The organism is Rahnella woolbedingensis, assembly GCF_003602095.1.
Classification (GTDB): Bacteria; Pseudomonadota; Gammaproteobacteria; order Enterobacterales; family Enterobacteriaceae; genus Rahnella; species Rahnella woolbedingensis.
Window position 1 is genome coordinate 1 of sequence record NZ_RAHH01000028.1, and the last position, 57,671, is coordinate 57,671.

The 57,671-nt window shown below is 53.6% G+C and carries 50 protein-coding genes and 5 tRNA genes (1 of these 55 running past the window's edge); 42 read left to right on the plus strand and 13 right to left on the minus strand.

The features are described from left to right. Positions 1–123: 123 nt before the first annotated feature. The 5 genes from D6C13_RS20060 (at position 124) to yjfF (ending at position 5,169) form a co-directional block, all read left to right on the plus strand. Positions 124–199: transfer RNA gene (locus D6C13_RS20060), tRNA-Trp, on the plus strand. A gap of 404 nt (positions 200–603) precedes the next feature. Beyond that, positions 604–1,560: a galactofuranose ABC transporter, galactofuranose-binding protein YtfQ gene (gene ytfQ / locus D6C13_RS20065; protein WP_120134436.1), complete on the plus strand. Its 957-nt coding sequence runs from the start codon at positions 604–606 to the stop codon at positions 1,558–1,560. 111 nt (positions 1,561–1,671) lie between these two features. Beyond that, positions 1,672–3,153, plus strand: a complete 1,482-nt coding sequence (gene ytfR / locus D6C13_RS20070; protein ID WP_208642923.1) for a galactofuranose ABC transporter, ATP-binding protein YtfR — start codon at positions 1,672–1,674, stop codon at positions 3,151–3,153. Positions 3,154–3,163: 10 nt separating this feature from the next. Then, positions 3,164–4,183 carry a galactofuranose ABC transporter, ATP-binding protein YtfT gene (gene ytfT, locus D6C13_RS20075; protein ID WP_120134438.1) on the plus strand — a complete coding sequence of 340 codons (1,020 nt, stop codon included), beginning with the start codon at positions 3,164–3,166 and terminating at the stop codon, positions 4,181–4,183. Further along, positions 4,183–5,169, plus strand: a complete 987-nt coding sequence (yjfF, locus tag D6C13_RS20080; protein ID WP_120134439.1) for a galactofuranose ABC transporter, permease protein YjfF — start codon at positions 4,183–4,185, stop codon at positions 5,167–5,169. Before ytfT ends, yjfF begins: the two co-directional genes overlap by 1 nt. A 12-nt stretch (positions 5,170–5,181) precedes the next feature. Here the strand turns inward: yjfF and hdfR are convergent, their stop codons facing one another. Next, on the minus strand, positions 5,182–6,006 hold the full coding sequence (gene hdfR / locus D6C13_RS20085; protein ID WP_120134440.1) for an HTH-type transcriptional regulator HdfR: 825 nt from the start codon (positions 6,004–6,006) through the stop codon (positions 5,182–5,184). Between the two features lie 118 nt (positions 6,007–6,124). On the opposite strand from hdfR, the gene D6C13_RS20090 reads away from it, so the two are divergent. Beyond that, positions 6,125–6,463 (plus strand): MaoP family protein, encoded by a 339-nt coding sequence (locus D6C13_RS20090; protein WP_120134441.1) that lies wholly within the window; start codon positions 6,125–6,127, stop codon positions 6,461–6,463. 25 nt (positions 6,464–6,488) lie between these two features. Here D6C13_RS20090 and D6C13_RS20095 read toward each other — a convergent pair whose 3' ends face one another. Further along, on the minus strand, positions 6,489–8,024 hold the full coding sequence (locus D6C13_RS20095) for a YifB family Mg chelatase-like AAA ATPase (RefSeq protein ID WP_120134442.1): 1,536 nt from the start codon (positions 8,022–8,024) through the stop codon (positions 6,489–6,491). 366 nt (positions 8,025–8,390) lie between these two features. On the opposite strand from D6C13_RS20095, the gene D6C13_RS20100 reads away from it, so the two are divergent. The 7 genes from D6C13_RS20100 to ilvA all read left to right on the plus strand — a co-directional run bounded on the left by D6C13_RS20100 (position 8,391) and on the right by ilvA (position 16,467). Continuing rightward, positions 8,391–9,629, plus strand: coding sequence for an MFS transporter (locus D6C13_RS20100; RefSeq protein ID WP_120134443.1), 1,239 nt, complete (start codon positions 8,391–8,393; stop codon positions 9,627–9,629). A gap of 132 nt (positions 9,630–9,761) precedes the next feature. Further along, entirely contained in the window at positions 9,762–9,863 is a 102-nt protein-coding gene (gene ilvL, locus D6C13_RS20105) for an ilv operon leader peptide (protein WP_015699153.1), read from the plus strand. Positions 9,864–10,010: 147 nt separating this feature from the next. After that, on the plus strand, positions 10,011–11,657 hold the full coding sequence (gene ilvG / locus D6C13_RS20110; protein ID WP_120134444.1) for an acetolactate synthase 2 catalytic subunit: 1,647 nt from the start codon (positions 10,011–10,013) through the stop codon (positions 11,655–11,657). Next, positions 11,654–11,917 (plus strand): acetolactate synthase 2 small subunit, encoded by a 264-nt coding sequence (gene ilvM / locus D6C13_RS20115; protein WP_120134445.1) that lies wholly within the window; start codon positions 11,654–11,656, stop codon positions 11,915–11,917. Before ilvG ends, ilvM begins: the two co-directional genes overlap by 4 nt. A gap of 16 nt (positions 11,918–11,933) precedes the next feature. After that, complete coding sequence (locus D6C13_RS20120; protein WP_095924174.1) at positions 11,934–12,863, plus strand: branched-chain amino acid transaminase; 930 nt, start codon at positions 11,934–11,936, stop codon at positions 12,861–12,863. Positions 12,864–13,066: 203 nt separating this feature from the next. Next, the gene (gene ilvD / locus D6C13_RS20125; RefSeq protein WP_120134492.1) at positions 13,067–14,917 is read left to right on the plus strand and encodes a dihydroxy-acid dehydratase; all 1,851 of its coding nucleotides are present in this window, start codon (positions 13,067–13,069) and stop codon (positions 14,915–14,917) included. Between the two features lie 5 nt (positions 14,918–14,922). After that, a complete protein-coding gene (ilvA, locus tag D6C13_RS20130; RefSeq protein ID WP_120134446.1) occupies positions 14,923–16,467 on the plus strand; it encodes a threonine ammonia-lyase, biosynthetic in 1,545 nt (514 codons plus the stop codon). A gap of 49 nt (positions 16,468–16,516) precedes the next feature. Here ilvA and ilvY read toward each other — a convergent pair whose 3' ends face one another. Continuing rightward, complete coding sequence (ilvY, locus tag D6C13_RS20135) at positions 16,517–17,398, minus strand: HTH-type transcriptional activator IlvY (RefSeq protein WP_120134447.1); 882 nt, start codon at positions 17,396–17,398, stop codon at positions 16,517–16,519. Positions 17,399–17,584: 186 nt separating this feature from the next. Between ilvY and ilvC the strand changes: the two genes are divergently transcribed. Further along, on the plus strand, positions 17,585–19,060 hold the full coding sequence (gene ilvC / locus D6C13_RS20140; RefSeq protein ID WP_120134448.1) for a ketol-acid reductoisomerase: 1,476 nt from the start codon (positions 17,585–17,587) through the stop codon (positions 19,058–19,060). Positions 19,061–19,198: 138 nt separating this feature from the next. Here ilvC and ppiC read toward each other — a convergent pair whose 3' ends face one another. Continuing rightward, on the minus strand, positions 19,199–19,480 hold the full coding sequence (gene ppiC, locus D6C13_RS20145) for a peptidylprolyl isomerase PpiC (RefSeq protein ID WP_015690589.1): 282 nt from the start codon (positions 19,478–19,480) through the stop codon (positions 19,199–19,201). A 175-nt stretch (positions 19,481–19,655) separates the two neighbouring features. Between ppiC and rep the strand changes: the two genes are divergently transcribed. Further along, on the plus strand, positions 19,656–21,680 hold the full coding sequence (gene rep / locus D6C13_RS20150; RefSeq protein WP_120134449.1) for a DNA helicase Rep: 2,025 nt from the start codon (positions 19,656–19,658) through the stop codon (positions 21,678–21,680). 74 nt (positions 21,681–21,754) lie between these two features. Here rep and gppA read toward each other — a convergent pair whose 3' ends face one another. Next, positions 21,755–23,245, minus strand: coding sequence for a guanosine-5'-triphosphate,3'-diphosphate diphosphatase (gene gppA / locus D6C13_RS20155; protein WP_120134450.1), 1,491 nt, complete (start codon positions 23,243–23,245; stop codon positions 21,755–21,757). Between the two features lie 6 nt (positions 23,246–23,251). Next, positions 23,252–24,544, minus strand: a complete 1,293-nt coding sequence (gene rhlB, locus D6C13_RS20160) for an ATP-dependent RNA helicase RhlB (protein ID WP_120134451.1) — start codon at positions 24,542–24,544, stop codon at positions 23,252–23,254. A gap of 117 nt (positions 24,545–24,661) precedes the next feature. On the opposite strand from rhlB, the gene trxA reads away from it, so the two are divergent. The 17 genes from trxA (at position 24,662) to D6C13_RS20245 (ending at position 40,041) form a co-directional block, all read left to right on the plus strand. Continuing rightward, a complete protein-coding gene (gene trxA / locus D6C13_RS20165; RefSeq protein ID WP_013577537.1) occupies positions 24,662–24,988 on the plus strand; it encodes a thioredoxin TrxA in 327 nt (108 codons plus the stop codon). A gap of 415 nt (positions 24,989–25,403) precedes the next feature. Beyond that, a complete protein-coding gene (gene rho, locus D6C13_RS20170) occupies positions 25,404–26,663 on the plus strand; it encodes a transcription termination factor Rho (protein WP_013577536.1) in 1,260 nt (419 codons plus the stop codon). Between the two features lie 289 nt (positions 26,664–26,952). Continuing rightward, positions 26,953–28,038 (plus strand): UDP-N-acetylglucosamine--undecaprenyl-phosphate N-acetylglucosaminephosphotransferase, encoded by a 1,086-nt coding sequence (gene wecA / locus D6C13_RS20175; protein WP_120134452.1) that lies wholly within the window; start codon positions 26,953–26,955, stop codon positions 28,036–28,038. Between the two features lie 44 nt (positions 28,039–28,082). Next, a complete protein-coding gene (gene wzzE / locus D6C13_RS20180) occupies positions 28,083–29,135 on the plus strand; it encodes an ECA polysaccharide chain length modulation protein (protein ID WP_120134493.1) in 1,053 nt (350 codons plus the stop codon). After that, entirely contained in the window at positions 29,132–30,262 is a 1,131-nt protein-coding gene (gene wecB, locus D6C13_RS20185; protein WP_120134453.1) for a non-hydrolyzing UDP-N-acetylglucosamine 2-epimerase, read from the plus strand. The genes wzzE and wecB overlap by 4 nt, the downstream gene beginning before the upstream one ends. After that, positions 30,259–31,521 (plus strand): UDP-N-acetyl-D-mannosamine dehydrogenase, encoded by a 1,263-nt coding sequence (gene wecC / locus D6C13_RS20190; protein ID WP_120134454.1) that lies wholly within the window; start codon positions 30,259–30,261, stop codon positions 31,519–31,521. The genes wecB and wecC overlap by 4 nt, the downstream gene beginning before the upstream one ends. Then, complete coding sequence (rffC, locus tag D6C13_RS20195; RefSeq protein ID WP_208642922.1) at positions 31,512–32,222, plus strand: dTDP-4-amino-4,6-dideoxy-D-galactose acyltransferase; 711 nt, start codon at positions 31,512–31,514, stop codon at positions 32,220–32,222. The genes wecC and rffC overlap by 10 nt, the downstream gene beginning before the upstream one ends. A gap of 4 nt (positions 32,223–32,226) precedes the next feature. Next, on the plus strand, positions 32,227–33,357 hold the full coding sequence (gene rffA / locus D6C13_RS20200) for a dTDP-4-amino-4,6-dideoxygalactose transaminase (RefSeq protein WP_120134456.1): 1,131 nt from the start codon (positions 32,227–32,229) through the stop codon (positions 33,355–33,357). Position 33,358: 1 nt separating this feature from the next. Then, entirely contained in the window at positions 33,359–34,609 is a 1,251-nt protein-coding gene (gene wzxE, locus D6C13_RS20205) for a lipid III flippase WzxE (RefSeq protein ID WP_120134457.1), read from the plus strand. Then, positions 34,606–35,688 (plus strand): TDP-N-acetylfucosamine:lipid II N-acetylfucosaminyltransferase, encoded by a 1,083-nt coding sequence (locus D6C13_RS20210; protein ID WP_120134458.1) that lies wholly within the window; start codon positions 34,606–34,608, stop codon positions 35,686–35,688. The genes wzxE and D6C13_RS20210 overlap by 4 nt, the downstream gene beginning before the upstream one ends. After that, complete coding sequence (gene wzyE, locus D6C13_RS20215; protein WP_120134459.1) at positions 35,685–37,064, plus strand: ECA oligosaccharide polymerase; 1,380 nt, start codon at positions 35,685–35,687, stop codon at positions 37,062–37,064. The genes D6C13_RS20210 and wzyE overlap by 4 nt, the downstream gene beginning before the upstream one ends. Further along, a complete protein-coding gene (wecG, locus tag D6C13_RS20220) occupies positions 37,048–37,788 on the plus strand; it encodes a lipopolysaccharide N-acetylmannosaminouronosyltransferase (RefSeq protein ID WP_120134460.1) in 741 nt (246 codons plus the stop codon). Before wzyE ends, wecG begins: the two co-directional genes overlap by 17 nt. A gap of 240 nt (positions 37,789–38,028) precedes the next feature. Continuing rightward, positions 38,029–39,423: a bifunctional threonine/serine APC transporter ThrP gene (gene thrP, locus D6C13_RS20225; protein ID WP_120134461.1), complete on the plus strand. Its 1,395-nt coding sequence runs from the start codon at positions 38,029–38,031 to the stop codon at positions 39,421–39,423. Between the two features lie 143 nt (positions 39,424–39,566). Then, positions 39,567–39,643, plus strand: a tRNA-Arg gene (locus D6C13_RS20230). Between the two features lie 71 nt (positions 39,644–39,714). Then, a tRNA-His gene (locus D6C13_RS20235) sits at positions 39,715–39,790 on the plus strand. 29 nt (positions 39,791–39,819) lie between these two features. Then, positions 39,820–39,905, plus strand: a tRNA-Leu gene (locus D6C13_RS20240). Positions 39,906–39,964: 59 nt separating this feature from the next. Beyond that, positions 39,965–40,041: transfer RNA gene (locus tag D6C13_RS20245), tRNA-Pro, on the plus strand. Positions 40,042–40,643: 602 nt separating this feature from the next. Here D6C13_RS20245 and hemY read toward each other — a convergent pair. Genes hemY through hemC form a run of 4 tightly spaced genes read right to left on the minus strand, consistent with a single transcriptional unit; the run spans position 40,644 to position 44,696 of the window. After that, positions 40,644–41,840: a protoheme IX biogenesis protein HemY gene (gene hemY / locus D6C13_RS20250; protein WP_120134462.1), complete on the minus strand. Its 1,197-nt coding sequence runs from the start codon at positions 41,838–41,840 to the stop codon at positions 40,644–40,646. 3 nt (positions 41,841–41,843) lie between these two features. Next, positions 41,844–42,995 (minus strand): uroporphyrinogen-III C-methyltransferase, encoded by a 1,152-nt coding sequence (hemX, locus tag D6C13_RS20255; protein ID WP_120134463.1) that lies wholly within the window; start codon positions 42,993–42,995, stop codon positions 41,844–41,846. A 13-nt stretch (positions 42,996–43,008) separates the two neighbouring features. Next, a complete protein-coding gene (gene hemD, locus D6C13_RS20260; protein WP_120134464.1) occupies positions 43,009–43,758 on the minus strand; it encodes a uroporphyrinogen-III synthase in 750 nt (249 codons plus the stop codon). After that, positions 43,755–44,696: a hydroxymethylbilane synthase gene (gene hemC / locus D6C13_RS20265; RefSeq protein ID WP_120134465.1), complete on the minus strand. Its 942-nt coding sequence runs from the start codon at positions 44,694–44,696 to the stop codon at positions 43,755–43,757. Before hemC ends, hemD begins: the two co-directional genes overlap by 4 nt. A gap of 330 nt (positions 44,697–45,026) precedes the next feature. Between hemC and D6C13_RS20270 the strand changes: the two genes are divergently transcribed. The 7 genes from D6C13_RS20270 to uvrD all read left to right on the plus strand — a co-directional run bounded on the left by D6C13_RS20270 (position 45,027) and on the right by uvrD (position 53,443). Continuing rightward, a complete protein-coding gene (locus tag D6C13_RS20270) occupies positions 45,027–47,585 on the plus strand; it encodes a class I adenylate cyclase (protein WP_120134466.1) in 2,559 nt (852 codons plus the stop codon). Positions 47,586–47,743: 158 nt separating this feature from the next. Then, positions 47,744–47,947, plus strand: a complete 204-nt coding sequence (gene lptM / locus D6C13_RS20275) for an LPS translocon maturation chaperone LptM (protein WP_112290268.1) — start codon at positions 47,744–47,746, stop codon at positions 47,945–47,947. 95 nt (positions 47,948–48,042) lie between these two features. Further along, complete coding sequence (gene dapF, locus D6C13_RS20280) at positions 48,043–48,867, plus strand: diaminopimelate epimerase (RefSeq protein ID WP_120134467.1); 825 nt, start codon at positions 48,043–48,045, stop codon at positions 48,865–48,867. Continuing rightward, positions 48,864–49,568: a DUF484 domain-containing protein gene (locus D6C13_RS20285; protein ID WP_120134468.1), complete on the plus strand. Its 705-nt coding sequence runs from the start codon at positions 48,864–48,866 to the stop codon at positions 49,566–49,568. The genes dapF and D6C13_RS20285 overlap by 4 nt, the downstream gene beginning before the upstream one ends. Next, positions 49,565–50,476 (plus strand): tyrosine recombinase XerC, encoded by a 912-nt coding sequence (gene xerC, locus D6C13_RS20290; protein ID WP_120134469.1) that lies wholly within the window; start codon positions 49,565–49,567, stop codon positions 50,474–50,476. The genes D6C13_RS20285 and xerC overlap by 4 nt, the downstream gene beginning before the upstream one ends. Beyond that, on the plus strand, positions 50,476–51,192 hold the full coding sequence (gene yigB / locus D6C13_RS20295) for a 5-amino-6-(5-phospho-D-ribitylamino)uracil phosphatase YigB (protein ID WP_120134470.1): 717 nt from the start codon (positions 50,476–50,478) through the stop codon (positions 51,190–51,192). The genes xerC and yigB overlap by 1 nt, the downstream gene beginning before the upstream one ends. Positions 51,193–51,277: 85 nt before the next feature. Beyond that, positions 51,278–53,443 carry a DNA helicase II gene (uvrD, locus tag D6C13_RS20300; RefSeq protein WP_120134471.1) on the plus strand — a complete coding sequence of 722 codons (2,166 nt, stop codon included), beginning with the start codon at positions 51,278–51,280 and terminating at the stop codon, positions 53,441–53,443. Positions 53,444–53,564: 121 nt separating this feature from the next. Here the strand turns inward: uvrD and D6C13_RS20305 are convergent, their stop codons facing one another. Continuing rightward, positions 53,565–54,041, minus strand: coding sequence for a WbuC family cupin fold metalloprotein (locus D6C13_RS20305; protein WP_120134472.1), 477 nt, complete (start codon positions 54,039–54,041; stop codon positions 53,565–53,567). 207 nt (positions 54,042–54,248) lie between these two features. Here D6C13_RS20305 and ysgD point away from each other — a divergent pair, with 207 nt between their 5' ends. The 3 genes from ysgD (at position 54,249) to D6C13_RS20315 (ending at position 56,628) form a co-directional block, all read left to right on the plus strand. Beyond that, entirely contained in the window at positions 54,249–54,305 is a 57-nt protein-coding gene (gene ysgD / locus D6C13_RS26220) for a YsgD/CorL family protein (RefSeq protein ID WP_369921081.1), read from the plus strand. A 167-nt stretch (positions 54,306–54,472) separates the two neighbouring features. Beyond that, positions 54,473–55,423 (plus strand): magnesium/cobalt transporter CorA, encoded by a 951-nt coding sequence (gene corA / locus D6C13_RS20310; protein WP_104924058.1) that lies wholly within the window; start codon positions 54,473–54,475, stop codon positions 55,421–55,423. 152 nt (positions 55,424–55,575) lie between these two features. Then, the gene (locus D6C13_RS20315; RefSeq protein WP_425272731.1) at positions 55,576–56,628 is read left to right on the plus strand and encodes an AbrB family transcriptional regulator; all 1,053 of its coding nucleotides are present in this window, start codon (positions 55,576–55,578) and stop codon (positions 56,626–56,628) included. On the opposite strand, the gene rarD is transcribed toward D6C13_RS20315, so the two are convergent. Both rarD and D6C13_RS20325 read right to left on the minus strand, forming a co-directional pair. Then, a complete protein-coding gene (gene rarD, locus D6C13_RS20320; RefSeq protein WP_120134474.1) occupies positions 56,593–57,507 on the minus strand; it encodes an EamA family transporter RarD in 915 nt (304 codons plus the stop codon). The two genes, D6C13_RS20315 and rarD, sit on opposite strands and share 36 nt — an antisense overlap. Positions 57,508–57,554: 47 nt before the next feature. After that, positions 57,555–57,671: the final stretch of a thioesterase family protein gene (locus D6C13_RS20325; RefSeq protein ID WP_120134475.1), read on the minus strand. 366 nt of this gene lie beyond the right edge of the window; the window shows 117 of its 483 coding nt (coding positions 367–483); the start codon falls outside the window, past its right edge; it ends in the stop codon at positions 57,555–57,557.

The following is a 57,671-nucleotide window of genomic DNA, read 5'->3' on the forward strand; positions in this document are numbered from 1 at the left end:
GTAGTTCAGTTGGTTAGAATACCTGCCTGTCACGCAGGGGGTCGCGGGTTCGAGCCCCGTCCGTTCCGCCAATTATTTGATTATGCCTGCTAATTTTAGCAGGCATAATGTTAAGCGTTATTTAGGGGCGTAGCTCAGTTGGTAGAGCACCGGTCTCCAAAACCGGGTGTCGCGAGTTCGAGTCTCTCCGCCCCTGCCATATTGAAACCCTTCGCGAAAGCGAGGGGTTTTTTTTTGTCTGTAATTTGTACTCCTTTCTTCCCGCGCTCATTAATCCTCCAACAAAGCCCCTTCCTTGACGGCTTTTGCACCATTTAGGCTCAACAGGCCCCATTTCCCTGATTGTTTTTTGTCATGTTTTGGCTGAATACATGCACTAATTGATTGTTATCCCCGTATGTGACCCCGCTCATGCTCGCTTTTTTCCAGTGTACTAAACCTAATCATCGTCCTGTGACGACAAACCGCTCCTGACATTACAGTTTTCATTCTTTTTCCTGACGTCTGGGAGCGAGAAATGAAAACTAATGTCGGGTGAACGTCCTGGCCGTACCCTACGAGTCATAACAAAAAGTAGCTCAGACTACACGCGAGGAAAGAAACATGTACAAACGCTTATTTGTGGCAGCAGCAGTGGCAACAGCACTTTGTGGCGCGGCTCATGCAGCTCCGCTGGTTGTTGGTTTTTCGCAGATCGGCTCTGAGTCTGGGTGGCGTTCTGCGGAAACAAAAGTGTCTAAGTCCGAGGCTGAAAAACGCGGTATCACGCTGAAAATTGCTGATGCTCAGCAAAAACAAGAAAACCAAATTAAGGCAATCCGCTCCTTCATCGCTCAGGGCGTGGATGCCATTTTCATCGCGCCGGTTGTGGCGACCGGCTGGGCTCCTGTTCTGACGGAAGCCAAAGAAGCCAAGATCCCGGTATTCCTGTTAGACCGTACTATTGAAGTCAGTGATCCTTCCCTATACACCGCCGCAGTCGCTTCTGACAGCGTGTATGAAGGTAAAGTGGCCGGAGACTGGTTAGTGAAAGAAGTGGCCGGTAAACCCTGCAATGTTGTTGAATTACAAGGCACAGTGGGCGCCAGCGTTGCGTTAAACCGCAAACAAGGCTTTGCCGATGCACTGAAAGCTGCACCAAACGTCAAAATTATCCGTTCGCAATCTGGTGACTTCACCCGCAGTAAAGGCAAAGAAGTCATGGAGAGCTTCATTAAGGCTGAACAGAACGGTAAGAATATCTGCGCCGTTTATGCGCATAACGATGATATGGCCATCGGTGCGATTCAGGCCATTAAAGAAGCCGGTCTGAAGCCGGGTTCGCAGATCAAAATCGTTTCAATCGATGGTGTTCCTGACATCTATAAAGCGATGTTAGCGGGTGAAGCGAATGCTTCTGTCGAGCTGACGCCTAACATGGCAGGCCCTGCGTTTGATGCCCTGATCGCCATGAAAAAGGATGGCACTCAGCCGAAGAAATTCATTCAGACTCAGTCTGCGCTGATCCTGCCGGATATGGCTCAGAAAGAATATGACATGAAAAAAGACATGGGTTATTAAGCCGGTTTACCGGCTTGCCTTTGCGGCAGGCCGGTAAAAATTATTCCCTTTTCGCCCTCTGGCGAATGCAGCAGGAGTAGTGATGTGACGGATAATCCTGGTTCAGAAACACTGCTTGAAGTCCGCGGTTTATCCGTAGAATTCCCTGGCGTGAAAGCACTGGAAAATGTCGACTTCACGCTTGAACGTGGCGAAATAGTGGCACTGTTAGGTGAAAACGGTGCGGGTAAGTCCACGATGATCAAAGCACTTACCGGTGTTTATAAGCGTTCCTCCGGACAAGTTTTCCTCAACGGAAAATCAATTGAACCTGTTAATACTGCTGATGCTCAGTCACTTGGGATCGGCACCGTATATCAGGAAGTGAATCTCCTGCCGAACATCTCCGTGGCCGCCAATCTCTTCATCGGGCGCGAGCCGACCCGCTTCGGGCTGGTCAATCAGCGCAAGATGGAACAACAGGCTGAAGCGCTTCTGGAAGGCTATGGCCTGCATCTGGATGTCAGCCAGCCACTTTCCACCTATTCCATTGCGATTCAGCAGATTGTGGCCATTGCCCGTGCGGTGGATTTGTCTGCGCAGGTGCTGATCCTCGACGAGCCCACCGCCAGCCTTGATGCCAAAGAAGTCAGCATGCTGCTCGATATTCTTGTTCAGCTGCGTGACAAAGGCGTGGGCATGATCTTCGTGACGCATTTCCTCGATCAGGTTTATCGGATCAGCGACCGGATAACTGTTTTACGCAACGGCAAACGGGTGGGATCTGAACGTACTGTTGATCTGCCACGTATCGATCTGGTGCCGATGATGCTGGGACACAGCTTTGATGAAAGTCTGCTAAAGCGTACCGGGCACCGCAATGTGACGGGCGAGCCTTTGGTGGATTTCAAGGATTATGGACGTCGTGGAGTGATTGAAAATTTCGATCTGAAAGTACGGCGTGGCGAGATTGTGGGCCTGGCCGGATTGCTGGGATCGGGGCGAACAGAAACCGCGCAGCTGATCTTCGGTATCAAGGGACATGACAGCGGCAGCGCACAGGTTGATGGCAAATCAGAAACTATCAGCACGCCCCGTAAGGCCGCGAAGCTTGGGTTTGGCTATTGCCCGGAAGACCGCAAAACCGACGGCATTATCGGGGCCGCTACCGTGCGTGAAAATATCATTCTTGCCTTACAGGCACAGCGCGGCTGGTTGCGTCCTTTGCCGATGAAAGAGCAGCATCAGATCGCCGAAAAATTTATCAAACTGCTCGGTATCCGCACACCCGGTACAGAGCAGGAAATTCAGTATCTCTCCGGCGGTAATCAGCAGAAAGTGCTTCTTTCCCGCTGGCTGGCGACCCATCCCCGCTTCCTCATTCTCGATGAACCGACACGCGGCATTGATGTAGGGGCGCATGCCGAAATCATCCGTCTGATTGAAAAACTTTGCGATGAAGGGCTGGCCTTACTGGTCATTTCATCCGAGCTGGAAGAGTTGTCAGGCTATGCCGACCGGATTGTGGTGTTACGCGATCGTCGTCATGTTACCGAAATCGAGCAGGCTGAGATCTCCGTGCCAGCCATTATGAAAGCCATTGCGGCACAATGAGGAGATATCGATGAGCAACAGGAGTCTGCCAATGACGGAAAGACCGCGCAAAGTAAGATTTGTGTTTCCTAAAGGTGCCACGCAAATCGGCGCCTTTATCGCCATATTAGTGATCGACAGCCTGGTCGCCCCCGGATTTTTCTCTATTCATATTCAGGATGGTCGCCTGTTTGGCAGCCTGGTGGACATATTCAACCGCGGCGCGCCTGTCGCATTGCTGGCTCTGGGAATGACGCTGGTTATCGCCACCGGCGGTATCGACCTTTCTGTCGGGGCTGTGATGGCAATAGCGGGCGCGACGGCGGCGACCATGACTGTTCAGGGATATCCGCTGGCGATAGTGCTGCTGGCATCGGTTGGTGTCGGCGCGATATGCGGCTTATGGAATGGGTTTCTGGTCGCAGTCCTGCAAATACAGCCGATTGTTGCCACGCTGATGCTGATGGTCGCCGGAAGGGGTATCGCACAGCTGATTACAGAAGGGCAGATCGTCACGTTTGAACACAACGGCTTGTCGCAGTTTGGCAGCGGTTCTCTGTTCTATCTGCCGATGCCGGTGATTATTGCTGTCGTCATGCTGGTACTGGTGTGGGCATTGACCCGCAAAACGGCGCTCGGACTGTTTATCGAATCTGTCGGTATCAACATCCGTTCTGCTTATAACGCCGGTGTAAATGCCCGTTTGGTACTGATTTCGACTTACGTTATCTGCGGCATTTGCGCTGCCGTCGCGGGCGTTATCGTGACGGCTGATATCCGTGGGGCGGACGCCAATAACGCCGGTTTATGGCTGGAGCTTGACGCCATTCTTGCCGTCGTCATTGGTGGCGGCTCGTTGCTGGGCGGACGCTTTAACCTGCTTCTTTCGGTCGTCGGTGCACTGATTATTCAGGGAATGAACACCGGTATTCTGCTTTCCGGTTTTAAACCCGAATTCAATCTGGTCCTGAAGGCCCTGGTGGTTCTCGCCGTGCTGGTGGTGCAGTCGCCCCGCGTCTCACTCAGTAATCTGTTCCGGAGGAAGGGATAATGCTTAAAAGAAATCTGCCCCTGCTGATTACTATCGTGGTTTTCCTGGCCGGATATGCTTACTGCTTCACGCAGTTTCCGGGCTTTGCGTCCACACGCGTCTTCTTTGATTTACTCACCGACAACGCATTCCTCGGCATTGTCGCCGTCGGTATGACATTCGTGATCCTCTCTGGCGGTATCGACCTTTCCGTGGGCTCCGTTATCGCGTTTACCGGGGTTTTGCTGGCCAAACTGATCGGCACTTACGGCGTCGCACCCGGCTACGCGTTTGTCATTGTGCTTTTGATGGGGGCGCTGTTCGGCGCGCTGATGGGCTGGATCATTGATACGCTCAAACTGCCGGCTTTCATCATCACGCTGGCGGGCATGTTTTTTGTCCGCGGGATGAGTTTTATCGTCTCGGAAGAATCGTTACCCATTAACCATCCGGTTTACGATTTCCTCGCCAGTTACGCCTGGAAAATGCCCGGAGGTGGCCGTTTCACGCTACTGGCTCTGGTCATGCTGCTGGTGGTCCTCGGCGGGATTATCCTGGCGCATCGCACGCGATTTGGTAACAACGTCTATGCCGTCGGCGGAAGTAACGTTTCGGCAGCGCTGATGGGGGTGCCGGTTCGTCGTACCACGATTTATATCTACATGCTCTCAAGCACGCTGGCCGTGTTGTCCGGCATTATTTTCTCGCTGTATACGTCAGCGGGTTATGCACTTGCCGCCAGCGGCGTAGAGCTCGATGCTATCGCTTCTGTCGTCATTGGCGGCACGCTGCTGAGCGGCGGCGTAGGCACGGTGTTAGGCAGCCTGTTTGGCGTGCTCATTCAGGGGCTGATCCAAACTTATATTACCTTCGATGGCACGCTCAGCTCATGGTGGACCAAAATCGTGATGGGCGTATTGCTGTTCCTCTTCATCGGATTGCAAAAAGGCATGGGCACCTTCTGGACAGCCAGAAGAGCGCGTCATCCGAGGCCGGAACCTTCCTGAAGCCGAACGGCTTCAGAGATTAGTGATCAGCGGCGTTTTGAGTAACTGACGGATCAGAACCTGCTGATCGCTGGTTTGCAGCCAGACGGCGTACATCGGGCGGATCACCGGGGGTATTTCTTCATGCACCGCCAGCTGAGGGTATTCCTTCGCCCAATGCGCGGGCAGGAAAGCGCAACCGCCGGTGTTTTCCAGTAACTGACGCGTCAGATGCGCAGACGTTGTGGTCAGCACCGGTTCCTGATCGCTGTTTTGCAGCTTTTCCTGCTGAGGGAAATCGGCACCCCATTCCAGTTTCACATACGGCGGATGTTCTTCCCTTGCCGTTTTCTGGGATGAAAAAAGTCGTAACGAGAAATTACCTAGCAGCTGGCTTGAAAGCTCATCCATCTTTGGCGGTTCAGTGGTGATCAGTAAATCCAGTTGTCTTTCATGCAATTGTTTTACCAGTGACTGGCGAAGGGCGATGCGCGCCTCGAGCCTCAGCGCACCGCGCTGGGTGTAAAGCGACTGCAACCACGGTGTCAGATAGGCTTCCCACAGCGAGGCCGTCGCACCAATCGACAATTCAGTGTGCTGTAACGAGCGCACCACCTCTTTTTTCGCCATCTGCCAGGTCGACATCAGGTTCTCTGCATAAGGCAGCAGGCGCTCTCCTGCGGGCGTTAAGCGGATATTATTGCGATGCCGTGTGAATAAATTGGCGCCAAGTTGGGTTTCCAGTTGTCGGATACGAAAGCTGACAGCAGATTGCGTCAGATAAAGGGATTCCGCCGCCCGACCAAAGTGGCGAGTTCTACTGACCTCCAAAAAGGTTTTCAGTAATTCCGTGTCCAAAACTATCTCCAATATTTTTTGTCGTTAAGATTTAAATGTTTTGTTTTACACAATGTCAAGCCTAACTAATACTCCGCGCCATAACAGCACGACCATGAGAGAATTAGGAGCGTGTCAGATGGCGGAAAGCTTCACCACGACAAGTCGTTTTTTTGATAATAAACATTACCCTCGCGGGTTCTCCCGGCATGGCGATTTCACCATTAAAGAAGCGCAAATGCTAGAACGTTACGGCTTTGCTTTTAACGAGCTGGATCTGGGAAAACGTGAGCCTGCTAACGACGAAGAAAAACTGTTCCTGGAGGTTTGCCGCGGTACGCGTGAACCTGTGACAGATGCAGAGAAAGTGTGGAACAAATACATTGTCCGCACCCGTCGTCCGAAGAAATTCCATACGTTGTCTGGCGGTAAACCGCAGGCTGACGCTGTAGAAGACTACACGGAAAGCGATGACTAATGAAACGGGGCGATGCCCCGTTTTTTTATGCCAGGCTCTTATGCAGAGTTAACAATAGCCTATCCATGCTGCGATAGCTCAGCGCCTCAGCAATATGTCTTCGTTCAATCGCTTCCACGCCTCCCAAATCAGCCAATGTTCTCGCGACTTTCAGAATGCGATGCCAGGCTCTGACCGATAAACCCAGTTTATGCAGCACCTCTTCGAGAAATTCCGCATCCGCTTTGGTTAACACACAGTACGCTTCCACTTCGCTGCTGCTCAGATGGGCATTGATTTTGCCCGCACGCTTTAACTGGATTTCTCTGGCGATCAGCACCCGTTCCCGCACTTGTGCGCTGCTTTCCCTCACCGCTGGCGTATGGTTTTGCTGACTCAAAATACCGGGCGGCAGCAGCGGAACTTCAATAGAAAGATCGAAGCGGTCGAGGAAAGGCCCGGAAAGACGACTCAGATAGCGTAAAACCTGCTGTGGCGGCGTGCGGTTATGAATGCCCTGATAATGCCCGGTCGGGCTGGGATTCATCGCTGCAATCAGTTGCGCTCTTGCCGGATAGCGGACTTTCGCCCGTGCGCGGGAAATGGTGATTTCCCCGGATTCCATCGGCTGGCGTAACGCATCCAGCACCTGCCGCTGAAATTCAGGCAGCTCGTCGAGAAACAGCACACCGTTATGTGCCAGCGATATTTCTCCCGGTCTGGGCAGCGAACCACCGCCGACAAGCGCACTCATTGATGTGCTGTGATGCGGTGCCCGAAATGGCCGTACGCGTGAAAACCCGCCGTCTTCTTCCGGGTTATACACCAGGCTGGCGATGGCCGCGGTTTCTAACTTTTCCTCATTGGTCAGCGGGGGTAACAATCCCGGCAACCGGCTCGCCAGCATAGTTTTTCCTGTGCCCGGCGGTCCTATCAGCAACAAGTTATGGCCGCCTGCCGCCGCGACCTCCAGTGCACGCTTGGATTGTTCCTGCCCGATGATGTCTGAAATGTCCGGCTGATGGGCCTGAACCTGTGGATGAGCGGGAAATTCGATGGCAGGCAAGTTGTCTTCGCCTTGCAAAAATGCGCAGACCTGCAACAAATGCCCGGCAACTTTCGCCACGCCGGGATCAAGCAGCGTCATTTCCGTTTGATTACTTTGCGGCAGGATTAATATCCGGCCCGCTTTCTGCGCCTCAAGTGCCGCCGGAATTGCGCCATTCACGCTGCGTAACGCACCGGAAAGCCCGAGTTCTCCCACAAACTCATATTCCTCAAGCTTATCCCCCTGAAGTTGCTCTGAGGCCACCAGAATCGCCAGCGCAATGGATAAATCGTACCGGCCGCCTTCTTTAGGCAAATCGGCTGGCGCAAGATTTACGGTGATGCGTTTTGCCGGAAAGGTGAATCCGCAGTTGATGATGGCGCTGCGAACCCGATCCCTGGCTTCTTTGACAGTGGTTTCAGGTAAACCGACCAGTGTCAGAGCCGGTAAACCGTTGCTGATATGTACCTCGACCGAGACGCCGGGCGCCTGAACACCCAGTGAGGCGCGGGTATACACCACGGCTAATGACATGCTTTTTCCTTTGCTGTGAGATTTCCTGACGGCAGCATGCCTGAGCCTGAAACACTTGTGGTGAGAAGATTTGCACGATGCGTACCGTCTCGGAGAAATAGTTTGTCAGTCAGCCGCTTAGCACAGGTAAATGCGAGTTAGGCCGCAACCTCCGCAATACTCATTAACAGTTTGATGTCTTCGGAAACAAATTAGGCCGCTAATTAAGTTGCTGGTTATACAGGCTGAGGTGTTTAATTTAATTGCATTTAACAATAAATAAACAAATACGAATCTTTGATTAACATCTCGCGGCCTTACTGAGGGTTTTCCGGAACGCTACGGTGAGCGCATAACCTACAGCTATTCCGGAATAGGGATACACCCATGTTTGGTTGGACTTCTCGGCAGCGTAACGTTGCCATCGCCAGCTTCCTGAGCTGGACTCTTGATGCCTTTGACTTCTTTGTTCTGGTCTTCCTGCTCAGTGATATCGCCACGGCGTTTCAGGTGGATATCAAACAGGTCACGCTGGCTATCCTGCTGACGCTAGCCGTGCGGCCAATCGGTGCGCTGCTCTTCGGGCGAGCGGCGGAAAAATACGGGCGCAAGCCGGTGCTGATGGTCAACATCGCGCTGTTTTCATTCTTCGAGCTGTGTACTGCGGCGGCGCCTTCGCTGACCGTATTCCTCATCCTTCGCGTTATCTACGGTATTGCGATGGGCGGTGTATGGGGTGTGGCGTCTTCGCTGGCGATGGAAACCATTCCTGACCGCTCACGTGGCCTGATGTCCGGGATTTTCCAGGCGGGCTATCCGTTTGGTTATCTGCTGGCCGCTGTGGTGTACGGCTTGCTGTTTAACGTGGTGGGCTGGCGCGGAATGTTTGTGATTGGTGCGGTACCGGTTTTCCTGCTGCCCTTTATCTGGTTTAAAGTGCAGGAATCACCGGTCTGGCTGGCGGCGCGGGAACGCAACGAAAGCACGGCCCTGATGCCGGTGCTGAAGAAAAACTGGAAGCTGTGTGTTTATCTGGTGGTGCTGATGGCGGGCTTTAATTTCTTCAGCCACGGTACGCAAGATCTCTATCCGACCTTCCTGAAAGTTCAGCACGGTTTCGATCCACATACCGTCAGTTTAATCGCCATAAGCTACAACATCGCGTCAATTATTGGCGGGGTTTTCTTCGGGGCGCTTTCTGAAAAAATTGGTCGTAAGAAAGCCATTATTATCGCTGCGCTGCTTTCCCTGCCGGTCATCCCTTTATGGGCCTTCTCAGGCGGTTCGTGGATGCTGGGGCTCGGGGCATTTCTGATGCAGTTTATGGTGCAGGGCGCATGGGGCGTGGTGCCAACTTATCTCACTGAGCTGGTGCCCGCCAACACGCGCGCCGTTCTGCCGGGGTTTGTTTATCAGCTCGGTAACCTGATTGCGTCAGTGAATGCGACTCTTCAGGCCTACATTGCCGAAAGTCACGGACATAATTACGGTCTGGCGATGGCGATTGTGGCCGGTACCGTCGCTATCCTGATTTCTGTTCTGGTGGCATTTGGCCGGGATACCCGCGGAAAAGCCATTGCCGGAGCAATAAATAATCAGACGGTCAATGATCACGCTAAGGTTTGATTTATCTGACGATTTCTTGTGGTTTGTGCAACGGATTGCAAATAATAACGCAAGAAAAGTGTTGTCATTAAATAGCTGACTGTGATAACTCTGTAGGCAATCGTTCGCAATATGAATTTTAGAACACTAAAAATGAAAGCCCTTCTCCTCGTAGTTAGCCTAGTCGTGATTAGCGTGGTGGTGATTATTATCCCACCGTGCGGGGCTGCACTTGGACGAAGAAAGGCTTATTAAACAAGCCTGAACCTGAAAAGAAACCCCGCACCGAAAGGTCCGGGGTTTTTTTTTGGGTCAGGAATTTCAGAGAACAGTGAAGCGGGGTCGGAAAATGAGCAACAGCATAATATTCTGCACTTGTCGCAAAAAGGCAGGAGAATAAGGATGAACGGAGCACAGTGGGTAGTACAAGCGTTGCGTGCGCAGGGTGTAAATACAGTATTTGGTTATCCTGGCGGGGCAATCATGCCGGTATACGATGCATTGTATGACGGCGGCGTGGAACACCTTCTGTGCCGGCACGAGCAGGGCGCCGCAATGGCAGCCATTGGCTATGCCCGTTCAACCGGAAAAGTCGGCGTGTGTATCGCCACTTCCGGTCCTGGCGCGACCAACCTGATCACCGGTCTGGCCGACGCGCTGCTCGACTCCGTTCCTCTGGTAGCCATCACCGGTCAGGTTGGCTCAGCGCTGATCGGCACCGATGCTTTCCAGGAAATCGACGTTTTAGGTTTATCCCTGGCCTGCACCAAACACAGCTTCCTGGTTGAATCGCTGGACGCGCTGCCGGAAATCATGGCGGAAGCCTTTGCCATCGCCACGTCCGGGCGTCCGGGACCGGTTCTGATCGACATCCCGAAAGACATCCAGCTGGCGACCGGCGAACTGCCACCGCATCTGCTGGCGGTAGAAGAGACCTTCCCGCACCCGGCAGCTGAACTGGAACAGGCCAGCGCGATGATCGCCGCAGCACAAAAACCGATGATCTACGTCGGCGGCGGTGTGGGCATAGCGCAGGCGGTTCCGGCGTTACGTGAATTCATTTCAGCCACTGGAATTCCGGCTGTAGCGACCCTGAAAGGCTTGGGCGCGCCGGATGCCGCTGACCCGTGTTACCTGGGAATGCTGGGTATGCACGGCACCAAAGCGGCGAATCTGGCGGTTCAGTCCTGTGATTTACTGATTGCCGTCGGTGCGCGTTTTGATGACCGGGTGACCGGCAAACTGAATACCTTCGCGCCAAACGCGGGCGTCATCCACATGGATATCGATCCCGCCGAGCTGAACAAATTGCGTCAGGCGCACGTGGCGTTGCAGGGCGATTTGAACTCCCTGTTACCGGCATTGCAGCAACCGCTGAATATCAGCGCATGGCGTGATGAAGTGATGACCCTGAAAGCGCAGGGCGAATGGCGCTACGACCATCCGGGTGAAGCAATTTATGCGCCGCTGTTACTGAAACAAATCTCTGATCGTAAATCTGCCAGTACCGTAGTGACCACCGACGTCGGCCAGCACCAGATGTGGACTGCCCAGCATATGCAGTTCAGCCGCCCGGAAAACTTCATCACCTCCAGCGGTCTGGGCACGATGGGCTTTGGCGTTCCTGCCGCCGTCGGTGCACAGGTTGCCCGTCCGGACGATATGGTGATCTGCGTTTCCGGCGACGGTTCATTCATGATGAACGTTCAGGAACTGGGCACCATCAAGCGAAAACAGCTGCCGGTCAAAATCCTGTTACTGGATAACCAGCGGTTAGGGATGGTCAGGCAGTGGCAGGAGCTGTTCTTTGACGGACGTTTTAGTGAAACCAACCTTTCTGATAATCCTGATTTTGTCACGCTGGCCAGCGCCTTCAATATTCCCGGCCAGCGTATCCACCGTAAAGACCAAGTCGATGCCGCTCTGGATGCGTTCTTCAATAGCGAAGGCCCGTATTTGCTTCAGGTTTCCATCGACGAAAATGAGAATGTCTGGCCGCTGGTTCCACCGGGCGCAGGCAACGAAACCATGTTGGAGAAAATGTCATGATGCAGCATAACGTCTCAATCCAGGCCCGTTTCCGCCCTGAAATGTTAGAACGCGTTTTACGCGTAGTTCGCCACCGTGGTTTCCAGGTGTGCGCGATGAACATGACCCCGATGGCCAATGCGGAAAACATAAATATCGAATTGACCGTTGCCAGCCAGCGCCCGGTGGATTTACTGTCTTCACAGTTACGCAAACTTATGGATGTCGCCTGTGTCGAGATCCAGCAACATACATCACAACAAATACGCGCGAATGCGTGAGTAAAGGAACGAGAGAATGACGAAGAAAGCTGATTACATTTGGTTCAATGGCGAGATGGTTCCGTGGGCAGAAGCAAAAGTTCACGTCATGTCACACGCACTGCATTACGGTACTTCCGTATTCGAAGGCGTGCGTTGCTACGACTCCCACAAAGGGCCGGTCGTATTCCGTCACCGTGAACATATGCAGCGTCTGCGCGATTCCGCAAAAATCTACCGTATGCCTGTTTCTCAGAGCGTGGATGAGCTGATGGAAGCTTGCCGCGAAACCCTGCGCAAAAACAATCTGGTCAGCGCGTATATCCGTCCGCTGGTCTTTGTCGGCGATGTGGGTATGGGCGTTAACCCGCCGGATGGCTACAAAACTGACGTGATCATCGCCGCTTTCCCGTGGGGCGCATATCTGGGTGAAGAAGCGCTGGAGCAGGGTATCGACGCGATGGTGTCTTCCTGGAACCGCGTGGCAGCGAACACCATCCCAACAGCGGCAAAAGCCGGTGGTAACTACCTGTCATCATTGCTGGTCGGCAGCGAAGCCCGTCGCCACGGTTATCAGGAAGGTATCGCGCTGGACGTTCACGGTTATGTGTCTGAAGGTGCAGGCGAAAACCTGTTTGAAGTGAAAGAGGGCATTCTGTTTACGCCTCCGTTTACCTCTTCCGCTCTTCCGGGTATCACCCGTGACGCGATTATTAAACTGGCGAAAGACATGGGTCTGGAAGTGCGTGAACAAGTTCTGTCCCGTGAATCCCTGTATCTGGCAGACGAAGTCTTCATGTCCGGCACCGCCGCAGAAATTACGCCGGTTCGCAGCGTTGACGGTATTCAGGTCGGCATCGGCAAACGTGGTCCGGTAACCAAACAAATTCAGGATGCGTTCTTCGGCCTGTTCACCGGTAAAACCGAAGATAAATGGGGTTGGTTAGACCCAATAAACCCTCAGTAATTACCCGTCATCCTTCAGGCTGCCTCTGCGTTGGCCGCCTTTATTCACCTCGGTCACTTACCTGAGTAAGCTCCCGGGGATTCATTCAGTTGCCGCCTTAATGCAACCTGAATGATTTAGGGTAATGATGAGGATAAATAAGAAATTCAGCAGGTGGCGATATCGCTGCCTGCTAAACAGAAATGATTTGGAGTGAACAGAGCATGCCTAAGTACCGTTCCCACACCACGACACATGGCCGCAATATGGCTGGCGCCCGCGCTTTATGGCGTGCCACCGGCATGACCGATGACGATTTCGGCAAACCGATTATTGCCGTCGTCAACTCATTCACCCAGTTCGTTCCGGGCCACGTGCATTTGCGTGATCTGGGTAAACTGGTTGCCGAGCAAATCGAAGCGTCCGGCGGCGTAGCGAAAGAATTCAACACGATCGCCGTGGATGACGGGATCGCCATGGGTCATGGCGGCATGCTGTATTCACTGCCTTCACGCGAGCTGATCGCCGACTCCGTGGAATACATGGTGAACGCGCACTGCGCCGATGCCATGGTGTGTATTTCCAACTGCGACAAAATCACCCCGGGAATGCTGATGGCGTCTCTGCGCCTGAATATCCCGGTGATCTTCGTTTCCGGCGGCCCGATGGAAGCCGGTAAAACCAAGCTGTCTGACAAAATCATCAAACTTGACCTGGTCGACGCGATGATTCAGGGCGCAAACCCTAACGTCAGCGATGCCGACAGCGAACAAATCGAACGTTCTGCCTGTCCGACCTGCGGTTCCTGTTCCGGTATGTTCACCGCCAACTCCATGAACTGTCTGACCGAAGCGCTGGGCCTGTCTCAGCCGGGTAACGGTTCATTGCTGGCGACCCACGCCGACCGCCGTGACCTGTTCCTGAATGCCGGTCGTCGCATCGTTGAGCTGACCAAGCGATATTACGAGCAGGACGACGCCAGCGCATTGCCGCGCAACATCGCCAGCAAAGCCGCATTCGAAAACGCCATGATCCTGGATATCGCCATGGGCGGTTCCACCAATACCGTTCTGCACCTGCTGGCTGCGGCACAGGAAGGCGAAATCGAATTCGACATGACCGACATCGACCGTCTGTCACGCAAAGTACCGCATCTTTGTAAAGTCGCGCCAAGCACCCAGAAATACCATATGGAAGACGTTCACCGTGCCGGTGGCGTGCTGGCCATTTTGGGCGAACTGGATCGTGCCAATCTTCTGAACCGCGACGTTAAAAACATTCTCGGCCTGACCCTGAATCAGACGCTGGATCAGTACGACATCATGCTGACCAAAGACGAAGCGGTGAAAAAAATGTTCCGTGCGGGCCCGGCCGGTATCCGCACCACTCAGGCATTCTCACAGGATTGCCGCTGGGACACGCTCGATGATGATCGTGCCGAAGGCTGTATCCGTTCGCTGGAACATGCGTTCAGCAAAGACGGTGGTCTGGCTGTGCTTTACGGCAACATCGCCGAAGCAGGCAGCATCGTTAAAACCGCAGGCGTGGATGCATCCAACCTGACCTTCCGTGGTCCGGCAAAAGTTTACGAAAGCCAGGACGATGCTGTTTCCGCAATCCTCGGCGGCAAAGTGGTGTCCGGCGACGTGGTGGTTATCCGTTACGAAGGGCCAAAAGGAGGGCCGGGCATGCAGGAAATGCTGTATCCGACCACGTACCTGAAATCCATGGGACTGGGTAAAGAGTGTGCGCTGATCACAGACGGTCGTTTCTCCGGCGGGACTTCCGGTCTGTCTATCGGCCACGTTTCTCCGGAAGCGGGCAGCGGCGGTCTGATTGCACTGGTTGAAGATGGCGACATCATCGACATCGATATTCCGAACCGCAAAATGGTGCTGGACGTTCCGGCAGCTGAACTGGCTGCACGTCACGAAGCCGAACTGGCTCGCGGCGACAAAGCCTGGACACCGAAGAACCGCGAACGTGTGGTTTCTCTGGCGCTGCGTGCTTACGCATTGCTGGCGACAAGTGCTGACAAAGGCGCAGTACGCGACAAGTCTAAGCTGGGAGGCTGACAGCCATGGCGGTATCACAACCTCTACCCGACCAGCCGTGCGGCGCAGAATATCTGCGTGCCGTGCTGCGTGCGCCGGTTTATGAAGTCGCACAGGTTACGCCTTTGCAGGTCATGGAAAAGATCTCTTCCCGGCTGGGTAACACCATTCTGGTGAAGAGGGAGGACCGCCAGGCCGTTCACAGTTTTAAGCTGCGCGGTGCATATTCGATGATCGCCGGCCTGACCGAAGACGAGGCCGCGCGCGGTGTCGTCACGGCATCAGCGGGCAATCACGCGCAGGGCGTGGCGCTTTCAGCCACCAAAAAAGGCATCAAATCTCTGATTGTGATGCCGGTCGCGACCGCAGATATCAAAGTGGATGCGGTGCGTAATTTTGGCGGCGAAGTGTTGCTGTACGGCGCCAACTTTGACGAAGCGAAAGGCAAAGCTATCGAGTTGTCACAGCAGCAAGGCATGACCTTTGTGCCGCCGTTCGACCATCCGGCGGTGATTGCCGGACAGGGCACGCTGGCGATGGAACTGCTGCAACAGGATGCGCATCTCGATCGCGTATTCGTACCCGTCGGCGGCGGTGGTCTGGCTGCCGGTGTAGCGGTGCTGATCAAGCAGCTGATGCCGCAAATTCAGGTGATCGGCGTTGAAGCCGAAGATTCTGCCTGCCTGCGGGCTGCGCTGGATGCCGGTGAACCGGTTGATCTGGCGCGTGTCGGGTTGTTCGCAGAAGGCGTGGCCGTGAAGCGTATCGGTAACGAAACCTTCCGTTTGTGCCGCGAATATCTGGATGACGTGATCACCGTCGACAGCGATTCCATCTGCGCGGCCGTGAAAGATTTATTCGAAGATGTGCGTGCAATTGCTGAACCTTCCGGCGCGCTGGCGCTGGCAGGGCTGAAGAAATACGTGCAGCAGCACAACATTCAGGGCGAGCGCCTGGCGCATGTGCTTTCCGGCGCGAACGTGAATTTCCATGGTCTGCGTTATGTGTCAGAACGCTGCGAGCTGGGTGAGCAACGCGAAGCGCTGCTGGCGGTGACTATTCCTGAGCGCAAAGGCAGCTTCCTGAAGTTCTGTCAGTTGCTGGGTGGCCGTTCGGTGACGGAGTTCAACTACCGTTATGCCGATGCGGAAAACGCCTGCATCTTTGTGGGCGTGCGTCTGACGCACGGTCACGCAGAGCGTCAGGAAATCATCGACGAACTGAATCACGACGGTTATCAGGTAGTGGATCTGTCCGACGATGAAATGGCGAAACTTCATGTGCGTTACATGGTGGGCGGGCGTCCGACCAAACCTCTGCGCGAGCGGCTTTACAGCTTTGAATTCCCGGAATCTCCGGGGGCTTTGCTGAAATTCCTGCATACGCTGGGCACGCACTGGAATATTTCGCTGTTCCATTACCGCAGCCATGGCACCGATTTTGGTCGCGTGCTGGCGGCGTTTGAGCTGAATGAGCAAGAGCCGGAGTTCGAGCAGAACCTGAAGGCACTGGGTTATGACTGTCACAACGAAAGTGATAATCCGGCGTTCCGCTTCTTCTTAGCGGGCTAGAAACCAACGGGGCACCTTAAAAGTGCCCCGTTTTTTATCCGTCGAATGCTTAAAGCAATTGCCAGAATGCGTCGATCAGCGGTTCGTTCAGACGTTTTTTCTGCACGCAAACGCCCAGTTCCAGCGGCGCGCCGAGCGTGACGTTATCCAGAATAGAAATACGGTTGCGCACCGGTTCCGGGCTGTTATCGACCACCACCGACGGAATGAGCGCGATGCCGCAACCAAGCGCGACCATCGACACAATGGCTTCATGGCCGGACACCGTGGCGTAAATCAGCGGATTGCTCAGACGGTTGCGTTTGAACCACACGTCGATGCGTTTTCGTGCCGGGCCATGTTCCGGCAGGATGAACGGGATTTGTGACCAGTCAGGATGCGGTTCGCTGACTTGTGTACGAACCGCGCAAGGCAGGGAAGGGGAAATCAAGATCATCGGAATTTCGCCGATCTGCGTGAAATCGACGCTGCCCGGCAAACTTTCCGGACGACCGGCAATCCCCAGGTCTGCTTCGGTGGACTGAACTTTTTCCACCGCGTCGGCAGCATCGCCGGTGGTCAGTTTGATTTCGACCAGCGGATGCTGCGCACGAAAGCGGTCGAGGATTGGCGGCAGATGGCTGTAGGCAGCCGTCACCGAGCAGAACAAATGCAGCTCGCCGCTCAGCGTCGGGCCATGCTGATCTAACCCGCTGCGCAGTTGCTGGTAATGCAGCAGCGTCTGCTGGGCAAAGTTTTTGAGTTGTTCGCCCGCACTGGTCAGCTGCACCGTGCGGTTATCTCGCTGAAATAACGGCTGACCGAGTTCCTCTTCCAGCCGTTGTATCTGGCGCGATAACGTGGAAGGGCTGACATGCATCGCCTTCGACGAACGCCCAAAATGGCGGCTTTCCGCCAGATGTAAAAACAGTTTCAGATCACGTAAGTCCATAAAGAATATCCGGCTCTTTGGTTTCACAGATGACAGGCTAAGTATATTGCATAATCTGCAACGTCATCTTCGTAATATATCAATTTAAGCAATGTGTCACATGGCATATAGTGAATTCACGGCGTTCACCAGCTCACCGGTGAAACAAAAAATAACAGCACTTACCTCGATAGAACGGAGCAATACATGGCTAACTATTTCAACACACTGAACCTGCGTCAGCAGCTGGCACAACTGGGCAAATGCCGCTTCATGGGTCGCGATGAATTCGCAGACGAAGCCAGCTACCTCAAAGGTAAAAAAGTGGTGATTGTAGGCTGTGGTGCACAGGGCCTGAACCAGGGTCTGAACATGCGTGATTCCGGTCTGGATGTGTCCTACACCCTGCGTGCAGAAGCGATTGCTGAGAAGCGTGCTTCATGGCGTAAAGCGACCGAAAACGGCTTTAAAGTGGGCACCTACGAAGAACTGATCCCGCAGGCCGATCTGGTGGTTAACCTGACGCCGGACAAGCAGCACAGTGCTGTGGTTAAAGCGGTTCAGCCTCTGATGAAAGATGGCGCAACCCTGGGCTATTCCCACGGTTTCAACATCGTTGAAGTCGGCGAACAAATCCGTAAAGACATCACCGTGGTGATGGTCGCGCCGAAATGCCCGGGTACTGAAGTACGTGAAGAATACAAACGTGGTTTCGGCGTACCGACGCTTATCGCGGTTCACCCGGAAAACGACCCGAAAGGCGAAGGCATGGCGATTGCAAAAGCCTGGGCAGCAGCAACCGGCGGCCACCGTGCGGGTGTTCTGCAATCTTCCTTCGTTGCTGAAGTGAAATCAGACCTGATGGGCGAGCAGACTATCCTGTGCGGTATGTTGCAGGCGGGTTCTCTGCTGTGCTTCGACAAACTGGTCGCTGACGGCGTTGATGAAGCTTACGCAGAAAAACTGCTGCAGTTCGGCTGGGAAACTATCACCGAAGCGCTGAAACAAGGCGGCATCACGCTGATGATGGACAGACTGTCCAACCCGGCGAAACTGCGTGCTTACGCGCTGTCCGAACAACTGAAAGAGATCATGGCGCCACTGTTCCAGAAACACATGGACGACATCATCTCCGGCGAATTCTCCAGCGGCATGATGGCTGACTGGGCGAACGACGACAAAAATCTGTTGACCTGGCGTGAAGAAACGGGCGCAACCGCGTTCGAAAATGCACCACAGTTCGACGGCAAAATTTCCGAGCAGGAATACTTCGACCACGGTGTTGTGATGATTGCGATGGTGAAAGCGGGTGTTGAACTGGCATTCGAAACCATGGTCGCTTCAGGCATTATCGAAGAATCTGCTTACTACGAATCACTGCACGAGCTGCCGCTGATCGCCAACACTGTTGCACGTAAGCGTCTGTACGAAATGAACGTGGTTATCTCTGATACTGCTGAATACGGTAACTACCTGTTCGCTAACGCCGCTGTACCATTGCTGAAAGAGTTTATGACCACTCTGCAGGCGGGCGATTTGGGTAAATCTGTTGCTGAAACGCAGGTTGATAACGCGCAGCTGCGTGATGTTAACGAAGCGATTCGTAACCATTCAATCGAGTCTATCGGCCGCACTCTGCGTGGCTATATGACTGATATGAAGCGTATCGCCGTAGCAAGTTAAACCCGTCATCCTTCAAGCTGCATGGGCGCCTGCCGCTTTCCTGCAACTCGAATTATTTAGGGTTTTCGGAAGATAAACAAAAAGGGCACTGCATGAAAATGCGGTGCCCTTTCTTTTTGGTTCTGGCAGAGGCAGAACTTAGTTGCGGTACAAAATCTTAATGATGTGGTAACCGAACTGGGTGTGCAGCGGGCCTTGTGGCTCGATCAGTGGTGCAGAGAAAACCACTTTATCGAAAGCCGGCACCATTGCGCCTTGCTTGAACTCACCTAAATGGCCGCCTTTCTTACCTGACGGACAGGTAGAATGCTTCTTAGCCAGTTTTTCGAAATCGCCACCGTTCTTGAGTTGTTCAAGAAGATCAAGCGCCTGTGCTTCTTCCTTGACCAGGATATGCATTGCTGCGGCAGTTTTTGCCATGATAAGACCTTTTTTGCGAGAGTGTTTCCAGACGCGTAATGTAACATCTGCAACCACCTGAGTGGAATCCGGCCTGCGTTCCGGGATAAGAAATTGCGCTGTAAAGCCAGTCAATCTCAGACGGCGTTTCTGCTACAATCGCCGTCCTTGTCTATCAGGTGAGCAAAAATACGCCATGCGATTAAACCCCAGCCAACAAACCGCCGTCGAATTCGTCACCGGACCCTGCCTGGTTCTGGCGGGGGCTGGCTCCGGTAAAACCCGTGTTATCACCAATAAAATCGCACACCTGATCCGTGAATGTGGCTATCAGGCACGTCACATTGCGGCCGTCACCTTTACCAATAAAGCGGCGCGTGAAATGAAAGAGCGTGTCGGGCAAACCCTCGGACGCAAAGAAGCGCGGGGCTTGCTGATTGCGACGTTCCATACGCTCGGGCTGGAAATCATCAAACGAGAATTTGCCGCGCTGGGAATGAAATCAAACTTCTCCTTATTTGATGATCAGGACCAGCTGGCGCTGCTCAAAGAGCTGAGTGAGAAATGGCTGGAGAACGACAAGACGTTGCTGCAGCAGCTGGTTTCGACGATCTCCAACTGGAAAAACGATCTGGTTGATCCCTCTCATGCCGCCGGTCTGGCACGTTCGGAGCGCGATCAGATCTTCGCGCACTGCTACAGCCTTTATCACGACCACATGCGTGCCTGTAATATTCTCGATTTTGATGACCTGATCCTGCTGCCGACCCTGCTGTTGCAGAAAAATGAAGAAGTACGTGAGCGCTGGCAGAACAAGCTGCGTTATCTGCTGGTCGATGAATATCAGGACACCAACACCAGCCAGTACATGATGGTGAAATTACTGGTCGGTAACCGTGCACGTTTCACCGTGGTGGGCGACGATGACCAGTCAATTTACTCCTGGCGTGGCGCGCGTCCGCAAAACCTGGTGCTGCTGAAAGAAGATTTCCCGCAGTTGCAGGTCATTAAGCTGGAGCAGAACTACCGTTCCACGCAACGGATCCTCAAAGCCGCCAACATTCTGATCGCCAACAATCCGCATGTGTTCGAGAAACGTCTGTTCTCTGAACTGGCTTATGGCGAATCGCTGAAAGTGGTGACGGCGAATAATGAAGACCATGAAGCAGAACGCGTCGTGGGTGAGCTGATTGCGCATCACTTCATCAATAAAACGGCGTATGGCGATTACGCGATTTTGTATCGCGGTAACCACCAGTCACGCCTGTTTGAAAAAATGCTGATGCAGAACCGCATCCCGTACCGGATTTCTGGCGGCACTTCCTTCTTCTCTCGCCCGGAAATCAAAGATCTGCTGGCGTATCTGCGCGTGCTGACCAATCCGGATGACGACAGCGCCTTCCTGCGCATTGTGAATACGCCACGCCGTGAAATCGGTGCCGCGACATTGCAGAAGCTGGGCGAGTGGGCGAATCAGCGTAACAAAGGGCTGTTCAAAGCCAGTTTTGACATGGGGCTGAGCCAGTCTCTGACGGGGCGCGGGCTGGAATCCCTGCAACGCTTCACACACTGGATGGGCAATATTTCCGAACTGGCAGAACGTGAACCGGTCGCTGCCGTAAGAGATTTGATCCACGGTGTTGATTACGAAAGCTGGTTGTTCGAAACCTCGCCGAGCCCTAAAGCGGCGGAAATGCGCATGAAAAACGTTAATCAGCTGTTCAGCTGGATGACGGAAATGCTCGAAGGCACTGATCTGGATGAGCCAATGACGCTCACTCAGGTGGTCACGCGCTTTACCCTGCGCGACATGATGGAACGCGGCGAGAACGACGAAGAGCTGGATCAGGTTCAGCTGATGACGCTGCATGCCTCGAAAGGGCTGGAGTTTCCGTATGTCTATCTGGTCGGCATGGAAGAGGGGCTTTTACCGCATCAGAGCAGTATCGACGAAGATAACGTGGATGAAGAGCGACGTCTGGCCTACGTGGGCATTACCCGCGCGCAAAAAGAGCTGACGTTTACCCTTTGCCGCGAACGCCGCCAGTACGGCGAGCTGATCCGCCCCGAGCCGAGCCGCTTCCTGCTGGAGTTACCGCAAGACGATCTGGCGTGGGAAAGTGAACGCAAGGTGGTGAGTGCGCAGGAACGCATGGTGAAAGGGCAAAGCCATCTGGAAAAAATCCGCGAACAGCTGGCGAAAGCCAAAAGCGGCAATTAAGCATTAATCACAAAAAAAGCAGAGGCTGATAAATCAGGCTCTGCTGTTTGGTGATGATTTATCAGACCAGCAGGTTACTGCTCTTCAACAAACAGCGGCCAGTGGACATAACTCTGCCAGTGGCTTTCCTGCTCTAACTCTTCAGCGCGCAGCGGATGTTGCTCCAGCCAGCCCTGCGGCACAATCACACTCAGCTCATCATCATTGGCACGTAAACGTACCGCAGGCAATGTGTCGTCGCGGCGACGGCTGGCAAAGATAATTGCCAGTCGCATAATGCGGCAAAGACGCTGCGCCTGACGCGGCGGAACGGCGTTTTGTTCATTAAGCAGCGGTAAATCCAGCGTGCCATTCTGATTTTGCAAAAGCGTCGCCAGCAGCTTTTTTTGCGCGGGCGTGAAGCCCGGCAAATCCAGATGACGGATCAGATACGCAGCGTGATGTGGCGCTTTTTTGAAATCGACGCTCAGTCCGATCTCGTGGATAAGACAAGCGCTGTTGAGTAAATCACGGGCACGGGGATCCAGTTTCCATTCCTGTGCCACCTGCAACGAAAAGTTTTCTGCCAGTTGCGCCACACGTTCTGCCTGCTCATTATCGAGCAGATAACGGCGTTGCAGATTTCGCAGCGTACGCTGGCGAATATCCTGTTCAATAGGCAAATGCAGCATGCCGTAGACCAGACCTTCACGCAGCGCACCGCCTGCCAGAGTCATCATTTCGATGTTCAGCGTTTTGAAAATGGCGATCAGAATGGACAGTCCGCTTGGGAAAACCAGCGCACGTTCGAGGGTCAGGCCTTCAATTTCCAGCTCTTCCAGTTTGCCGCACTGAATGGCGCGCTGTTTGAGTTGCTGAAGTTTAGGCAGCGTGATGCGTTCATCCATGCCCTGAGCGACCATGATTTCCTGCAAGGCCTGCACGGTACCGGAAGCCCCGACGCAAATCTGCCAGCCATTAGCAATCAGTTCAGGCGCTACGGGAAGGATCATATCGATCGCCGCCTGTTCAGCCTGATCGAAGTTCTCTTTGGCCAGATTGCGGTCGGTAAAATAGCGCTCAAGCCAGGTCACGCAGCCCATTGAAAGACTGAACAGCGTGGTGGCCTGTGCGCCGACACCGGTGACCAGCTCCGTGCTGCCGCCGCCAATATCAACTACCAGACGTTTATCCGGGCCGCCCGTCGTATGGGCAACGCCGTGATAAATCAGACGCGCTTCTTCTTCACCCGAGATGACCTGAATCGGACAGCCGAGGATTTCCTGTGCTTTACCCAGAAATTCATCGGCATTGCTGGCCAGTCGCAGCGTTGCGGTGGCAACGACGCGGATTTGGTCACGGGGGATATCCTGCAATCTTTCAGAAAATAGCTTCAGGCATTGCCAGCCACGCTGCATAGCATCCTGAGAAAGCAGGTTTTGTTTATCCAGACCGGCAGCCAGACGCACTTTGCGTTTAATTCTGGCGAGGGTCTGGATACTGCCTGCCACCTCACGAACAACCAGCATGTGAAAGCTGTTAGAGCCCAGATCAATCGCTGCATACAGTGAGGTGGAACTTAGCATAGGTTATCAGCCCGGACGTTTACGGTTGCTACGTGGTGCACTGCTGCGACGTGAAGACGAATTGCTGTTGCGACGCGGGCCGTTACCGGTACGCGAGCGGGCAAGACGTTTTGCAGGAGGCAAATCAGCTAACAGCGCATCGCTGTTGTATTTACTGACCGGAATGCTGTGGCCGGTATAGGTTTCAATCGCCGGCAGATTCAGGGCATATTCTTCACACGCCAGGCTGATAGAATGACCGCTGAGACCCGCGCGACCAGTACGGCCAATGCGGTGAACGTAGTCTTCACAGTCGTCAGGCAGGTCATAGTTAAAGACGTGCGTTACGGCAGGAATGTGCAAACCACGGGCAGCAACGTCAGTCGCGACCAGAATATCCAGCGTGCCGTTAGTGAAATCTTCCAGAACGCGCAGACGTTTTTTCTGCGGGACGTCGCCGGTCAGCAAGCCAACGCGATGACCATCGGCAGCCAGATGGCCCCAGACGTCTTCACAGCGATGTTTGGTGTTTGCGAAAATAATGCAGCGATCTGGCCATTCTTCTTCGATTAATGTCTGTAACAGACGCATTTTTTCTTCATTCGAAGGATAGAAAAGCTCTTCCTGAATGCGGTGCCCTGTTTTTTGTTCCGGTTCGATCTCAATCGACTCGGCATTGTTCATGTTTTCGAACGCCAGCTCTTTCACTCGATAGGAAAGGGTTGCTGAGAACAGCATGTTCAGACGTTGAGTCGCAGGCGGCATCCGGCGGAATATCCAGCGGATATCTTTGATGAAGCCCAGATCGAACATACGGTCTGCTTCATCCAGTACCACCACCTGAATCGCGCCCAGGTCGATGTGGTTCTGTTTGGTGTAATCGATTAAACGGCCAGTGGTTCCGATAAGGATGTCCACGCCGCTTTCCAGCACTTTAAGCTGTTTGTCGTAACCGTCGCCGCCATAGGCCAGACCTAATTTCAGTCCGGTAGATTCAGATAATGCTTCGGCGTCGGAGTGGATCTGCACAGCGAGTTCACGCGTAGGCGCCATGATCAAGGCACGCGGCTGGTTAGTCTGACGACCTTCCGCAGCAGGGTGAGAAAGCAGATAATGGAAAGTAGACGCTAGAAAAGCCAGCGTCTTGCCGGTACCGGTTTGCGCCTGACCTGCAACATCACGCCCAGCGAGCGTGATCGGCAATGCCAATGCCTGAATTGGCGTACAGTAATGGAACCCTTTCTTTTCAAGGGCTTCTACTGCCAGCGGGTGCAGGGCGAAGTCGGAAAACTTCTGTTCGGTCAAGTGTGTTTTGCTCATAGTGTGGTAGAATATCAGCTAACTATTGCTTTACGAAAGCGTATCCGGTGAAATAAAGTCAACCTGATGTTGGTTAATGCGACATCAACAAGGTAAAGATAATCCTTTGGAGTAAACATGAGCGATAAAATTATTCACCTGACCGATGACAGTTTCGACAATGACGTATTGAAAGCCGAAGGGCTGGTGCTGGTCGATTTTTGGGCAGAGTGGTGCGGACCATGCAAAATGATCGCTCCGATTCTGGATGAAATTGCCACTGAGTTCGAAGGCAAGCTGACCATCGCAAAACTGAATATCGATGAAAACCCAGGTACTGCACCTAAATACGGCATCCGTGGTATTCCTACCCTGCTGTTATTTAAAGGCGGCGAAGTCGCAGCAACTAAAGTTGGCGCACTGTCGAAAGGTCAGCTGAAAGAGTTCTTAACAGCTAATCTGTAATCGGTCGGGATGACCCAAGCCAGGTGTTTAGCGGGCTGCCGTGTTTTTCACATTGTCCGCTAGACGCCTGTCAAGAAGCGTGCTAAGTTTACGCTTACTGCAAATAGAGCTTACCTGTAGTTTGATTCTTACGTTTTACTCTGTTGTGTCAAAAACATCTGCCTATAAAGTTTCTTTGAATAATAATTAAATTGAACTGGCACTGTGCTTGACCATCTAACGGTTTTGACAAAATCGGCTTTAAGACACCTTCAATATCAGCATTACCCCTCAAGAATCGCCCGCGAGCGACTACCTGCGGCTGGATTTCTGGGCTGTTATTTAAGTGTCGTACAACAAACAGGCACGGATGACCCTGCCATACCCATTCACGACAGATGTTCGAGACATACCCCGAGTTTAAGAACCCACCATTATGAATCTTACCGAATTAAAGAATACGCCGGTCTCTGACCTGATTGCACTCGGCGAAAATATGGGACTGGAAAACCAGGCCCGCATGCGCAAGCAAGACATTATCTTTTCAATATTGAAGCAGCATGCGAAAAGCGGAGAAGACATCTTCGGTGATGGCGTACTGGAGATATTGCAGGATGGATTTGGTTTCCTCCGCTCCGGAGATAGTTCCTACCTCGCAGGCCCCGACGACATCTACGTATCACCGAGCCAAATCCGCCGCTTCAACCTTCGCACTGGCGACACCATTTCCGGTAAAATCCGCCCACCTAAAGAAGGTGAACGCTATTTTGCCCTGTTGAAAGTTAACGAAGTTAACTACGACAAACCAGAAAACGCCCGCAGCAAAATCCTGTTCGAAAACTTAACCCCTCTGCATGCAAACTCACGTCTGCGTATGGAACGTGGTAACGGTTCAACAGAAGATTTGACCGCTCGCGTACTCGACTTAGCGTCTCCGATTGGCCGTGGCCAACGTGGTCTGATTGTTGCACCGCCGAAAGCCGGTAAAACCATGCTGCTGCAAAATATCGCTACCAGCATCGCGTACAACCATCCTGATTGCGTACTGATGGTTCTGCTCATTGACGAACGTCCGGAAGAAGTGACCGAGATGCAACGTCTGGTAAAAGGCGAAGTTATCGCTTCTACCTTTGACGAACCGGCATCCCGTCACGTTCAGGTAGCCGAAATGGTTATCGAGAAGGCGAAGCGTCTGGTTGAGCATAAGAAAGACGTTATTATCTTGCTGGACTCCATCACCCGTCTGGCGCGTGCCTACAACACCGTGGTTCCAGCGTCAGGTAAAGTCCTGACCGGTGGTGTGGACGCTAACGCCCTGCACCGTCCAAAACGTTTCTTCGGTGCTGCACGTAACGTGGAAGAGGGCGGAAGCCTGACCATCATCGCTACGGCGCTGGTCGATACCGGTTCTAAAATGGATGAAGTTATCTATGAAGAATTCAAAGGTACCGGCAACATGGAACTGCATCTGGCGCGTAAAATCGCTGAGAAACGTGTATTCCCTGCGATTGACTACAACCGCTCAGGTACGCGTAAAGAAGAGCTGCTGACCACGTCTGAAGAGCTGCAAAAAATGTGGATCCTGCGCAAAATCATTCACCCAATGGGTGAGATTGATGCGATGGAATTCCTCATTAACAAGCTCGCCATGACCAAAACCAATGACGACTTCTTCGACATGATGAAACGTTCGTAATTTGGTGTAAAACTCAGTCTAACGCCACGCTCAGTCGTGGCGTTTTTTGCTTTTGGTAGCTACCATAATGCTACTTTTGGGAAGATTGTCAGACTATTCGGATAATAGCTGATGGTTTTTCAGATGCCCTTTCATTACTTTGTCGGTTGACTGACCGGGAAATGGCAGCAGATAAGGTCTTGCCCGAGACCAAACCATAACTGTCACCATAGGATATGATTTAAGGCTGTGAGGTTTATGATGTTTTCGATCCCCCGCACCTTATTTTTGCAGAAGAGATCTCTTAACTGTGAATTTACTCAATATGAGTACTGAGCTAGCCAGTGTTTTTGTATTTTCATTCCTCTTTTTATTCGTTATCCGGAAGATGGCGAATATTGTCGGCTTGGTTGACAGACCCAACTTTCGTAAACGTCATCAGGGCATGATACCTCTGGTCGGCGGAATTTCTGTCTATGCAGGAATTTGCTTCACCTTTTTGATCACGGATTATCGTATTCCCCACGCTTCGCTTTATCTGGCTTGTGCAGGTCTGCTGGTGCTTGTTGGTGCGCTGGACGACAGATATGACATCAGCGTCAAAGTTCGCGCGCTTGTGCAGGCTGCGGTCGCGGTCCTGATGATGAGCTTTGCCAACCTTACCTTACGAAATCTAGGACATCTTATTGGTCCCTGGGAAATGCTGCTTGGGCCATTTGGTTATCTCATCACCCTGTTTGCCGTATGGGCGGCCATCAATGCCTTTAATATGGTCGATGGTATCGACGGATTACTGGGCGGCCTGTCTTGTGTCAGCTTTGGCTCATTAGGCATCATCATGTATGACAGCGGGCATATGGAACTGGCGCTGTGGTGCTTTGCCATGATTGCCGCGACGCTGCCCTATATCCTGTTAAACCTTGGCATTCTGGGGCCACGTTACAAAGTCTTTATGGGTGATGCAGGCAGTACGCTGATAGGTTTCACGGTAATTTGGGTCCTCTTGCAAAGTACGCAAGGGGAATCACATCCGATGAACCCGGTCACCGCGCTGTGGATTATCGCCATTCCGCTGATGGATATGATTGCTATTATGTACCGCCGTCTGCGTAAGGGAATGAGCCCGTTCTCAGCCGATCGCCAGCACATTCATCATTTGATCATGCGCGCCGGTTTTACTTCTCGTCAGGCTTTTGTTTTGATTACTTTGGCTGCCGCGATACTGGCGGCTGTTGGCGTTATCGGAGAGCATCTCTCCTTTGTACCCGAATGGGCGATGTTAGTGTTGTTCTTCTTCGCGTTCCTGCTCTACGGGGTTTGTATAAAACGAGCTTGGAAAGTCGCGCGACTTATTAAACGAATGAAAAGACGTATTCGTCGCTTGACCGCTCATTAAACATATTTTTAAGCAGGGGCATACCAGCTGTGGATAAACCAGAAATGATCAGAAACCAGAACGAACACGACATCGAGAATGAACTCGATATTCGCGGCCTGTGCTGCACGCTATGGAAAGGTAAATTCTGGATTGCTGGCCTGGCGATACTGTTTGCTTTGGTGGCTCTGGGTTCGTCTTATCTGATGAAACAGGAGTGGAGTTCTACGGCGATCACCGATCGTCCGACCGTGAACAATCTGTCCTCCTATTTCTCCCAGGCACAGTTCCTGCGCAATTTAGATATCCGCAATGCGCCGCAATCGGACGTCATCCGTCCGGCGATTTCCGATGAAGCGTATAACGAGTTTGTGATGCAACTGGCGGCGTACGACACTCGTCGCGATTTCTGGCTGCAAAGCGCTTATTACAAGCAGCGTCAGGAAAATGACCCGCGTGCCGATGCCGTTCTGCTTGATGAGCTGATTAACGACATTCAGTTTACTGCGCGTGATGCGGCAAAAGTCCCGAATGACATTGTTAAGCTGACGGCGGAAGACGCACCAGACGCCAACAAGCTGTTGCGTCAGTATGTTGATTTTGCCAGCCAGCGTGCGGCACAGCATTTATATGATGAGCTGGAAGGCGCATGGGCCGCGCGTACCCAGTCCATGAAAGCCCAGGTAAAGCGTCAGGAAGCTGTGGCGCAGGCGGTTTTCGCCCGCACGGCCAATAATACCGAACAGGCACTCAAGATAGCTCAGCAGCAAAATATCAATAAAAGCGTGACCGATACGCCAGCCGAAGAGCTGCCAGATTCTGATATGTTCCTGCTGGGCGTACCGATGTTGAAAGCGCGTCTGGAATTATTACAGGCTTCAGGCCCGGGGTTTGATCTTGATTACGATCAGAACCGCGCGATGCTTTCAACGCTGAATGTCGGCCCTACGCTCACCGCGAAATTCCAGACTTATCGTTATCTGAGAACACCGGAAGAGCCAGTAAAACGTGACAGTCCCCGCAGGGTATTACTGATGATTATGTGGGGCATTGTCGGTGGTCTCATCGGAGCTGGTGTGGCTCTGACTCGCCGTAAAAATAAGAGAAACACATTGTGAAAGTGTTGACGATTTTCGGCACCCGTCCGGAGGCCATTAAAATGGCTCCGCTGGTGCTCGCTTTGTCGCAGGATGCGGCATTTGAATCCAAAGTTTGTGTCACGGCTCAGCACCGTGAAATGCTCGACCAGGTATTACGCCTCTTTGAAATTACACCGGATTATGATCTTAATATCATGAAACCGGGGCAGGGGCTGACTGAAATTACCAGCCGCATCCTGACCGGGCTGAAACCCGTTCTCGATGAATTCCAGCCTGATGTGGTGTTGGTACATGGTGATACGACCACCACCTTGTCGGCAAGTCTCGCCGCGTTTTATCACCAGATCCCTGTCGGTCATGTTGAGGCCGGATTGCGTACCGGTGATCTCTCTTCACCCTGGCCGGAAGAAGGCAACCGCCTGCTGACGGGGCATCTGGCTAAATGGCATTTCGCACCGACGGAAAATGCCCGCGAAAATTTGCAGCAGGAAAATATTTCCCCGCAGGGCATTTTTGTCACCGGCAATACCGTGATTGATGCGCTGTTGTGGGTGCGCGACCGCTTTAGCAGTGATGCGTCGCTGGCTCAGCAACTGGCAGATAGCTATCCGTTTCTTGATGCCGCTAAAAAGCTGATCCTGGTCACCGGCCATCGCCGTGAAAGTTTCGGCGGCGGTTTCGAGCGGATCTGCTCGGCACTGGCTGATATTGCCCTCCGGCATCCGGACGTACAAATTGTTTACCCGGTGCATCTCAATCCGAACGTCAGTGAACCGGTAAACCGCATTCTGCAAGGCATTGATAATATTGTTCTGATTGATCCGCAGGACTATCTGCCGTTTGTTTATCTGATGGATAAAGCGTATCTGATCCTCACCGATTCCGGTGGTGTGCAGGAAGAAGCGCCGTCGCTGGGTAAACCGGTGCTGGTGATGCGCGAAACCACGGAACGTCCGGAAGCGGTAGATGCCGGAACGGTGCGGCTGGTGGGGACAGATCCCGCTAAAATAGTAGAGGAAGTGAATCGCCTGCTCAACGATGAAAACGAATACAACAGCATGAGCCGGGCGCACAATCCTTACGGTGACGGGCATGCCTGTCGCCACATTCTTGACGCTTTGAAAAATCATTGGGTATCACAGTGAGTTTTAACACTATTTCTGTTATCGGCCTGGGTTACATCGGTTTACCTACCGCCGCCGCTTTTGCCTCCCGCCAGAAAAAGGTGGTGGGCGTAGATATCAGTCAGCACGCCGTGGAGACGATTAACCGCGGGGCTATTCACATTGTTGAGCCGGATCTCGATGTGCTGGTAAAGCGTGCGGTTGACGACGGTTTCCTGCGTGCAGTCACACAGCCTGAACCTGCCGACGCTTTCCTGATTGCGGTGCCGACGCCATTTAAAGGCGACCATCTGCCGGATATGAAATTCGTCGAATCCGCTGCCCGTTCGCTGGCACCGGTTCTGAAGAAAGGCGATCTGATTATTCTGGAATCCACTTCGCCGGTTGGCGCGACGGAGCAGATGGCACAGTGGCTGGCAGACGCCCGCCCTGACCTGAGTTTCCCGCAGCAGGCCGGTGAGCAGTCTGATATCAATATTGCCTACTGTCCGGAACGTGTTTTGCCGGGGCAGGTGATGGTTGAGCTGATTAAAAATGACCGCGTGATTGGCGGCATGACCGCCGTTTGTTCGCAGCGTGCCAGCGATTTGTACAACGTTTTCCTCGAAGGGGAATGCGTTATTACCAATTCCCGTACCGCCGAAATGTGCAAACTGACCGAGAACAGTTTCCGTGACGTGAATATTGCCTTTGCGAACGAGTTATCGCTGATTTGCGATGCGCAGGGGATTAACGTCTGGGAACTGATCAGTCTGGCGAACCGCCATCCGCGCGTGAATATTTTACAACCCGGTCCGGGCGTCGGCGGCCACTGTATCGCGGTTGACCCGTGGTTTATCGTGGCGCAAAACCCTGAGCTGGCGCGGATGATCCGCACGGCGCGTGAAGTGAACGACAGCAAACCGCACTGGGTTGTGGATCGGGTCAAAGCGGCGCTGGCAGATTGCCTCACCGTGACCGGCAAGCGCGCGGCAGACATCAAAATCGCCTGCTTCGGCCTGGCGTTTAAACCCAATATCGACGACCTGCGCGAAAGTCCGGCAGTGGAAGTCACTCACCTGATTGCCGACTGGCATGCCGGAGAGACCTGGGCAGTTGAACCTAACGTCCATCAGCTTCCGGCCTCAATTGCCGCCAGCGTCACGCTGCAACCCCTTGATCGTGCGCTGAAAGAAGCCGATCTGCTGGTGATGCTGGTTGATCACGCTCCTTTCAAAGCGATCCCTGCCGATCAGATCCGGCAATCCTGGGTTGTGGATACCAAAGGCGTATGGCGATAAACCTGTCGTTGCGCGGCGTGCTTGAACCGCTCATCTGGGAGAGTGAATTCTTCCGGCTGAAAAGCGCGCGACTGACACCGGACGCCGCAGCGACTGACATCACATCGCAGGCGCTTGACGGCTATGCGCTGGTGCAGGCAAAAGTGGATGCCTCGCAGATACAGGATCTCGATGCCCTTGCGGCTTTGGGGTTCCGGCTGGCAGAAGGCGAAACGGATGTAGGGATCGCCGTTGGTCCGCAGGATATTTCCCTGCCTGCGGGACGTCTCGCAGCACCGGAGGACATCGCCGACGTTGTCTCCATTGCCCGTCAGGCATTTCGCCTCAGCCGTTTTCGTGCGCCCTGGTATCAGCCGGATGACAGCGCACGTTTTTACGCGATGTGGGCGGAAAAAGCCGTCCTCGGCACCTTTGATCATCTTTGCCTGTGGGCTGATGATGAACAGGGTAACGGACTGGGATTCGTCACCCTGCGACGTGTGTCCGAAGATGAAGTCAGAATTGGCCTGCTGGCTGTCAGACCTGAGTGTCAGGGGCAGGGAGCGGGCAAAAAGTTAATGGCGGCTGCGAAAAAATGGTGTGCTGAGCAGGGCGTGACGCGATTGTATGTCGCCACGCAAACCGGCAACCTCGCGGCCTTGAATCTTTATCTCGCCAGCGGTGGCAAAGTCACCCGCACGGCATACTGGTTGTACAGGTGAAACGATGATCCCTTTTAATGCGCCACCGATTGTGGGTACTGAAATTGATTTCATGCGCGAGGCGATGAGCAGCGGCAAACTCTGTGGCGACGGCGGATTCACCCTGCGCTGCCAGAAATGGTTCGAACAACGTTTTAACTGCCTGAAAGTATTGCTGACCCCTTCCTGTACCGCGTCTCTGGAAATGGCGGCTTTATTGCTCGACATCCAGCCTGGCGACGAAGTGATCATGCCGAGCTTCACCTTTGTTTCTACCGCCAATGCGTTTGTGCTGCGTGGCGCCAAAATCGTTTTTGTGGATGTCCGTCCGGATACCATGAACATCGACGAAACCCTGATTGAAGCCGCCATCACTGAAAAAACCAAAGTCATTGTTCCGGTGCATTACGCGGGTGTGGCCTGTGAGATGGACACCATTATGGCGCTGGCCGAAAAACATCATCTGTTTGTGGTGGAAGACGCAGCGCAGGGCGTGATGTCGACCTACAAAGGCAAGGCGCTGGGCACTATCGGTCACATCGGTTGTTTCAGTTTCCACGAAACCAAAAATTACACCGCGGGTGGCGAAGGCGGAGCAACGCTGATTAACGATCCGGCGCTGATTGATCGCGCTGAAATCATCCGTGAAAAAGGCACTAACCGCAGCCAGTTCTTCCGCGGGCAGGTGGATAAATACACCTGGCGCGATATCGGCTCCAGTTATCTGATGTCTGACTTACAGGCAGCGTATCTGTGGGGAAATCTGGATGCCGCTGAAAAGATTAACCAGCGTCGTCTGAGCATCTGGAACCAGTACTACGAAGCGTTGCAGGATCTGGCTGATGCGGGGCGTGTTCAGCTGCCTTCAGTTCCGCAAGATTGCGTGCAAAACGCCCACATGTTCTATGTTCGTCTGAACGATATCGAAGACCGCGACGCGTTTATTCGTCATATGAAAGCAGCGGATATCCTGACGGTCTTCCATTACATCCCGCTACACGCCTGTCCGGCGGGTGAAGATTTTGGCCGTTTCTCCGGCGTGGACTCTTTCACGACAAAAGAAAGCGAACGTCTGGTGCGTCTGCCGTTGTTCTACAACATGACCGATGACACGCAGCGCACGGTAATTGCGGCCATGCTGCAATACTTCGCCTGACATGTCGCTGGCAAAAGCGTCAGTCTGGACCGCCGGCTCCACGCTGATTAAGATCGGTGCCGGGCTGCTGGTGGTGAAACTGCTGGCGGTGGCTTTCGGACCTGATGGTGTCGGGCAGGCGGGGAATTTCCGCCAGCTGGTGACCGTGCTGGGGGTGCTATCCGGCGCTGGCATTTTCAACGGTGTCACCAAATACGTTGCCGAGCATCATGAAAACCCGGAGCGGCTCAAAGCCGTTCTCGGAACATCTTCCACGATGATTTTAGGCTTCTCGACGGTGCTGGCGGCTGTTTTTCTGCTGGCAGCCGGACCGGTGAGTATCGCGCTGTTCGGTCATGACCGCTATCAGGCGGTGGTTCGCTTTGTGGCTTTTATTCAGATGGGCATCGCCTACGCCAACTATTTTCAGGCGATACTGAAAGGCTACCGCGATGCCATGGGCAACGCGCTGGCGGTGATCGGCGGCAGCCTGATGGGTCTTCTGGCCTATTTGTTGTGCTTCAAACTGGGCGGCTATGAAGGCGCACTGGCCGGGCTGGCGCTGGTGCCTGCGCTGGTGATACTGCCTGCGGGCGGCATGTTATGGCGGCGAAAATCCTTTCCGCTGCACTATTTAAAGCCGGGCTGGGATCGCTTTATCGCCAGCCATCTGGGCAAATTTACGCTGATGGCGCTGATCACCTCCGTTACCTTGCCGGTGGCGTATGTGATGATGCGAAATCTGCTGGCGGAGCATTACAGCTGGAAAGATGTGGGGATCTGGCAAGGTGTCAGCAGTATTTCCGATGCCTATCTGCAATTCATTACCGCCTCTTTCAGCGTGTATCTGTTACCGACGTTATCGCGCCTGACTGACAAACGTGACGTCACGCGCGAGATAGTGAAATCGCTAAAATTCGTTTTACCTGCCGTGGCCGCGGTCAGTTTTACCGTCTGGCTGCTGCGCGACTTCGCCATCTGGTTGCTCTTTTCAAAACAATTTATTGCGATGCGCGATTTGTTCGCCTGGCAATTGGTCGGCGATGTATTGAAAGTCGGCTCGTATGTTTTTGGGTATCTGGTGATCGCCAGAGCGTCATTGCGCTTTTACGTGCTGACTGAAATCAGCCAGTTCGCGTTACTGACAGGGTTTTCTCACTGGCTGATCCCGATACACGGTTCTCTTGGCGCTGCGCAGGCCTATATGGCGACCTACATCGTCTATTTCACCCTGTGTTGCACCGTATTTGTTATCTATCGTAGACGAGCATGACAACGCTGATTCACGTTCTGGGCTCTGACATTCCCCACCATAATGTCACCGTACTGCGCTTTTTTAATGATGTACTGGCCGAATGCGCGCCAGAAAAGCTGATTTGTCATTTTATGGTCGCGGCGGCGGATGCTTCGGCATTTGCTGAATTCACGCGTCTGGATATTCGCGTTTATCCGGATAAAAAAACGCTGGCGGCGGCGGTGATTTCCCGCGCGCAGGACCGGACGCATCACTTTTTCTTCCACGGGCAGTTTAATCCGACGCTCTGGATGGCAATGCTGACGGGCAAAATTAAAGCGCGGCAGGTCAGCTGGCATATCTGGGGCGCAGATCTTTATGAATCGGCGGGCGGTCTGAAATTCCGTCTGTTCTATCTGATGCGTCGTCTGGCGCAGAGTCGTATCGGACATGTTTTCGCCACCCGCGGAGACCTGATCCATTTCCATCAGCGCCACCCCCGCGTACCGTCTTCGTTGCTTTATTTCCCGACGCGGATGTATCCGGCGCTGACGCAGCCTGCGGATCTGCCTGAGCCGGAAGGGCCGATGACGGTCCTGGTGGGCAACTCCGGCGACCGTACTAACCGCCATATTGAAGCGTTGCGTTCGTTGCGTCAGCAGTTCGGCGCTGATATCCGGGTGATTATCCCGATGGGCTATCCGGCCAATAATGACGCGTACATCGAACAGGTTCGCAGTGAAGCGTTAAAGCTGTTTGCGCCTGAAAACATTGAACTGATGACCGGCGCGATGGCCTTTGACGACTATCTCAACGTGCTGCGCCGCTGTTCTTTGGGGTATTTTATTTTCGACCGCCAGCAGGGTATTGGGACGCAGTGTCTGTTAATCCAGTTCGGCGTGCCCTTTGTGGTCAGCCGTCAGAATCCGTTCTGGCAGGATCTGGCGGAGCAGCATCTGCCAGTGCTGTTTTATGGTGATGTGCTGGATGCCCGGACGGTGGCGGAAGCTCGCCGTCAGTTGCTTAACGCCGACCGCGAAAATATCGCCTTCTTTAATCCGAATTATATTGCGGGCTGGCAGCAGGCACTGCTGCTGGCGGCGGGAGAGGCATCATGACGCTGACACAGCTCGGTGGCTTGTCATTGGTGTATGCGTTCTCGCTGCTGTTTATTCTGACGCTGACGTATAAAGAGTTTCGCCGCGTGCGTTTCAACTTTAACGTCTTGTTTTCGCTGCTCTACCTGCTGACATTCTACTTCGGCTTCCCGCTGACCTGTTTGCTGGTTTTCCAGTTTGACGTGAAAGTGGTGCCGGTCGAAAACCTGTTGCAGGCCATGCTGGCAGCCACCTGCTTCTATGGCATTTACTATGTCAGCTACAAAACACGGCTGAAGAAAAAACGTGACGGCCCCTCGCGCCCGCTGTTTACCATGAACCGGGTGGAAACCCATCTGACCTGGATGCTGCTGGCGTTGATTGCGGTGGTGACGGTCTCTGTCTTCTTTATGCATAACGGCTTTTTGCTGTTTAAGCTCAAATCTTACAGCCAGATCTTTTCCAGCGATGTTTCCGGCGTGGCGCTCAAGCGCTTCTTCTACTTCTTTATTCCGGCCATGCTGGTGGTTTTTTTCCTCAAGCCCGACGTGCGGCGCTGGCTGTTTTTCCTCGCCAGTACGGTAGCCTTTGGTTTCCTGACGTATGTGATCGTCGGCGGAACCCGTGCCAATATCATTATCGCGTTCGCCCTGTTTCTGTTTATCGGCATTGTTCGTGGCTGGATCAGCTTATGGATGCTGGCGGTGGCGGGCGTGCTGGGTATCATCGGGATGTTCTGGCTGGCGCTTAAACGCTACGGTCTGAATGTCAGCGGTCCGGAAGCCATTTATACGTTCCTTTATCTGACGCGCGATACCTTCTCGCCGTGGGAGAATCTGGGGCTGTTGCTGCAAAACTACGACAAAATCAGTTTCCAGGGACTGGCGCCGATTGTGCGCGACTTCTATGTCTTTATCCCGAGCTGGCTGTGGCACGATCGCCCGGGCGTGGTGCTCAACACAGCTAACTATTTCACCTGGGATGTGCTGGATAACCATTCCGGTCTGGCGATTTCGCCGACGCTGATTGGTTCGCTGGTCGTGATGGGCGGCGTGTGGTTTATCCCGCTGGGTGCGGTAGCCGTGGGTATGATCATTAAATGGTTTGACTGGTTGTACGAAAAAGGCAAAGCAGACACTAACCGCTACAAAGCCGCCATCCTGCAAAGTTTTTGCTTCGGTGCGGTCTTTAATATGATTGTGCTGGCCCGTGAAGGGGTGGATTCCTTCTTCTCACGGGTGGTCTTTTTCTGTGTCGTTTTCGGCGCATGTCTGGTGGTCGCCAAATTGTTGTACTGGATGTTTGACGCAGCCGGGCTGATACGTGCCAAAATACCCCGCAGAAAAACCCTCATGGAGCCGCTGGCAGTAAGGAAGAGTCATGAATCTGGAGAATAACGTTCCGCAATACGACATCCGCGGGATCCGCCTTTGGGGCTTTCGAAATATGGCGCATTTTCTCGATTACCTTTTTGCCGGACACAAAGTGAAAACCGGTGCGCTGGTGGCGATGAATGCCGAGAAAGTGCTGACCGTCGAAAGTAATCCGGAAATGCGCGAACTGATTGGCCGCGCGGAATACAAATATGCCGATGGCATCAGCATGGTGCGGGCTATCCGCCGTAAATACCCGCAGGCGCAGGTTTCGCGTATTGCCGGTGCCGATCTCTGGGAAGGTCTGATGGAGCGCGCCGGTCGTGAAGGCACGCCAGTGTTTCTGATTGGCGGCAAACCTGAAGTTCTGGCACAAACGGAAGAAAAGCTGCGTGCGCAGTGGAACGTGAACATCGTCGGCAGCCAGAATGGTTACTTTACCCCTGAGCAGCGTGGCGCTTTATTCGAGCGCGTCAGAAACAGCGGGGCAGCGATTGTCACAGTGGCGATGGGCTCGCCAAAACAGGAAATCCTGATGCGTGATTGCCGTCTGGTTCATCCGGATGCGCTCTATATGGGCGTCGGAGGCACCTATGATGTTTTCACCGGACACGTTAAACGGGCGCCAAAAATCTGGCAAAACCTGGGGCTGGAGTGGCTTTACCGCCTGATTTCACAGCCAAGCCGTTTGCGTCGCCAGCTGAAACTGCTCAAATTCGTCCGTTATTACTACACCGGTCGTCTGTAACGAATTCGCCGTTCTGAATCCTCAGGACGGCGTGTCACCTCTCATTTATTCATTTCTCTTACCTGCCTTTACTACCTGCTTTGCATATCAATGCTTATCTTTCTCAATAGACGTTTGCAACTCGTCGGGAAATACGGAACCATAACGCCGCTTTTCCGCCCTATACGGGCATTTTCATCATAAAAATAACATTCCGGTCCTTCCGGAAGGCAAACACAATGAGAGAGAAATTGAGGATCTATGGCGAACCAAGAAGAGAAGGGTGGGCTACACCGGGGGCTTGAAGCGAGACACATTGAGCTGATCGCACTGGGCGGCACCATCGGTGTCGGATTATTTATGGGCGCGGCGAGCACCTTGAAATGGGCCGGGCCGTCAGTGTTACTGGCGTACATTCTGGCCGGTGTGTTCGTCTTCTTTATTATGCGCTCAATGGGCGAAATGCTGCACCTGGAACCGGTCGCCGGTTCGTTTGCGGTGTATGCGCATAAATACCTCGGGCCGTATTACGGCTATCTCACCGCGTGGAGCTACTGGTTCATGTGGATAGCGGTGGGGATATCAGAAATCACCGCGATTGGCGTTTACGCGCAATACTGGTTCCCTGATTTACCCCAGTGGATCCCCGCGCTGGCGGCGGTGGCGATTGTCGCTGCGGCAAACCTCGCGGCGGTCAAACTGTACGGCGAGATGGAGTTCTGGTTTGCGCTGATCAAAATTACCACCATCATTGTGATGATCGTGGTCGGTCTGGCGGTCATTTTCTTTGGATTTGGCAATCACGGTGAAGCCGTTGGTTTTGCGAATCTGACGGCGCATGGCGGCTTCTTTGCCGGTGGCTGGAAAGGTTTCCTGTTTGCGCTGTGTATTGTGGTGGCGTCCTATCAGGGTGTGGAACTGGTGGGGATCACCGCCGGTGAAGCGAAGAATCCGCAGGTGACACTTAAACGTGCCATCAATAACATCCTGTGGCGTATCCTGATTTTCTACGTCGGCGCGATTTTCGTCATCATTACTATCTTCCCGTGGAACGAAATGGGCACGCATGGCAGCCCGTTTGTACTGACCTTTGCGAAGATTGGTATCGCTTCGGCGGCAGGTATCATCAACTTCGTGTTGCTGACGGCGGCGCTGTCAGGCTGTAACAGCGGCATGTACAGCTGCGGGCGTATGCTTTATGCGTTATCGCAAAATCGTCAGTTGCCTGCGTTCCTGAGCCAGGTCTCGAAAAGCGGCGTACCGGTTTACGGGATTGCGATCACCATTTTGTGTCTGCTGGTGGGTTCGTGTCTTAACTACGTCATCCCGAATCCTGAAAAAGTTTTCGTGTACGTCTACAGTGCCAGCGTCCTGCCGGGCATGGTGCCGTGGTTTGTGGTGCTGGTCAGCCAGCTGCGTTTTCGTGAGGCGCATAAAGAGAAACTGAAAAACCATCCGTTTAAATCGATTCTCTTCCCTTATACCAATTACCTGACACTGATTGTTCTGGCGTGTGTACTGGTGGGGATGGCGATTAACCCGGATACGCGAGTTTCTTTACTGGTAGGCGGTATTTTTATTGCGGCGGTGTCGCTGATATACTTCTGCCTCGGCATGCACAAACGTGCCGCACGGACGGCGGAAAAAGCAAAATAACGCTGTAAGTCATGGGTGGGGAAGGGAAGGCGCTTACTTTTAAGGCGTATTGGATAAAGCGTAATCAAACGCAATATTTCTGAAAAAAAGCACTAGACAGCCAAGCGTTAAAACCGTAGTATCCCCACCCGCAACGGCGCTAAGCGCCCGTAGCTCAGCTGGATAGAGCGCTGCCCTCCGGAGGCAGAGGTCTCAGGTTCGAATCCTGTCGGGCGCACCATTTAGTATGCGCTAGAGTTGCGGTGAAGTGTTGAAGTCTGACAGTTCACGTTAGTAGTAGTTAGAGATATGGTGGCTATAGCTCAGTTGGTAGAGCCCTGGATTGTGATTCCAGTTGTCGTGGGTTCGAGCCCCATTAGCCACCCCACTCTAAAAATGATTTTGTGATTGTGACATGCGATGGTGGCGGAATTGGTAGACGCGCTAGCTTCAGGTGTTAGTGTCCTTTGGATGTGAGGGTTCGAGTCCCTCCCTTCGCACCACACACAAATTTCATTTAAATGATGCAGTTAGCATCAGAAAGTAGTATGATGCACGACATCGGCGAGTAGCGCAGCTTGGTAGCGCAACTGGTTTGGGACCAGTGGGTCGGAGGTTCGAATCCTCTCTCGCCGACCAATTCGAAGAAACCTGCTTTTTTAAAGCAGGTTTTTTTTCGTCTGTACTATTCCAACTAACTCTGTTGTTTATCCGCGACATTCCGCTGCCAGCCTGTCTCTCTCAGGAGACATATATCTTATTGATAATTAAAGAGTCACATAAGCTGACATTCAAACGTCGTTTACCGGCGACATAATGGCGGTTTATCGGACGACTCCTGTCTCCCGCAAAAACTCAGTTCCGTAGCCTGATAAAATAAAATCGTTAGTTATTAGTGCAATAGAAAAATTTAAGCAGATACTTGCCATCCTGGCACGCGTCCTGCAATATTCCCGCCGTAGATGCTCATTCCATCCATTATGTTTGCTCCGGCTTCATAAACCTGGGAATGATGCAGAGCCAATTTACAGTGCCTATTGTCATCCTGACCGATATCGCGCAAGCGTTATCATCCAGAAGGCAAAACGTTGAGTGAGGCACTAAATCTGTTGTCCTGGACCTGATTGTTTTTAGACACTTGTCTTTCAGACAAGTGTTTTTTTTGTCTGAAATTTACGACAGATATTAAATACAGACATAAAAAAGGCTCCCGAAGGAGCCTTTTGCAGACAGCATTTGTATTACGGTTGCTGTGAATTATTCAGCGTCAGCATCAGCCCTTCACGGCGCATCTCCGCCGCTTCTGCCGGTTTATGCAGTTTATCCAGCGCATCAGCCAGCCACGCATAATCATACGCGTCAGGACGTTGTTTCAGCGCTTCACGGAACGCCTCGCTCGCCTGCTGCCATTCACCGTGCTTCATCAGCAACTGACCTAACGTGCTGCTCAGCAGCGGCGTGGTGCCATTTTGCTTAATGAGCTGATGCAGGGTTTTTTCCAGCTGCTCAGGATTGCCCGAACGCAATTTAGGCATCAGGGCGACCAGTCGGTCGTCGTACTGACGTTTAAGCCCGTCGAGGATCACTTCCTGCGCCAGATCCTGATCGTTGCATTCAATCAGATGCGTCGCCATTGCGACCTGCAGCGCCACTTCATGACGGGTTTTGCGGCTCTGATCCTTCCACCAGCGTTTCAGGCCTTCGCTGCCTTCTTCTGCCATCAGCTGATTCATCATGCCGATATAAGCCTGTTCCTGAAGAACGCGGATTTCATCGTCACTACGGACATCGGCTTTGGCCATTGAAGGTAAAATTTCCAGCAACGAACCGTACGCGCCGGTACGCAGATAGGCCTGTTCCGCGAGACGTAACACTTCCGGATGACGTGGCGACTGTCCGAGCAAACGGTCAACGCCGTGGCGCGCGGCATGGATTTCACCCTGCGCCAGCTGAATGCGCACGCGGGTAATATCCACCGGCATCTGATCGGTATCGGCGATTTCCGCCGCACGTTCCAGATACTGATTGGTGCGGATATCATCGCCGCGCTGCTGCGCCGCTTCCGCTGCCAGCAAATAGTTCACCACCGGCTGTTCGGCGTGATCGGCATTGCGTGCCAGCAGTTTTTCCATCTGGCGATGATCGCCTTCTGCCAGTTTGAGCATCGCCGCGTTCGTTTGCTTACGCGCTTTAGAGCTTTTACGCCCGGCAAACCAGCCGCGGGTACGCGCACCGGTGCGCAGAACGCGTCGCAGGATCCATTCAATAAAGAACAGCACCAGAATCAGCACGATCAACATAATGACTAAACCGGTGACGCTGGTTTCAATGTTGTAGTTGTCTGTCTGGATCAGGACATAGCCCTGATGACCGGCCAGGATCGGGCCGACAATAATTGCGGCAAACACAATCAGGAATAACACGAAGACTCGTAACATGCGCTATTCCCCCTGCGTGGCGGCGGCGGGCTGCTGGAGCAGGTTACGCACGCGGGTCTGCATCAGTTTTTCCAGCAACGGCTGGCTTTTCAGCTCGTCCGGTACATCCATTGAAATGGATTGCTGACTGAGATTATCCAGTTCTTCCAGGAAAGCTTTGGTTGACGGGTCAGACGTATCAAAATAGGCGCGAACCCAGGTGGACACGCTTTCCAGTGACTGTTTGTAGACTTCATCCTGATGACGCGGTACGGCCTGTGCGGCAATCAGCAGGCGCGAACGGATATTTTCGCGCAGATACACATCCTGATTCGGAGCCAGCAGCGGTTCTGCGCTGGTATCACGACGGCGGATGGTAATGAAGTCATCCATAAAGTTGTGCCAGCTTTTGGTCAGGTTCTGACGCCATTCAGTCATTGAGCCGGAAAGGCTTGAGCTGTCGTTGTCCATCGGGGAGTCGTCAGTGTCATTGTCGGCCAGACGCAGGTTATCCACCTGATTTGACAGCTGATTCAGCTTCAGAATGATACCGTCGAAATCCACCTGTGCGACAGCAGAAAGGCTGCCCACGTCTTCGTTCAGTGCGCGGCGCACGTCAATCAGGCTCGGGTCATTCATGTCCGCAAGGCTGGCATCGGCGCTTTTCAGCAGTGCGGCCGCCGTGGTGACATCTTGATCGCTCCACAGCTTGCGACCTGCCAGTTTCACCAGATAATCCGCCTGAGCCAGTAACCAGGTTTTGGCATCGCTGCCTGAAATGCTGGCCACTTTATCTTGTAACTCATTCAACTGACGACCATACGACGCCTGCTGGCGGTCAGCGGCCTGCTGAGTTTTATCCTGCTGAGCGAGCAGGGCAGCGATTTGCTGCTTATCCTGTTGCTGGCTTTTTTGCAGGGCATCAAGCTGTTCAGAAAGCGCCTGGTTGGAGGCGGCCTGGGCCAGCGATTGCTGGTGTCCGTGATAGTAAAGACCCGCTCCGAGTGCGATCACTAATACAATCGCGATAGCGCCTAACACCGGCGCGGTACGTTGCTTTTTACGCAGCGTTTTCAGCTCCTGGTCACGGTCTGAAGCTTCTGGCTGGGGGCTCTCAACCGCTGGGGAGATAACAACATTCTCATCCGGCGCGGAAGGTTTTTTTTGTTCCGTCATTTTGGCACATCCCTTAGTCAGGTAGTTGTAATGCGCGGATCAGCGCATCATTGTCTGCATTCTCGGCAACCCGAATTGCGCTCCAGCCGAGCTGGCGGGCGAGGGTTGCCAAACGTTCACTGACCACGACCAGATTACAGCGCAGTAACCATGAGTTTCGGTAGTAATCAGGAACTAACTGGTACAGCTGTTGCAGCATTTCACCGCTGGTCACGACCAGCGTATCGATTCCGGCGCGTTGCCAGAGAGCGCTCTGTTCGCTGGCATCGTAGTAAACCGGGCTGCGCTGATAACATTCGCAGTAGGTCACTTCAACGCCGCGTTCGGAGAGCGTTTCGGCCAGCAATTCTCTTCCCCCATTGCCACGCAATATCAGCGCTTTTTTGCCTTGTATGCGTTGCAACGCCGGGAGATTCAATAACATCTCGCTGGTTTCACCATCCTGCGGATAGACAACCGGGAGACTGCTGGCACGATGAAACAGCAGGCCTGTGGTGCGGCCAATCGCATAATAGCTGACGTTATCCGGCCAGCGGGTGGCAGACTGACGTAATGCGCGATCGGCGTAGTTCACCGCATGTTGAGAGAGAACAAAGACCAGATCCTGCTGATTTAATGAGGATAGCAGGTTCGGCAGCATTGCGAGCTGGTTCCCCGGCGCAAATTCAATCAGCGGGGAATGAAAGGCTACCCGGCCCATTGTACGCAGCCGGTTAACCAGCTTTTCTCCTGCCGGAGAGGGACGGGTAACCAGAATGGTCATTGGGGAGCGTTCCCTTTATAGACCTCTTGCAGAATTTCACGTGCGCCGTTGGCCAGCAGTTCTTCGGCAAGTTCCACGCCCATGCTGTGTGCGTCAGCGGCGCGACCGCGACGTTCACCGGATACCATCTGGCTCCCGTCGGGTGCGCCAACCAGTGCACGCAGCCACAGCTGGTCGCCGTCGAGTTCGGCGTAGCTGCCAATCGGCACCTGACAACCGCCTTCGAGGCGCATATTCATCGCCCGTTCAGCCTCAACGCGTACCGTGGTTTCGCGGTGCGCCAGGGGGGCGAGTAAATCGCGGGTGTTGTGATCGTCGAGACGGCATTCGATGCCGACTGCACCTTGTCCGACCGCGGGCAGACACTCTTCCGGCGTCAGCGCCGTACGGATACGATCCTCAAGACCCAGACGTTTGAGTCCGGCGACGGCCAGAATAATGGCATCGTATTCGCCGTTATCGAGTTTAGATAAGCGGGTGCCAACATTGCCGCGCAAATCGCGGATCACCAGATCCGGACGTTTCTGACGCAGCTGGCACTGACGGCGCAGGCTGGAGGTCCCCACTACGCTGCCATGCGGCAACTCAGCCAGACTGGCATAGTGATTTGAGACGAAAGCATCGCGCGGGTCTTCGCGTTCACAAATTGTGACCAGTCCCAGCCCTTCAGGAAACTCAACCGGCACATCTTTCATAGAGTGCACGGCAATATCCGCGCGACCATCGAGCATCGCGAGCTCCAGCTCTTTCACAAACAAGCCTTTGCCGCCGACCTTGGCCAGCGGGGTATCTAAAATGATATCGCCCTTGGTGACCATCGGGACCAGTTCCACCTGCAAACCGGGATGACAGGCCATCAGCTGGCTTTGAACATATTGTGCCTGCCACAGAGCCAGAGGGCTCTGGCGGGTGGCAATTCGAATGATTTTGTCTAACATGTTTGTTACCGTTTAACTGTCTCTGTGACCATCCTACCACTGACAATAGAAAGCTGTCAGCGTAAGAAGCCATTCGAAAAAGTAGGGTAACGGTCACTGCGGGGAATTGTCCCTTTCAGGAACAGACGGTAAAATCCAGAGAAGCGGAAGAGTAATTGTGGTGCGTTACTTTCTTTACGGTCAATCAGCAAGGTGTTAAATTGATCACGTTTCCAGCAATAATTCGTCAACTATTTGCACAATCATGATTGTTCAAAGCATAAGCATCACGATAAATGACGGATTTGGAACGGGGTTATTTCCAGACACTGTATAATCAGGCGAGACGTCTTGTACCTCTACATCGAGACATTGAAGCAAAGATTGGATGCGATCAACCAGTTACGAGTCGATCGTGCGCTGGCAGCCATGGGTCCTGCGTTTCAACAGGTCTACACACTGCTTCCTGTCTTTTTACATCACCATCACCCTCTGATGCCGGGATACCTTGAAGGTAAGGTTCCGCATGGTATCTGCATTTTCACGCCTGATGAATCCCAGCAAACCTATCTGACAGACCTCGAAGACAAATGGGGCAGCGCGCTCGAGCCTACGGTTAAGGGCGAATTGCCGATCACCGGCGTCTATTCGATGGGCAGCACCTCCTCAATCGGTCAGAGTCAAAGTTCTGATCTGGATATCTGGGTCTGCCATCAGTCCTGGCTCGATAACGAAGAACGCAACCGCTTACAGCAAAAATGCAGCCTGTTAGAAAAATGGGCCGCCTCGCTGGGCGTGGAAGTCAGCTTCTTCCTGATCGACGAAAACCGCTTCCGCCATAACGAAAGTGGCAGCCTGGGCGGCGAAGACTGCGGCTCAACGCAGCACATCTTATTACTCGACGAATTCTATCGCACCGCGGTGCGCATGGCCGGTAAGCGTATTCTGTGGAATATGGTACCGGGCGAAGAAGAAGCCCATTACGACGAATACGTTCTCTCGCTGTACGCGCAGGGCGCCCTGACGCCGAATGAATGGCTGGATCTGGGCGGCCTCAGCACGCTTTCAGCGGAAGAGTATTTCGGCGCGAGCCTGTGGCAGCTGTATAAAAGTATCGATTCGCCTTATAAAGCGGTGCTCAAAACGCTGCTGCTGGAAGCCTATTCGTGGGAATACCCGCAAACCCAGTTGCTGGCGATGGGTATCAAACAGCGTCTGCATCAGGGTGAGATTGTCAGCTTCGGGCTGGATCCTTACTGTATGATGCTCGACCGCGTGACCCGTTATCTCACCCAGATTGAAGACCCTACCCGCCTTGATTTAGTCCGCCGCTGTTTCTATTTAAAAGTCTGTGAAAAACTTTCCCGCGCACGGGCATCCGTGGGCTGGCGTCGTGAAATTCTCAGTCAGCTGGTCGCGGAATGGGGCTGGGACGAAGAACGTCTGGTGATGCTGGATAACCGGGCGAACTGGAAAATCGAGCGTGTGCGCGAAGCGCATAACGAACTGCTCGATGCCATGATGCAAAGCTATCGCAACCTGATCCGCTTTGCCCGTCGCAACAATTTAAGCGTCAGCGCCAGCCCGCAGGATATCGGCGTGCTGACCCGTAAGTTGTACGCCGCGTTCGAAGCACTGCCGGGCAAAGTCACGCTGGTGAATCCGCAGATTTCGCCTGACCTGTCTGAGAACGATTTAACCTTTATTCATGTGCCGATTGGCCGTGCGAACCGCACCGGCTGGTATCTGTATAACCAGTCGCCGTCGATGGAATCCATCGTCAGCCATCAGCCGCTGGAATATAACCGTTATCTGAACAAACTGGTGGCGTGGGCCTATTTCAATGGCCTGCTGACGTCTACGACGCGCCTGCATATAAAAAGCGGCAGTCTGTGTGATATCGCTAAATTGCGCGAACTGGTGGCGGATGTGTCGCATAGCTTCCCGCTGCGACTGGCTGCACCGACGCCAAAAGCGTTATACAGCCCGTGCGAAATTCGCCACTTAGCGATTATCGTCAATCTGGAACATGATCCGACCGCCGCTTTCCGTAATCAGGTGGTGCATTTCGATTTCCGTAAACTGGATGTTTTCAGCTTCGGGCAAAATCAGGAATGTATGGTTGGCAGTATCGACCTGCTTTATCGCAACTCGTGGAACGAAGTGCGTACGCTGCATTTCAGCGGTGAACAGGCGGTGCTGGAAGCGCTGAAAACCATTCTGGGCAAAATGCATCAGGACGCCGCACCGCCGGAATCGGTGGAAGTGTTCTGCTACAGCCAGCATTTACGCGGCCTTATCCGCACGCGCGTTCAGCAGCTGGTGTCGGAATGCATCGAACTTCGCCTGTCGAGCAAACGTCTTGAGCCAGGCCGTTTCAAAGCCGTGCGCGTTGCCGGGCAAACCTGGGGTCTGTTCTTCGAACGCCTGAGTGTTTCGGTGCAGAAGCTGGAAAACGCCATCGAGTTCTACGGTGCGATTTCCAATAATAAGCTGCACGGATTGTCGGTAAAATTGCAGACTGACCAGGCACATCTGCCGGCGGTTATTGACGGCTACGCCAGCGAAGGGATCATTCAGTTCTTCTTCGAAGACAGCTCCGACGACATTGGTTTTAATATCTATATTCTCGACGAGTCGAACCGGGTCGAGGTCTATCACCATTGTGAAGGCAGTAAAGAAGATCTGGTGCGTGACGTCAGCCGCTTCTACTCCTCCTCGCACGACCGGTTTACCTACGGCTCAAGCTTTATCAACTTTAACCTGCCGCAGTTCTACCAGATTGTGTCCCTTGATGAGCGTATTCAGGTGATCCCGTTTCGCAGCAACGCGTTATCTGTGGCCTGCGCCGCTGTGCCTGAAACTGAGGTCGAACCTTCCCGGTTGAAACAGCAATTTCAGTTACATTAGAAAAGACGTCCCAATCCCGGACACGCGGCAGAATATCTGGCTTTCCTTCTCTTTAAACCCTGAAAATGTGCCCGTGTGTTTTATCGATTCCTGTTGCTTTTCATGATCCACCTGCGATTATAGAGAGCTTGGTCGCATGAATTACGGGCATTCATAAAATGAAAAACGCTTTACGCTGGTCTCTGGCCGCGACGATATTATTTTCTCTCTCCGGTTGCGGACTGAAAGGGCCGTTGTATTTCCCCCCACCGGAAAAATCAACGACTCAGAAAACCAGTAATGTTCCAGGTACTGCTAACGACGGTTCATCGCAGCAGAAAGGTGTATCACCAGAAGATCTCACGACTAATTCCAGAGATTAACCGGCCTGTGCCGGGGGTTTCGTGCAGCACTGCCGGAGCCCTTTTCTTAAGGGATCATCGCGACTGGATTTGACCAGCGGTAAACGGAGTCAGTTATGCAGTTCTCCAAAATGCACGGCCTGGGAAACGATTTTATGGTCGTTGATGCCGTAACTCAAAATGTCTACTTCTCGCCTGAGTTGATCCGCCGTTTGTCTGACCGTCACCGTGGCGTAGGTTTCGACCAACTGCTGGTGGTAGAGCCCCCTTATGACCCCGAATTAGATTTCCACTACCGAATCTTCAATGCCGACGGCAGCGAAGTGGCGCAGTGCGGCAATGGCGCGCGTTGCTTTGCCCGCTTTGTCCGCATTAAAGGTCTGACCAACAAACGCGATATTCGCGTCAGTACGCAGACCGGCCGCATGGTGCTGACGGTAACGGAAGATGAAGAAGTTCAGGTCAATATGGGCGAGCCGGTGTTTGAACCGCAACAGGTTCCTTTCCGTGCAGCGAAACCGGAAAAGACCTATATTCTGCGTGCAGAAGAGCGCACAGTATTCTGCGGCGTAGTGTCGATGGGAAACCCGCACTGCGTGCTACAGGTTGAGGATGTATTAACGGCAGAAGTCGAAGTTCTCGGACCGATGTTGGAAAGCCACGAACGCTTCCCCGAGCGTGTGAACGTCGGGTTCATGCAGATCCTCAGTCCGGAAAGCGTCAAGTTGCGCGTGTACGAACGGGGTGCCGGTGAAACACAGGCGTGCGGAAGCGGTGCCTGTGCCGCCGTTGCGGTAGGTATCCAGCAAGGGTTACTTGCTGAAGAAGTTCAGGTGGAACTGCCGGGAGGCAGCCTCGAAATTCGCTGGAAAGGGCCGGGTCATCCGCTGTATATGACCGGACCTGCCACTCATGTTTACGACGGATTTATTCATCTATGAACAATCTTGATGACCAGATTGAACCGGTGATAGCACTCGACGACGACAGCGTGATGCAATATCTGCTGCAAAACCCGGATTTCTTTATTCGTAATGCCCGCAGCGTCGAGCAGATGCACGTACCGCATCCGGTGAAAGGCAGCATTTCGCTGGTTGAATGGCAACTCGGGCGTCAGCGTCATCAGATTGCGCAGCTTGAAGAAGAAATCACCTTGCTGATGGAGCAGGCGTCGATCAACGAATCGCTGTTCGGGCGGATGATCGAGTTACAGGCTACGCTCGCGGCGGCCAGCAGTTTGCAGGATATGCTTAACCGTCTGCAACGCTGGGCGCGCAGTCTCGGGCTGGCGGGCGCCAATGTGCGTCTGTTCAGTGAGGGATGGCGTATCGGCGCGCCTTCTGATTTCACCCATCTGGCGGTGAGTCGCGGCGCGTTTGAATCGATGCGTATTCAGCGTCTGGGCGAAACCCCGCACTATCTGGGTGGCCTGAACGGCCCGGAACTGTTGCTGTTATTGCCGCAGGCCAAAGCCGTCGGTTCTGTCGCGCTTTCCCTGATGGGTGAGCACGGTGAACTGGGGGTGCTGATTTTCAGCAGCCGCGACCCGCAACACTACCAGCCGGGAATGGGCACCGTCTTACTCGACCAACTGGCAAAAATGTTACCCGGCCTGCTGGAACGCTGGATAGAACGGGTATGAGCCACACCGAATCGCCTCTCTATCCCGCGGTCGAGGCGTTTCTGCGTTACCTGCACGTCGAACGTCAACTCAGTCCGCTCACAACCACCAATTACAGCCGCCAGTTAGAAGCCCTGATCGCCATCTCCGGCGAAATAGGCATTTCTCACTGGCAGCAGCTTGATGCACCTAAAGTCCGCATGTTACTGGCGCGCAGCAAACGCGCCGGTTTAGGGCCTTCCAGTCTGGCGCTGCGCATGTCTTCGTTGCGCAGTTTTCTCGACTGGCTTGTGCGACAAGGCGTATTAAGTGCCAATCCTGCCAAAGGGATTTCCACGCCGCGCTCACCGAAACATCTGCCCAAGAATCTTGATGTCGATGAAGTGAATAAACTGCTGGAGATCGATCTTAACGATCCGCTTTCCGTGCGTGACCGCGCGATGCTGGAAGTCATGTACGGCGGCGGGCTGCGTCTTTCTGAACTGGTGGGAATCGACTGTAAACATATCGATATGGCCTCCGGCGAAGTACGCGTGTTGGGTAAAGGCAGTAAAGAACGCAAGGTGCCGATCGGGCGCACTGCCGTTACCTGGCTGGAACACTGGCTGGAACGCCGCGCTGATTTTAATCCGCAGGATGACGCGATGTTTTTGTCGAGCAAAGGCAGCCGCATTTCTGCGCGTAATGTTCAGAAGCGTTTTGCCGAATGGGGCGTGAAACAGGGCGTTAACAGCCATATTCATCCGCATAAACTGCGTCACTCGTTTGCCACACATGTGCTGGAATCCAGCGGTGATTTACGCGCGGTGCAGGAACTGCTGGGGCACGCGAATTTGTCCACCACGCAAATTTATACCCATCTGGACTTTCAACATCTGGCGACGGTTTACGACGCCGCGCATCCCCGCGCAAAACGAGGAAAATCATGATGAAGTTCTATCGTCCGCTGAAACGCATTGAAGCGATCACCTTCGATTTAGACGACACGCTGTATGACAATTACGATGTTATCCGTCGCACCGATTCTGAAACGCTGAAATCAATTCAGGGTTTTCATCCGGCACTGGCTGAAATGGCACCGGACACCATCCGCCTGATGCGCGCAGAATTGCTGGCAGAGGATGCTGAGATTTATCACGACGTCACCGAATGGCGTCGTCAGGCCGTTTTGCTGGCGATGACCCGCGCAGGCCTGAGCGAAGGCGATGCCAAACTGGGCACAAAAGCCGCGATGGAAACCTTCGCCCTGTGGCGCAGCCGGATTTATGTGCCGGGAGAAAATCACGACGCGCTGGCCGCCCTGGCTGAACGCTGGCCTTTAGTGGCGATCACCAACGGCAATGCCGATCCGCACGCCTGTGGCCTGGCGCAGTATTTCCAGTTCACCCTGCGTGCCGGCGATCATGGCCGCGCCAAGCCTTATGCTGACATGTATAAAAAGGCGTCGATGAAGCTGGATATTCCGCTGGAAAACATTCTCCACGTTGGCGATGACCTGACGACGGACGTCGCGGGTTCCGTGCGTTGCGGCATGCAATCGTGCTGGATTAATTTGCGCGAAGGCGACCTGATGCACATTAAGGATGCCCGTCTGTTACCGCATATTGAGATTTCGCAGTTGGCATCGCTGACAGCATTGCTATAATCCCTTCATAAATTACTCTGTATAAATTCACAGTAGAAAAGCATTCACGTGGTGAGTGTTTTTCTCATCCTGACAAACGGTGCCTATGGACGTTTCTGACCTGCTCGACAGCCTGAATGAAAAACAACGTGAAGCCGTGGCCGCGCCGCGCAGCAATCTGTTGGTGCTGGCCGGGGCAGGCAGTGGCAAAACCCGCGTGCTGGTTCACCGCATCGCGTGGCTGCTGGCAGTCGAAAAGTGCTCGCCGTATTCCATTATGGCGGTGACTTTCACCAACAAAGCGGCGGCGGAAATGCGCCACCGTATCGACCAGCTGATTGGCACCAGTCAGGGTGGCATGTGGATCGGTACCTTCCACGGCCTTGCGCACCGCTTGCTGCGTGCGCACCATCTGGACGCTAATCTGCCGCAGGATTTCCAGATCCTCGACAGTGACGACCAGATGCGTCTGATTAAGCGTCTGATCAAAGCGCTGAACATCGACGAGAAACAATGGCCGCCGCGCCAGGCAATGTGGTACATCAACGGCAAAAAAGACGAAGGTCTTCGCCCGCAGCACGTTGAGACTTACAACAATCCTGTCGAAGCGACCTGGTTACGCATCTATCAGGCCTATCAGGAAGCCTGTGACCGCGCCGGGCTGGTGGATTTTGCCGAGTTACTGCTGCGCGCCCATGAACTCTGGCTGAACAAGCCGCATATTTTGCAGCATTACCGCGAGCGCTTTACCAACCTGATGGTGGACGAATTCCAGGACACCAACAGTATTCAGTACGCCTGGATCCGTCTGCTGGCGGGCGACAATAATAACGTGATGATCGTTGGCGACGATGACCAGTCGATCTACGGCTGGCGCGGTGCGCAGGTTGAAAACATCCAGCGCTTCCTGAAAGATTTCCCGAATGCAGAAACTATCCGTCTGGAGCAGAACTACCGTTCGACCAGCACCATTCTGAAAGCTGCCAACTCGCTGATTGAAAACAATAACGGTCGTATGGGCAAAAACCTGTGGACTGAAGACGGCGAAGGCGAACCGATTTCACTGTATTGCGCATTCAACGAACTGGATGAATCGCGCTTTGTGGTTAATCGTATCAAAACCTGGCAGGACAACGGCGGTGCGCTGAAAGATTGCGCCATTCTTTACCGCAGCAATGCCCAGTCGCGTGTGCTGGAAGAAGCGTTGTTGCAGATGGCGATGCCATACCGAATTTATGGCGGGCAGCGGTTCTTTGACCGTCAGGAAATCAAAGATGCGCTGGCGTATCTGCGTCTGATGTCCAACCGCAATGATGATGCGGCGTTTGAGCGCGTGGTGAATACCCCGACGCGCGGCATCGGTGACCGCACGCTGGATGTGGTGCGCCAGACGGCCCGTGACCGTCAGCTCACCATGTGGCAGGCTACGCGTGCATTGTTACAGGAAAAGGTGCTGGCAGGCCGTGCAGCGTCATCCCTGCAACGTTTCACCGAACTGGTCGACGCACTGGCGCATGAAACTTCAGACATGCCGCTCCACGTGCAGACTGACCGGGTGATCAAAGATTCCGGCCTGTTCATCATGTATGAGCAGGAAAAAGGCGAAAAAGGCCAGGCGCGAATCGAAAACTTAGAGGAACTGGTGACGGCAACGCGTCAGTTCAGCTATCAGGATGAAGACGAAGATCTTATGCCGTTGCAGGCGTTCCTGTCGCACGCCGCGCTCGAAGCGGGTGAAGGGCAGGCGGATGCCAATCAGGACGCCACGCAACTGATGACGTTGCACTCGGCCAAAGGTCTGGAGTTCCCGCAGGTATTCATCGTCGGTATGGAAGAAGGCATGTTCCCGAGTCAGATGTCGCTCGAAGAAGGCGGGCGTCTGGAAGAAGAACGTCGTCTGGCGTACGTTGGCGTCACCCGCGCCATGCAGAAACTGACCCTGACTTACGCCGAAACCCGCCGCTTATATGGCAAAGAAGTCTCCCATCGTCCGTCCCGTTTTGTCGGTGAATTACCGGAAGATTGTGTCGAAGAAGTCAGGATGCGCGCTAATGTGTCGCGTCCGATGAGCAACCGCAGCGTCGGCACGCCAACCAGCGTCAGCGATACCGGCTTCAAACTCGGCCAGCGCGTGACACATCCTAAATTTGGCGAAGGTACCATCGTCAACATGGAAGGCAGCGGCGAGCATAGCCGCCTGCAAGTGGCGTTCCCGGGCGAGGGCATAAAGTGGCTCGTTGCCGCCTACGCCAGGTTAGAAGCCGCAAGCTAGCTTACTGGTGCTTTTGAGCTTGGGCAGTGCTCGCAATCCTCACGTACTTTAGTACGCTCCGGTTGCTGCGCGCTGTCCGCACTTAAAAGCCCTGCGCCGCTGACGCTTGCACAGCGGTGTATTAAAGGGCGAAAACCTCACCCACTTCGGCTTTCGCATACCATTCCAGCGTTTCTTTTACGCCTTCTTCGCCTTCCGGCGGAGTACCTGGCAGATAATCTTGTTCCTGCACCGGCTGATACGCGCCATGTTTCACTTCAAAAATCACGCCGCCTTCGTCGAGGGATAACACGCTGTGCCAGGTGTTGACCGGGATTTCCAGCAGCCGGGTTTCTGCGCCGAGCCACAGACGGTCGGTGACTTTGCCGCTATTATCGTAAATCAGCACCAGAAAACGTCCGCGCAGGGCGGTCAGCATTTCCCACGTGTGCGGATGGCGGTGGATGCGCACGTAGGTACCCGGTTCCATCGCAATCGCCAGACGTTGCACGTCATCTTCCGGTGCCGGATGGATATTAAGATTCTGGCGCAGTCGCGGGGAATGAGCGGCTTTAGTGATCAGATCACACAGCGTGTCCTGGTTTATTTGCTTAATCATTATGAGTCTCTGCCTGAGAAGCGATGGGAACGGGAAAATCCAGTGCCTGAGTGTAGCCAAAAAAACGGTCAGACATAAGCCGGGAAAGGTTATCAACACCGTCTGAAATTTATGCATAAATGTTGCCAGAATAGATTTGTTCACGGTTGACAGTCTTTTTATTACCGGCGTAACATGCGCGCACTATTATCAATGAGGAACTGCGCCTTGGACACACCCAGTAGATACTGGCTCAATAACCTGTTTTCCAGGTACCACTTCTAAGGCCCTCCTCATTGCTGATGGCCTTAGTGGTTGTCAGCGACCCCCGTTCTGTCGCTGTGAGTCAGATCTGACGTTGGTCTGAATTACGTCGGTGACATTTTTCACTCCGTGATTTTCTGTGCTTCAACGCGTTGTCCACTTTCCGTAATTTTTGGGAGAACGGGCACATGCTGAGTGCTTTTAAATTAGAAAACAGCCGCTTATCCCGTTTAGAGCTGGACGAGTCAGACGATCTCAAAACTTCATTGTGGGTCGATCTGGTGGAGCCTGACGAGCAGGAACGTGAGCGCGTTCAATGTGAATTAGGGCAAAGCCTGGCGACGCGTCCTGAACTGGACGACATCGAAGCCTCTGCACGTTTCTTTGAAGACGAAGACGGCCTGCACATTCACTCCTTCTTTTATTACGAAGATGCCGAAGACCATGCGGGCAACAGCACCGTCGCATTTACCGTGCGCGAAGGCCGTCTGTATACCCTGCGTGAGCGCGAGTTACCGGCGTTTCGTCTTTATCGTATGCGTGCCCGTAACCAGAAACTGGTCGACGGCAATGCGTACGAACTGCTGCTGGATTTGTTCGAAACTAAAATCGAACAGCTGGCGGATGAAATTGAAAACATCTACAGCGATCTGGAAAAACTCAGCCGCGTAATCATGGAAGGGCATCAGGGCGACGAATATGACGCCGCGCTGTCCACGCTGGCAGAGCTGGAAGATATCGGCTGGAAAGTCCGTCTGTGTCTGATGGATACCCAGCGCGCACTGAATTTCCTGGTGCGTAAAGCCCGCTTACCGGCAGGTCAGCTGGAGCAGGCGCGCGAAGTGTTACGCGATATCGAATCCCTGCTTCCGCACAACGAATCTCTGTTCCAGAAAGTGAACTTCCTGATGCAGGCGGCGATGGGCTTTATCAACATCGAACAGAACCGCATCATCAAGATTTTCTCGGTGGTATCCGTCGTATTCCTGCCGCCAACGCTGGTGGCATCCAGCTACGGGATGAACTTCGAATTCATGCCTGAGCTGAAATGGTCATTCGGTTATCCGGGAGCGATTGCACTGATGATCCTCGCCGGTCTGGCACCTTATCTGTACTTCAAACGTAAAAACTGGTTATAACCGGCCAGACAATATTTCTCCCTCTCAGGCGCGTTCTGAGAGGGAAATTCCTGCGTTGTTTCCCCCCTCGGTTCCCTCCGGTGTTTGAAATATGTTAATAAAGAGCGGCGAATTCTCTTAACTACAGACCAGAAATCATGTTGATGGAAAGGATGGCTCCGGCGGGCCAGTGGTTTATCCTCGTTGTTGCCTCGCTTGTGCTAGGCATTATTTTTCAGACCTTCCATGTGCCAGCCGCACTGTTACTGGGGCCGATGATTATCGGCGTCATCATGGGGCTGCTGGGTGCCAGCGTGCGTATCCACCCGCTGTTTTTCAAAATTTCTCAGGGTATTTTGGGTTGTATGATTGCCCAAAGCCTGTCGCCGTCGATATTACCTCCGTTACTCAATGACTGGCCGCTGGTGCTGATGGTGCTGGTCGCCACGCTGCTGGCCAGCGGGCTTTCCGGCTGGCTGCTGGTGCGTTTTAGTCAGTTACCCGGCCCGACCGGTGCGTGGGGCTCATCCCCTGGCGGTGCCAGTGCCATGGTGGCCATGGCCGGGGATTTCGGGGCAGATGTGCGTCTGGTGGCGTTTATGCAGTATCTGCGCGTGCTGTTTGTTGCCACGGCTGCCGCATTTGTTGCCCGCATGGCGATGGGCGACAGCGCATCGCTGGCGGCTGCGGTAGTGTGGTTTCCGCCGCTGACGTGGCGCTTTTTCGCCACGGTATTTCTGGCGCTGGCAGGCGTCTGGCTCGGGCCGCGTTTGCGTATTCCTTCCGGCGCATTGCTGCTGCCCGCAGTGGTCGGTGCGGTCTTACATTCCACCGGTACCGTGACGTTAGAAGTGCCGGAATGGCTGCTGGCGATGGCTTACACGCTGATTGGCTGGAGTGTCGGCCTGCGGTTCACGCGTCCTATTTTCAAACTGGCATTGCGCACACTGCCGCAGATGATCGCATCGATTATCGGGCTGATGCTGATTTGCGGCGGTATGGCGTGGGTGCTCACCAAATTGCTGGGCGTGGATATGCTGACGGCGTATCTGGCGACCAGCCCGGGCGGGCTGGATACCGTGGCAATTATTGCGGCGGGGAGCCATGCGGATTTAGGGTTTGTGATGGCGATGCAGACGTTGCGTCTGTTAACCATTCTGGCGACCGGTCCGGCGATGGCGCGCTTTATCTCACGCAGCGCTGTGCCCGTTTCTTCCTCGTCGTAAACGTCCCTGCGTGTAGAGCGCATCGGTGATAAAGCACAGCAGCCCCATCCAGATAAAGCCAAAGGTGATGAGCTGCGACGTATTAACGGTTTCACCGTAGAACACTACCGCCAGCAGGAACATCAGCGTCGGGCCGAGATACTGGAAAAAGCCCAGCGTTGACAGTTTCAGGCGGGCGGCGGCGGCGGTGAAGAACAGCAGCGGAATGGTGGTAATAATCCCGGCGGCCATCAGCAGTAAATCCAGCGACCACGGATTAGCAGCCAGATTGCTGGTCGGACTGTTGGCGATAAAGAACAGATAGACTCCCGCAACCGGCAGCAGCCACAGCGTTTCAATCAGCATGCCGGTTTGCGAATCGACACTGATTTTTTTACGCAGCAGACCGTAAAAGGCAAACGTCAGTGACAGCCCGATGGCAATGATGGGTACCGACCCAAAAATCCACACCTGAATCAGTACCCCGGCGAAAGCCAGCGCGACAGCAAACCACTGCAAACTCCGGAACCTTTCCCGCAAAAACAACATCCCAAGCACCACATTCACCAGCGGATTGATAAAGTAGCCTAGGCTGGCTTCCAGAATGTGGTCATGATTTATCGCCCAAATAAAAATCAGCCAGTTCCCACCGACAAGCAGGGCGGTAATCAGTAACATGCCGACTTTCTTCGGTTGTGCCAGTACCCGCCGGACATCGCCCCAGCTGCGGCTGACGGAGAGCAGCACTAACATAAAGAAGAATGACCAGATAACCCTGTGAGTCAGAATTTCGTCAGCGGGCACCTGTTTGATCAGCTTGAAGTACGCCGGGGCGACTCCCCAGATCAGATAGGCGATAAAGGCAAAAATAACACCTTGCCGGGTACGTTGTGCGTCCATGAGGTACCTGAAAAAAGAGTAAGGAAAGAAGCGGAGTTTACCTGATTTCAGCCGACCATATAGGTCGCCGTGGTCGTGGCGATATGAATGCCGGTGTCACTGTGCAGATCGACACGTGCCACCGAAACTTTATTCCCGGCGCGGACCAGGCTTGCGCAAGCAAT

Bases quoted from the DNA above. Each gene is read 5' to 3' on its own strand.
- D6C13_RS20305 (WP_120134472.1), bottom strand. From the start codon at position 54,041: ATGATTAAGCAAATAAACCAGGACACGCTGTGTGATCTGATCACTAAA.
- ilvG (WP_120134444.1), top strand. From the start codon at position 10,011: ATGAACGGAGCACAGTGGGTAGTACAAGCGTTGCGTGCGCAGGGTGTA.
- hemY (WP_120134462.1), bottom strand. From the start codon at position 41,840: ATGTTACGAGTCTTCGTGTTATTCCTGATTGTGTTTGCCGCAATTATT.
- wzyE (WP_120134459.1), top strand. From the start codon at position 35,685: ATGACGCTGACACAGCTCGGTGGCTTGTCATTGGTGTATGCGTTCTCG.
- ilvM (WP_120134445.1), top strand. From the start codon at position 11,654: ATGATGCAGCATAACGTCTCAATCCAGGCCCGTTTCCGCCCTGAAATG.
- dapF (WP_120134467.1), top strand. From the start codon at position 48,043: ATGCAGTTCTCCAAAATGCACGGCCTGGGAAACGATTTTATGGTCGTT.
- thrP (WP_120134461.1), top strand. From the start codon at position 38,029: ATGGCGAACCAAGAAGAGAAGGGTGGGCTACACCGGGGGCTTGAAGCG.
- rarD (WP_120134474.1), bottom strand. From the start codon at position 57,507: ATGGACGCACAACGTACCCGGCAAGGTGTTATTTTTGCCTTTATCGCC.
- D6C13_RS20285 (WP_120134468.1), top strand. From the start codon at position 48,864: ATGAACAATCTTGATGACCAGATTGAACCGGTGATAGCACTCGACGAC.
- yjfF (WP_120134439.1), top strand. From the start codon at position 4,183: ATGCTTAAAAGAAATCTGCCCCTGCTGATTACTATCGTGGTTTTCCTG.
- D6C13_RS20095 (WP_120134442.1), bottom strand. From the start codon at position 8,024: ATGTCATTAGCCGTGGTGTATACCCGCGCCTCACTGGGTGTTCAGGCG.
- hemC (WP_120134465.1), bottom strand. From the start codon at position 44,696: ATGTTAGACAAAATCATTCGAATTGCCACCCGCCAGAGCCCTCTGGCT.
- D6C13_RS20120 (WP_095924174.1), top strand. From the start codon at position 11,934: ATGACGAAGAAAGCTGATTACATTTGGTTCAATGGCGAGATGGTTCCG.
- rho (WP_013577536.1), top strand. From the start codon at position 25,404: ATGAATCTTACCGAATTAAAGAATACGCCGGTCTCTGACCTGATTGCA.
- ilvD (WP_120134492.1), top strand. From the start codon at position 13,067: ATGCCTAAGTACCGTTCCCACACCACGACACATGGCCGCAATATGGCT.
- ytfQ (WP_120134436.1), top strand. From the start codon at position 604: ATGTACAAACGCTTATTTGTGGCAGCAGCAGTGGCAACAGCACTTTGT.
- uvrD (WP_120134471.1), top strand. From the start codon at position 51,278: ATGGACGTTTCTGACCTGCTCGACAGCCTGAATGAAAAACAACGTGAA.
- wzzE (WP_120134493.1), top strand. From the start codon at position 28,083: ATGATCAGAAACCAGAACGAACACGACATCGAGAATGAACTCGATATT.
- D6C13_RS20210 (WP_120134458.1), top strand. From the start codon at position 34,606: ATGACAACGCTGATTCACGTTCTGGGCTCTGACATTCCCCACCATAAT.
- xerC (WP_120134469.1), top strand. From the start codon at position 49,565: ATGAGCCACACCGAATCGCCTCTCTATCCCGCGGTCGAGGCGTTTCTG.
- ilvL (WP_015699153.1), top strand. From the start codon at position 9,762: ATGAAAGCCCTTCTCCTCGTAGTTAGCCTAGTCGTGATTAGCGTGGTG.
- rhlB (WP_120134451.1), bottom strand. From the start codon at position 24,544: ATGAGCAAAACACACTTGACCGAACAGAAGTTTTCCGACTTCGCCCTG.
- trxA (WP_013577537.1), top strand. From the start codon at position 24,662: ATGAGCGATAAAATTATTCACCTGACCGATGACAGTTTCGACAATGAC.
- hemD (WP_120134464.1), bottom strand. From the start codon at position 43,758: ATGACCATTCTGGTTACCCGTCCCTCTCCGGCAGGAGAAAAGCTGGTT.
- ilvY (WP_120134447.1), bottom strand. From the start codon at position 17,398: ATGGACTTACGTGATCTGAAACTGTTTTTACATCTGGCGGAAAGCCGC.
- hemX (WP_120134463.1), bottom strand. From the start codon at position 42,995: ATGACGGAACAAAAAAAACCTTCCGCGCCGGATGAGAATGTTGTTATC.
- wecG (WP_120134460.1), top strand. From the start codon at position 37,048: ATGAATCTGGAGAATAACGTTCCGCAATACGACATCCGCGGGATCCGC.
- corA (WP_104924058.1), top strand. From the start codon at position 54,473: ATGCTGAGTGCTTTTAAATTAGAAAACAGCCGCTTATCCCGTTTAGAG.
- D6C13_RS20100 (WP_120134443.1), top strand. From the start codon at position 8,391: ATGTTTGGTTGGACTTCTCGGCAGCGTAACGTTGCCATCGCCAGCTTC.
- D6C13_RS20315 (WP_425272731.1), top strand. From the start codon at position 55,576: ATGGCTCCGGCGGGCCAGTGGTTTATCCTCGTTGTTGCCTCGCTTGTG.
- ytfT (WP_120134438.1), top strand. From the start codon at position 3,164: ATGAGCAACAGGAGTCTGCCAATGACGGAAAGACCGCGCAAAGTAAGA.
- rffA (WP_120134456.1), top strand. From the start codon at position 32,227: ATGATCCCTTTTAATGCGCCACCGATTGTGGGTACTGAAATTGATTTC.
- wzxE (WP_120134457.1), top strand. From the start codon at position 33,359: ATGTCGCTGGCAAAAGCGTCAGTCTGGACCGCCGGCTCCACGCTGATT.
- ppiC (WP_015690589.1), bottom strand. From the start codon at position 19,480: ATGGCAAAAACTGCCGCAGCAATGCATATCCTGGTCAAGGAAGAAGCA.
- gppA (WP_120134450.1), bottom strand. From the start codon at position 23,245: ATGCTAAGTTCCACCTCACTGTATGCAGCGATTGATCTGGGCTCTAAC.
- rffC (WP_208642922.1), top strand. From the start codon at position 31,512: ATGGCGATAAACCTGTCGTTGCGCGGCGTGCTTGAACCGCTCATCTGG.
- yigB (WP_120134470.1), top strand. From the start codon at position 50,476: ATGAAGTTCTATCGTCCGCTGAAACGCATTGAAGCGATCACCTTCGAT.
- ilvC (WP_120134448.1), top strand. From the start codon at position 17,585: ATGGCTAACTATTTCAACACACTGAACCTGCGTCAGCAGCTGGCACAA.
- lptM (WP_112290268.1), top strand. From the start codon at position 47,744: ATGAAAAACGCTTTACGCTGGTCTCTGGCCGCGACGATATTATTTTCT.
- ilvA (WP_120134446.1), top strand. From the start codon at position 14,923: ATGGCGGTATCACAACCTCTACCCGACCAGCCGTGCGGCGCAGAATAT.
- rep (WP_120134449.1), top strand. From the start codon at position 19,656: ATGCGATTAAACCCCAGCCAACAAACCGCCGTCGAATTCGTCACCGGA.
- D6C13_RS20090 (WP_120134441.1), top strand. From the start codon at position 6,125: ATGGCGGAAAGCTTCACCACGACAAGTCGTTTTTTTGATAATAAACAT.